This is a genomic window from Allobosea sp. GW821-FHT03A12, assembly GCF_058986765.1.
Map to the genome: position 1 here is coordinate 1 of NZ_JBYSVZ010000003.1, position 55,777 is coordinate 55,777.

The 55,777-nt window shown below is 67.8% G+C and carries 51 protein-coding genes and 1 tRNA gene (1 of these 52 cut by a window edge); 32 read left to right on the forward strand and 20 right to left on the reverse strand.

What is annotated here, in order from left to right; genetic code table 11:
- Positions 1-77, forward strand: a tRNA-Met gene (locus tag AC3WLC_RS07810).
- A gap of 99 nt (positions 78-176) precedes the next feature.
- Here AC3WLC_RS07810 and AC3WLC_RS07815 read toward each other — a convergent pair.
- On the reverse strand, positions 177-740 hold the full coding sequence (locus tag AC3WLC_RS07815) for a helix-turn-helix domain-containing protein (RefSeq protein ID WP_493683369.1): 564 nt from the start codon (positions 738-740) through the stop codon (positions 177-179).
- 436 nt (positions 741-1,176) lie between these two features.
- The gene (locus AC3WLC_RS07820) at positions 1,177-1,845 is read right to left on the reverse strand and encodes a GntR family transcriptional regulator (protein WP_493683370.1); all 669 of its coding nucleotides are present in this window, start codon (positions 1,843-1,845) and stop codon (positions 1,177-1,179) included.
- A 110-nt stretch (positions 1,846-1,955) separates the two neighbouring features.
- On the opposite strand from AC3WLC_RS07820, the gene AC3WLC_RS07825 reads away from it, so the two are divergent.
- The 3 genes from AC3WLC_RS07825 (at position 1,956) to AC3WLC_RS07835 (ending at position 7,669) form a co-directional block, all read left to right on the forward strand.
- Complete coding sequence (locus tag AC3WLC_RS07825; protein WP_493683371.1) at positions 1,956-5,366, forward strand: molybdopterin-dependent oxidoreductase; 3,411 nt, start codon at positions 1,956-1,958, stop codon at positions 5,364-5,366.
- A gap of 39 nt (positions 5,367-5,405) precedes the next feature.
- Entirely contained in the window at positions 5,406-6,845 is a 1,440-nt protein-coding gene (locus AC3WLC_RS07830; RefSeq protein ID WP_493683372.1) for a short-chain fatty acid transporter, read from the forward strand.
- A 152-nt stretch (positions 6,846-6,997) separates the two neighbouring features.
- Positions 6,998-7,669, forward strand: a complete 672-nt coding sequence (locus AC3WLC_RS07835) for a nitronate monooxygenase family protein (RefSeq protein ID WP_493683373.1) — start codon at positions 6,998-7,000, stop codon at positions 7,667-7,669.
- A 12-nt stretch (positions 7,670-7,681) separates the two neighbouring features.
- Here AC3WLC_RS07835 and AC3WLC_RS07840 read toward each other — a convergent pair whose 3' ends face one another.
- A complete protein-coding gene (locus tag AC3WLC_RS07840; protein ID WP_493683374.1) occupies positions 7,682-8,707 on the reverse strand; it encodes a GlxA family transcriptional regulator in 1,026 nt (341 codons plus the stop codon).
- A gap of 107 nt (positions 8,708-8,814) precedes the next feature.
- On the opposite strand from AC3WLC_RS07840, the gene AC3WLC_RS07845 reads away from it, so the two are divergent.
- From AC3WLC_RS07845 to AC3WLC_RS07865, 5 genes are read left to right on the forward strand one after another with little or no spacing between them, the layout of a single operon-like run.
- Positions 8,815-9,858: an ABC transporter substrate-binding protein gene (locus AC3WLC_RS07845; protein ID WP_493683375.1), complete on the forward strand. Its 1,044-nt coding sequence runs from the start codon at positions 8,815-8,817 to the stop codon at positions 9,856-9,858.
- A 31-nt stretch (positions 9,859-9,889) separates the two neighbouring features.
- Positions 9,890-10,945 (forward strand): ABC transporter ATP-binding protein, encoded by a 1,056-nt coding sequence (locus tag AC3WLC_RS07850; RefSeq protein ID WP_493683376.1) that lies wholly within the window; start codon positions 9,890-9,892, stop codon positions 10,943-10,945.
- Positions 10,945-11,778: an ABC transporter permease gene (locus tag AC3WLC_RS07855; protein ID WP_493683377.1), complete on the forward strand. Its 834-nt coding sequence runs from the start codon at positions 10,945-10,947 to the stop codon at positions 11,776-11,778. The genes AC3WLC_RS07850 and AC3WLC_RS07855 overlap by 1 nt, the downstream gene beginning before the upstream one ends.
- A 1-nt stretch (position 11,779) precedes the next feature.
- Positions 11,780-12,568 carry an ABC transporter permease gene (locus tag AC3WLC_RS07860; RefSeq protein WP_493683378.1) on the forward strand — a complete coding sequence of 263 codons (789 nt, stop codon included), beginning with the start codon at positions 11,780-11,782 and terminating at the stop codon, positions 12,566-12,568.
- A gap of 35 nt (positions 12,569-12,603) precedes the next feature.
- The gene (locus AC3WLC_RS07865) at positions 12,604-13,617 is read left to right on the forward strand and encodes a proline racemase family protein (RefSeq protein WP_493683379.1); all 1,014 of its coding nucleotides are present in this window, start codon (positions 12,604-12,606) and stop codon (positions 13,615-13,617) included.
- Here the strand turns inward: AC3WLC_RS07865 and AC3WLC_RS07870 are convergent, their stop codons facing one another.
- The 6 genes from AC3WLC_RS07870 to AC3WLC_RS07895 form a co-directional block, all read right to left on the reverse strand.
- Positions 13,618-14,520 carry a hydroxymethylglutaryl-CoA lyase gene (locus AC3WLC_RS07870; protein WP_493683380.1) on the reverse strand — a complete coding sequence of 301 codons (903 nt, stop codon included), beginning with the start codon at positions 14,518-14,520 and terminating at the stop codon, positions 13,618-13,620.
- A gap of 2 nt (positions 14,521-14,522) precedes the next feature.
- Positions 14,523-15,227, reverse strand: coding sequence for an ABC transporter ATP-binding protein (locus AC3WLC_RS07875; protein WP_493684512.1), 705 nt, complete (start codon positions 15,225-15,227; stop codon positions 14,523-14,525).
- A gap of 2 nt (positions 15,228-15,229) precedes the next feature.
- Complete coding sequence (locus AC3WLC_RS07880) at positions 15,230-17,023, reverse strand: branched-chain amino acid ABC transporter ATP-binding protein/permease (RefSeq protein ID WP_493683381.1); 1,794 nt, start codon at positions 17,021-17,023, stop codon at positions 15,230-15,232.
- Positions 17,023-17,940: a branched-chain amino acid ABC transporter permease gene (locus AC3WLC_RS07885; RefSeq protein ID WP_476817087.1), complete on the reverse strand. Its 918-nt coding sequence runs from the start codon at positions 17,938-17,940 to the stop codon at positions 17,023-17,025. Before AC3WLC_RS07885 ends, AC3WLC_RS07880 begins: the two co-directional genes overlap by 1 nt.
- Before the next feature lie 157 nt (positions 17,941-18,097).
- Positions 18,098-19,300, reverse strand: coding sequence for an ABC transporter substrate-binding protein (locus tag AC3WLC_RS07890; protein WP_493683382.1), 1,203 nt, complete (start codon positions 19,298-19,300; stop codon positions 18,098-18,100).
- 58 nt (positions 19,301-19,358) lie between these two features.
- On the reverse strand, positions 19,359-20,678 hold the full coding sequence (locus AC3WLC_RS07895; RefSeq protein ID WP_493683383.1) for a hydroxymethylglutaryl-CoA reductase, degradative: 1,320 nt from the start codon (positions 20,676-20,678) through the stop codon (positions 19,359-19,361).
- 161 nt (positions 20,679-20,839) lie between these two features.
- Between AC3WLC_RS07895 and AC3WLC_RS07900 the strand changes: the two genes are divergently transcribed.
- The gene (locus AC3WLC_RS07900; protein ID WP_493683384.1) at positions 20,840-22,240 is read left to right on the forward strand and encodes an aminotransferase-like domain-containing protein; all 1,401 of its coding nucleotides are present in this window, start codon (positions 20,840-20,842) and stop codon (positions 22,238-22,240) included.
- A 27-nt stretch (positions 22,241-22,267) separates the two neighbouring features.
- Here the strand turns inward: AC3WLC_RS07900 and AC3WLC_RS07905 are convergent, their stop codons facing one another.
- Positions 22,268-22,939 carry an FCD domain-containing protein gene (locus tag AC3WLC_RS07905; RefSeq protein WP_493683385.1) on the reverse strand — a complete coding sequence of 224 codons (672 nt, stop codon included), beginning with the start codon at positions 22,937-22,939 and terminating at the stop codon, positions 22,268-22,270.
- 295 nt (positions 22,940-23,234) lie between these two features.
- Between AC3WLC_RS07905 and AC3WLC_RS07910 the strand changes: the two genes are divergently transcribed.
- The 4 genes from AC3WLC_RS07910 (at position 23,235) to dctA (ending at position 27,698) form a co-directional block, all read left to right on the forward strand.
- The gene (locus tag AC3WLC_RS07910; protein ID WP_493683386.1) at positions 23,235-24,281 is read left to right on the forward strand and encodes a PdxA family dehydrogenase; all 1,047 of its coding nucleotides are present in this window, start codon (positions 23,235-23,237) and stop codon (positions 24,279-24,281) included.
- Positions 24,282-24,290: 9 nt separating this feature from the next.
- Positions 24,291-25,730 (forward strand): 3-isopropylmalate dehydratase large subunit, encoded by a 1,440-nt coding sequence (gene leuC, locus AC3WLC_RS07915; RefSeq protein ID WP_493683387.1) that lies wholly within the window; start codon positions 24,291-24,293, stop codon positions 25,728-25,730.
- Positions 25,723-26,337, forward strand: a complete 615-nt coding sequence (leuD, locus tag AC3WLC_RS07920; protein ID WP_493683388.1) for a 3-isopropylmalate dehydratase small subunit — start codon at positions 25,723-25,725, stop codon at positions 26,335-26,337. Before leuC ends, leuD begins: the two co-directional genes overlap by 8 nt.
- A 74-nt stretch (positions 26,338-26,411) precedes the next feature.
- Positions 26,412-27,698: a C4-dicarboxylate transporter DctA gene (gene dctA / locus AC3WLC_RS07925; protein ID WP_493683389.1), complete on the forward strand. Its 1,287-nt coding sequence runs from the start codon at positions 26,412-26,414 to the stop codon at positions 27,696-27,698.
- 66 nt (positions 27,699-27,764) lie between these two features.
- Here dctA and AC3WLC_RS07930 read toward each other — a convergent pair whose 3' ends face one another.
- Positions 27,765-28,673, reverse strand: coding sequence for a LysR family transcriptional regulator (locus AC3WLC_RS07930; protein ID WP_493683390.1), 909 nt, complete (start codon positions 28,671-28,673; stop codon positions 27,765-27,767).
- 116 nt (positions 28,674-28,789) lie between these two features.
- On the opposite strand from AC3WLC_RS07930, the gene AC3WLC_RS07935 reads away from it, so the two are divergent.
- The 9 genes from AC3WLC_RS07935 (at position 28,790) to AC3WLC_RS07975 (ending at position 37,809) form a co-directional block, all read left to right on the forward strand.
- On the forward strand, positions 28,790-30,223 hold the full coding sequence (locus AC3WLC_RS07935; RefSeq protein WP_493683391.1) for an NAD-dependent succinate-semialdehyde dehydrogenase: 1,434 nt from the start codon (positions 28,790-28,792) through the stop codon (positions 30,221-30,223).
- A 26-nt stretch (positions 30,224-30,249) separates the two neighbouring features.
- A complete protein-coding gene (locus AC3WLC_RS07940; RefSeq protein ID WP_493683392.1) occupies positions 30,250-31,233 on the forward strand; it encodes a dihydrodipicolinate synthase family protein in 984 nt (327 codons plus the stop codon).
- A gap of 36 nt (positions 31,234-31,269) precedes the next feature.
- Complete coding sequence (locus AC3WLC_RS07945; protein ID WP_493683393.1) at positions 31,270-31,821, forward strand: 3-hydroxyanthranilate 3,4-dioxygenase; 552 nt, start codon at positions 31,270-31,272, stop codon at positions 31,819-31,821.
- 120 nt (positions 31,822-31,941) lie between these two features.
- Complete coding sequence (locus tag AC3WLC_RS07950; protein ID WP_493683394.1) at positions 31,942-33,114, forward strand: ABC transporter substrate-binding protein; 1,173 nt, start codon at positions 31,942-31,944, stop codon at positions 33,112-33,114.
- Positions 33,115-33,327: 213 nt separating this feature from the next.
- Positions 33,328-34,242, forward strand: a complete 915-nt coding sequence (locus tag AC3WLC_RS07955) for a branched-chain amino acid ABC transporter permease (protein ID WP_493683395.1) — start codon at positions 33,328-33,330, stop codon at positions 34,240-34,242.
- A gap of 52 nt (positions 34,243-34,294) precedes the next feature.
- Entirely contained in the window at positions 34,295-35,257 is a 963-nt protein-coding gene (locus tag AC3WLC_RS07960; RefSeq protein WP_493684513.1) for a branched-chain amino acid ABC transporter permease, read from the forward strand.
- A complete protein-coding gene (locus tag AC3WLC_RS07965) occupies positions 35,254-36,006 on the forward strand; it encodes an ABC transporter ATP-binding protein (RefSeq protein WP_493683396.1) in 753 nt (250 codons plus the stop codon). The genes AC3WLC_RS07960 and AC3WLC_RS07965 overlap by 4 nt, the downstream gene beginning before the upstream one ends.
- A complete protein-coding gene (locus tag AC3WLC_RS07970; RefSeq protein ID WP_493683397.1) occupies positions 36,006-36,707 on the forward strand; it encodes an ABC transporter ATP-binding protein in 702 nt (233 codons plus the stop codon). Before AC3WLC_RS07965 ends, AC3WLC_RS07970 begins: the two co-directional genes overlap by 1 nt.
- Positions 36,694-37,809 carry an alpha/beta hydrolase gene (locus AC3WLC_RS07975; protein ID WP_493683398.1) on the forward strand — a complete coding sequence of 372 codons (1,116 nt, stop codon included), beginning with the start codon at positions 36,694-36,696 and terminating at the stop codon, positions 37,807-37,809. The genes AC3WLC_RS07970 and AC3WLC_RS07975 overlap by 14 nt, the downstream gene beginning before the upstream one ends.
- 141 nt (positions 37,810-37,950) lie before the next feature.
- Here AC3WLC_RS07975 and AC3WLC_RS07980 read toward each other — a convergent pair whose 3' ends face one another.
- The 6 genes from AC3WLC_RS07980 to AC3WLC_RS08005 form a co-directional block, all read right to left on the reverse strand.
- Positions 37,951-39,315 (reverse strand): dicarboxylate/amino acid:cation symporter, encoded by a 1,365-nt coding sequence (locus AC3WLC_RS07980; protein WP_493683399.1) that lies wholly within the window; start codon positions 39,313-39,315, stop codon positions 37,951-37,953.
- 103 nt (positions 39,316-39,418) lie between these two features.
- On the reverse strand, positions 39,419-39,775 hold the full coding sequence (locus AC3WLC_RS07985; RefSeq protein WP_493683400.1) for a cupin domain-containing protein: 357 nt from the start codon (positions 39,773-39,775) through the stop codon (positions 39,419-39,421).
- Entirely contained in the window at positions 39,775-40,821 is a 1,047-nt protein-coding gene (locus tag AC3WLC_RS07990) for a quinone oxidoreductase family protein (protein ID WP_493683401.1), read from the reverse strand. Before AC3WLC_RS07990 ends, AC3WLC_RS07985 begins: the two co-directional genes overlap by 1 nt.
- A 25-nt stretch (positions 40,822-40,846) precedes the next feature.
- Positions 40,847-41,761 (reverse strand): beta-keto acid cleavage family enzyme, encoded by a 915-nt coding sequence (locus AC3WLC_RS07995; RefSeq protein ID WP_493683402.1) that lies wholly within the window; start codon positions 41,759-41,761, stop codon positions 40,847-40,849.
- Between the two features lie 13 nt (positions 41,762-41,774).
- Entirely contained in the window at positions 41,775-42,575 is an 801-nt protein-coding gene (locus AC3WLC_RS08000) for an SDR family NAD(P)-dependent oxidoreductase (RefSeq protein ID WP_493683403.1), read from the reverse strand.
- 47 nt (positions 42,576-42,622) lie between these two features.
- Entirely contained in the window at positions 42,623-43,561 is a 939-nt protein-coding gene (locus AC3WLC_RS08005; protein ID WP_493683404.1) for a dioxygenase family protein, read from the reverse strand.
- Positions 43,562-43,697: 136 nt separating this feature from the next.
- Between AC3WLC_RS08005 and AC3WLC_RS08010 the strand changes: the two genes are divergently transcribed.
- The 7 genes from AC3WLC_RS08010 to AC3WLC_RS08040 all read left to right on the forward strand — a co-directional run bounded on the left by AC3WLC_RS08010 (position 43,698) and on the right by AC3WLC_RS08040 (position 51,425).
- Entirely contained in the window at positions 43,698-44,732 is a 1,035-nt protein-coding gene (locus AC3WLC_RS08010) for a LacI family DNA-binding transcriptional regulator (RefSeq protein WP_493683405.1), read from the forward strand.
- A 208-nt stretch (positions 44,733-44,940) separates the two neighbouring features.
- A complete protein-coding gene (locus AC3WLC_RS08015; protein ID WP_493683406.1) occupies positions 44,941-45,222 on the forward strand; it encodes a DUF1427 family protein in 282 nt (93 codons plus the stop codon).
- On the forward strand, positions 45,222-47,198 hold the full coding sequence (locus tag AC3WLC_RS08020; RefSeq protein WP_493683407.1) for an amidohydrolase: 1,977 nt from the start codon (positions 45,222-45,224) through the stop codon (positions 47,196-47,198). The genes AC3WLC_RS08015 and AC3WLC_RS08020 overlap by 1 nt, the downstream gene beginning before the upstream one ends.
- 1 nt (position 47,199) lies before the next feature.
- Positions 47,200-47,619: a DoxX family protein gene (locus AC3WLC_RS08025; RefSeq protein ID WP_493683408.1), complete on the forward strand. Its 420-nt coding sequence runs from the start codon at positions 47,200-47,202 to the stop codon at positions 47,617-47,619.
- Positions 47,616-49,250 (forward strand): MFS transporter, encoded by a 1,635-nt coding sequence (locus AC3WLC_RS08030; protein ID WP_493683409.1) that lies wholly within the window; start codon positions 47,616-47,618, stop codon positions 49,248-49,250. The genes AC3WLC_RS08025 and AC3WLC_RS08030 overlap by 4 nt, the downstream gene beginning before the upstream one ends.
- Positions 49,250-50,596, forward strand: coding sequence for an alginate export family protein (locus AC3WLC_RS08035; RefSeq protein ID WP_493683410.1), 1,347 nt, complete (start codon positions 49,250-49,252; stop codon positions 50,594-50,596). The genes AC3WLC_RS08030 and AC3WLC_RS08035 overlap by 1 nt, the downstream gene beginning before the upstream one ends.
- Positions 50,597-50,735: 139 nt before the next feature.
- Positions 50,736-51,425 carry a hydrolase gene (locus AC3WLC_RS08040; protein ID WP_493683411.1) on the forward strand — a complete coding sequence of 230 codons (690 nt, stop codon included), beginning with the start codon at positions 50,736-50,738 and terminating at the stop codon, positions 51,423-51,425.
- A gap of 83 nt (positions 51,426-51,508) precedes the next feature.
- On the opposite strand, the gene AC3WLC_RS08045 is transcribed toward AC3WLC_RS08040, so the two are convergent.
- Positions 51,509-52,267: a GntR family transcriptional regulator gene (locus tag AC3WLC_RS08045; protein WP_493683412.1), complete on the reverse strand. Its 759-nt coding sequence runs from the start codon at positions 52,265-52,267 to the stop codon at positions 51,509-51,511.
- 189 nt (positions 52,268-52,456) lie between these two features.
- Here AC3WLC_RS08045 and AC3WLC_RS08050 point away from each other — a divergent pair, with 189 nt between their 5' ends.
- Positions 52,457-53,410 (forward strand): helix-turn-helix domain-containing protein, encoded by a 954-nt coding sequence (locus AC3WLC_RS08050; RefSeq protein WP_493683413.1) that lies wholly within the window; start codon positions 52,457-52,459, stop codon positions 53,408-53,410.
- 31 nt (positions 53,411-53,441) lie between these two features.
- On the opposite strand, the gene AC3WLC_RS08055 is transcribed toward AC3WLC_RS08050, so the two are convergent.
- Together AC3WLC_RS08055 and AC3WLC_RS08060 are read right to left on the reverse strand one after the other, a co-directional pair.
- Complete coding sequence (locus tag AC3WLC_RS08055; RefSeq protein WP_493683414.1) at positions 53,442-54,071, reverse strand: alpha/beta hydrolase; 630 nt, start codon at positions 54,069-54,071, stop codon at positions 53,442-53,444.
- 61 nt (positions 54,072-54,132) lie between these two features.
- Positions 54,133-55,065, reverse strand: a complete 933-nt coding sequence (locus tag AC3WLC_RS08060) for a ring-cleaving dioxygenase (RefSeq protein ID WP_493683415.1) — start codon at positions 55,063-55,065, stop codon at positions 54,133-54,135.
- Between the two features lie 135 nt (positions 55,066-55,200).
- On the opposite strand from AC3WLC_RS08060, the gene AC3WLC_RS08065 reads away from it, so the two are divergent.
- Positions 55,201-55,777, forward strand: partial view of a LysR family transcriptional regulator gene (locus AC3WLC_RS08065; RefSeq protein WP_493684514.1) — the 5' portion only. It continues 323 nt past the right edge of the window; the window shows 577 of its 900 coding nt (coding positions 1-577); its start codon is at positions 55,201-55,203; its stop codon lies off the right edge, out of view.

A 55,777-nucleotide genomic window follows, 5' to 3' on the forward strand; every position in this document is an offset into this window, starting at 1 on the left:
CGCGGGGTGGAGCAGCCCGGTAGCTCGTCAGGCTCATAACCTGAAGGTCGTCAGTTCAAATCTGGCCCCCGCAACCAAATATACAAATAACCCCGTCGCATCCTCGGCGGGGCTTTCGTTTTTGTTCTCTAAGCGTTCGTAGACGTCGCTCCAACGTTCTGGCGGATTTGGAGCTTTCAGCCTGGCAGTCGGTCCGTGCTATACCTCTCGAGCGCACCAAAATAGTCTCGGAAGTACTGTTGAAAGCGTGGATCTGGAATCTCCGAGAGGTCCACGAGGCCCTTAACTAGCGCGCCCTTTCGGCGAACTCCGGCCCGGTGTTTCAGGCGATTGAAGTAGCTCAGGGCCATCGTCTGATCGATGACATCAGGCAGGCGCAGCAGGTTCAGGATGAGTAACACGTCCGCCTCTGACCGATAGGGTCTATGCGGCTCGCCGAGTTGCTGAGTAGCATTGCCGAACAGGTTACTTGTCGAGACAAACTGATCAACCGACTGGCCGAAAACATCAGCCAGTATCACGCCCAGATGTAGCGAGACGCGGTTGGTGCCCTTTTCATAACGGGAAAATTGCTGTTGGTCGATGTCCAGGACCTGAGCGATCATGGATTGGGTCAAATGCCGCCCCTCCCGGCATTCCCGAATGTACGCGCCAAGGCGCACGTCCATTGGGCCAATCGCGATTTTCGGCATCGCTTCCACTACCTGCGGATAGCAAGTGGAAGAGCGCGCAGCCTGCATTGCAATCGATCTGCAGTAGAAATTGTATGGATCTGCAATCTATGAGAGTTAATTCGACGTTTGGTTCACGATGCGAAATATCTGGTCCTCGGCGTGCGCCGAACATCGCAAGCTCGCCGAAACGATAGCGAAGCGGGTGCCCGGCCTTATCCGCTATATGCCGGGGCCGCCGAAATAGCGCGCGTGATTCTGCTGCTGCTTCACGGGTTAGATCTTAGATTGCGCCAAAAAACTGGAGCTGCTGATGGTTCGCGCATAACGCCGTTACCATTCCGGTCGCGGCAGGCTAGTAAGGTTCTACGGGGAGCTTAGTGCTTTCCGACTCGCGTCGAAGAGGCGGAAGGAGCTGGTCCGCTCCGGACAGCCATCGCTCGTTCCGCCGCAGTTCGTCGGGACGACTCCGGTTCGCCTCAAGAGGAAGCAGGGCTGATGTGCTCTAAGCGGACGCGGCGTTTCTCTGCGCGATCGCCTCGGTGAAGATCGGCTCCCAGGCCATGACATGGCTGGTCATCAGCGCCTCAGCCTCGTCCTCCAACCCCTGCCGGATCACTTCGATGATGCGGTAATGCTCCGGCACGGACGCTCTCTGCCGCTCCAGTCCGTGGGCTGAGCGGATCCCGTAGAGCCGCATCCGGTCGCGCAGGCGCAGGACGATGTCGGCCAGGACCTCGTTGCCGGCGAGCGCCAGCAACTCGGCATGGAAGGCGCGGTCGGCGGCGAGATAGCGCGGCACGTCTCCGGTTTCGACCGATTCGGCGATGGCGTCGGCCTGCGCCTCGAGTTCCGCGAGATCGTCGGCTCCCATCCTGACCAGCTTGCGGAAGGCGGAGGCCTCGAGCTGCATGCGGACCTCGAAGATGCCGCGCAGTTCGTCGAGCGAGGGATCGACGACCCGGAAGCCGCGATTGCGCATCGGCTGGAGCAGCCCGTCCGAGGTGAGCTGGAGCAGGGCCTCGCGGATCGGCGTCGTCGAGATGCCGAGCGTGCGCGCCAGCGAGGGCACCGAGCAGACCGTGCCAGGCGGCATCTCGCCCGAGACGATCGCGATCCGCAGCTGATCGACGACCTGTTCGCGCAGATTGGCGTCTCCCGAGACCAGCTGCATCCGTTTCCTGCCTTGCGCCGAATAGTTGGTGCTCTCTGCCACGTTCAACCCGGATATGGCGAGTCGCATCTCGGACTTGAAGTAGCGCGTCACGCGTAATACATTACCTTATGTCCGATGTGCGGAAGGCCGAGATCAAAGAGGGCTATTGCACCCTGTGCCGCTCCCGCTGCGGTTCGCTGAACCATGTGCAGGACGGGCGGCTCGTCTCGGTCGCGCCCAATCCCGCCCACCCGACAGGGGCGGCGCTCTGCGCCAAGGGGCGGGCCGCGCCCGAGCTGGTCGAAAGCCCTCTGCGGCTGACCAGGCCGCTCAAGCGGACGACGCCGCGCGGCGCCGAAACACCGGGCTGGACCGAGATCGACTGGCCGGAGGCGCTCGACACCATCGCTGAACGGCTCGGCACGGTTCGGCGCGAGACCGGGGCCGAGACGGTCGCCTTCGCGGTGACCACGCCGAGCGGCACGCCGATGGTCGACAGCTTCGAGTGGGTCGAGCGCTTCATCCGCTGTTTTGGCAGTCCCAACCTGATCTACGCTGTCGAGATCTGCGGCTGGCACAAGGATTTCGCCCAGGCCCTGACCTATGGCCGTGGCATCGGCGCGGCCGACTACGACAATGCCGACGCGATCGTGCTCTGGGGCCACAACCCGACGCGGACCTGGCTGGCGCAGGCGACCCGCATAGCGGAGGCCCACAAGCGCGGCGCGACTGTCGCGGTGGTCGATCCCAAGCGCGGCGGCGCCGGCGAGAGCGCCGATCTCTGGCTCGGTATCCGCCCAGGCGCTGATGGCGCGCTCGCCATGGGCGCCATCCGCCATCTCCTCATCAACCGCAGCTATGACGACGCCTTCGTCCGGCAATGGACGAATGCGCCGATGCTGGTCGATCTCGCCACGGGGCGCCTGCTTCGGGCGCGCGACCTCTGGCAGGACGGCGCGACTGACGCCTTCGTGTTGTTGCGCCCGGATGGTTCAGTACAGGCCTATGACACACGCCATGCGCTGGAACGGCCGCAGGACATCGTCCTCGACGGTGAGGCGACACTGCAAGGTGCGGGTGGCCGGACAATCGCCTGCGCCACTGTGATGCGGCTCTTGGCGCGCGAGGCCGCCGCCTTCACGCCCGAGCACGTCGCCGGGATGACCGGGCTCGCGACCGACGACCTCGCCCGCTTCTATACGCTGTTCGAGGGGGCGCCGCGGCTCGCCTATCATTCCTGGACCGGCGTCGGTCAGCATTCCAACGCGACGATGATCGAACGCGCCATCGGCACGCTCTATGCGCTGACCGGTGCGAGCGACCGTATCGGCGGCAATGTCTGGACGAGCGCGCCGCCCTTCCGCGCCGTGAACGATTATGCCCTGCTGCCGGAAGCCCAGCGTCGCAAGGCGCTCGGCCTCGCCGAATTGCCATTGGGCCCACCGGCCAAGGGCTGGATCACCGCCCGCGATTTCTGCCGGTCCGTGCTCGAGGGCGAACCCTACCGCGTTCGCGCGCTGATGAGCTTCGGCACCAATTTCGTGGTGTCGCAGGGCGATTCCGGGCGCAATCGCGCGGCGCTGCAGGCGCTCGACTTCCATGTCCATGTCGACATGTTCATGAACCCGACCGCCGAGCAGGCCGACATCGTCCTGCCGGCGAGCATGCCCTGGGAGCGCGAAGCGCTCCGGCTCGGCTTCGAGATCACGCAGGAAGCGGTCGAGCACATCCAATTGCGCCAGGCCATGGTGCCGCCGCGCGGCGATGTCAGGGCCGATTACGACATCGCTCTCGCTTTGGCCTGCCGGCTCGGCCATGCCGAGGCCTTCTTCGGTGGCTCGATCGAGGCTGGTTGGAACCACCAGCTCGAACCGCTCGGGCTCAGCGTCGCGCAATTGCGGGAAGCGCCGGGCGGCATCCGCGTGCCGCAGCCCAATCCGGAGCGCAAATATGCTGCGATTGGCAAGGAAGGCGGTGTCGCCGGCTTCCCGACCGCGAGCCGCCGGGTCGAGATCTACTCCGAGCAGTTGCTCGCGCTCGGCCATCCGGCGCTGCCCTGCCATGTCGAGCCGGCGAGTGCGGCAGGGCGACCGCCCGAATTGCCGCTGCTGCTCTCGACCGCCAAGTCCGGCTGGTTCGTCCATTCCTCGCACCGTCATGTCGCCTCGCTCAGGCGCAAGGCACCCGACCCCTCGGTCGAGCTCAACCCGGCGGACGCGCAGGCGCGCGGCATCGTCGCCGGCGACTGGGTGACCGTGCGCACCCGCGACGGCGAGGTGAAGCTGCGCGCCAAGCTCGAGCCGACGTTGCCGGCGGGGACCGTGATCGCCGAGTTCGGCTGGTGGGAGGCTTGCACGCCGCTCGGACGTTCCGGTGGGACGGTGACGGGAGCGGCGACGCGCAACATCAACGCGATCCTGTTCGACCGCGATCGCGACCCGATCAGCGGCTCGGTGCCGCTGCGGGCGGTAGCCTGCGAGATCATCCGCGACGAGGCCGCCTCGCAGGGCTGGTGGACGGGCGAGCGCGCCTTCCGCGTGAGTTCGCGCCGGCGCGAGGCCGAGGATGTCCTTGCCTTTGGCCTCGCGCCTGTCGACGGCGGAGCGCTGCCCGGCTTCCTGCCCGGCCAGCATGTTGAGGTCGCCGAGCCCGGAACCGGATTGTCGCGCAGCTATTCGCTGACCGGCCCGACCGACAACCCGGCCGAGTACGAGATCGCGGTGCGCCTGATCGCGGCTGGCGGCGCAGGCATGCCGCCCGGCCGAATGTCGACGCGGCTGCACGCGCTGGAACCCGGCAGCATCGTCACCTTGAAGCCGCCGGCGGGGATATTCACCCCGCCTTTGACCGGCACTCGCCCGGTGATCCTGGTCGCGGCCGGTGTCGGCATCACGCCCTTCGTCGGCTATCTCGCGGCGCTCGCGCGGACCTTGCCGGAGCAGCGTCCGCCCTCCGTCGAGCTCGTCTACATCTGCCGCAACGGGGCAGAGCAGCCCTTCGGCGACTGGCTGTCGACGATCGCCGGCAGGATTCCGGAGCTGCGTGTGATCCGGGCCTTCACCCGGCCGCTGCCACAGGACCAGCTCGGCCGCGACTATGATCATGCCGGCCGGCCGGACATCGCGGCGCTCGGCGTCGTTCCGGGCGCGCGCCGGCCGCTGGCCTATCTCTGCGGGCCCGACGGCTTCGTCGCCGACACCAGGGCTGCCCTGGCCGGGATCGGCCTGCCGGGCTTCGACGTCTTCAGCGAGGTCTTCGTCTCGCAGATCGAGATACCCTCAAATCTGGCGCCGCGCCGCATCGTGCTGGAGCGGAGCGGGCGGTCCTTCGACTGGTCAGTACAGGCCGGCAGCCTGCTCGATGCCGCCGAGGCTGCCGGGCTGTCGCTGCCGAGCGGCTGCCGCAGCGGCCAATGCGAGAGCTGCCGCCTGCGTGTCGTCTCCGGCACCGCCAGCCATCTCTCGCCCTATGACGGCGCGCCCGACGACTGCCTGACCTGCTGTGCCGTGCCGCTCAGCGACCTCGTTCTCGACGCCTGACTGCAAACCAACGGCGGCAAACCGCCATAAGAGGGGACTATGACAGATACGATCCTGAACGAACGCGCGGCGGCGCCGCGCGAAGGCGCCCTTGTGCGCCTGTCGCAGACCATGGTGGCCTTTTCCGAGCGCTGGTTTCCGGACGCCTATATCTTCGTGCTGCTGGCGACAGTGGCAGTGGCGCTCGCCGCGATCGCGCATGGCGGCTCGCCGGTTGCGGTCAGCACGGCCTTTGGCGAAGGCTTCTGGAGCATCATCCCCTTCACCATGCAGATGGCTCTCGTCGCCATTGGCGGCTACATCGTGGCGCTGTCGCCGCCGGTCGCGGCGCTGATGCGCCGGGCCGCCGCGGTGCCGAGCAGCGGCCGCGGCGCCGTCGTCTTCGTCGGCGTGGTCAGCATCCTGCTCTCGCTGGTCAATTGGGGTGTCAGCCTGATCTTCTCCGGCCTGCTGGTGCGCGAGATCGCGCGGCGCCGCGACATCCGCCTCGATTATCGCGCCGCGGGCGCTGCCGGCTATCTCGGGCTCGGCTTCGGCTTCACCCTCGGCATCAGCTCCTCGGCGGCGCAGTTGCAGGCCAACCCGGCGAGCATTCCGCCCTCGCTGATGCCGATCACCGGCGTGATCAGCTTCTATGAGACGATCCTGACCTGGCAGAACCTCCTGGTGATCGTGGTCGGCACGCTGCTCTCGGCGGCGATCTGCTATTTTACGACCCCGTCCGACGCCTCCGCCAAGACCGCCGCCGATCTCGGCGTCGACCTGACCGACGTCAAGGCCGAGCAGAAACCGACCCGTCCGGGCGACTATCTCGAATTCAGCCCGCTCCTGACCATCCTGATCGTCGTGCTGGCGGCCGGGTGGTTCTACGAGACTTTCAAGTCCGGCAACCCGCTGATCACCATGTCGGGCCTCAATACCTACAATTTCGTCTTCCTGCTCGTCGGTGCCCTGCTGCATTGGCGGCCGCGCAGTTTCCTCGTCAGCTTCTCGCAGGCGATGCCGAGCGTCGCCGGCGTGCTGCTGCAATTCCCGTTCTATGGCGGCATCGCTTATATGCTGACGCGGGTGAAGGCCGGGGGCGTCACGCTCTCCGACACGATCGCGCACTGGTTCGTCAGCCTCGCCAGCGATGCCAGCGTGTTCTCCTTCATCGTCGGCATCTATTCGGCGATCCTCGGCTTCTTCATCCCCTCGGCCGGCGGCAAATGGATCATCGAGGCGCCCTACATCATGAAGGCCGCCAACGAGATCGGCGCGCATCTCGGCTGGACCGTGATGGTCTACAACATCGCCGAGACCCTGCCGAACTTCATCAACCCGTTCTGGATGCTGCCGCTGCTCGGCGTGCTCAAGCTGAAGTCGAAGGATCTGATCGGCTACACCTCGATGCAGTTCTTCATCCACTTCCCGGTGGTGATGCTGCTCGCGGTCGCCCTGATGCACACCTTCACCTACCGCGCTCCGGTCACCCCCTGAGCGAGCGGAGCCTCGTCGTCCCTGCCGGTACGCTCATGCGGCAGGGACGAACTCGCCGAGGACCGTCGATGGAGTTGACGGGCGGCTGGTAGCCGCCGACCTTGCTGCGGCTGGACGAAGCGGTGTCCAGAACCGCGAGCCGGGGCAACGTCATGGCTGACCTCGACTTCATCTTCATGCTGACGCGCCATGACCGGACGGTGCCGGAGGCCGCCGGCCATGTCGCGACCGCGCTCGCAGCCGGCATCCGCCATATCGGCTTCAAGGATGTCGGGCTGCCGCTTCCCGCGCTCAGGGAGCTCGGCCGCACGATCAAGGCCGGCGGCGCGGCGAGCTATCTCGAAGTCGTCTCGCTCGACCGCGCCAGCGAGATCATGTCGGTCCGCGCCGCTATCGATCTCGGCGTCGACCATCTGCTGGGCGGCACGCATGTCGACGATGTCCTGCCGCTGCTGCGCGGCAGCGGCATCCGCTACTACCCGTTCCCGGGCCGGATCGCGGGACATCCGAGCGTGCTGAACGGCTCGATCGACGAGATCGCCGCCAGCGCCCACGCCCTTGCGGGCCGGGACGGCGTCGACGGCCTCGATCTGCTCGCCTACCGCTCCGGCGTCGACGTCCCCGCGCTGATGACCGCCGTCTGCGCCACCACGGACAAGCCGGTGATCGTCGCGGGCTCGATCGACCGGCCCGAGCAGATCGAGGCGGTTCGCCGGGCCGGCGCAGCGGGGTTCACCATCGGCACATCGGCGCTGGAGGGCCGCTTTCCGGCGCGTGCAACCGCGCTGGACGCACAGCTTGAAGCGATCGCAGCCTGCCTTTGAGAACAAAATAGCTCAGGAGAGCGGCGCCTTCTGCCGCAGGGAGCGCGGGGTTTCGCGGAAGGCCGCCTTGAAGTCCCGCGAGAGATGGGCGCTGTCGGCAAAGCCCGCACCCATCGCGATGTCTGTGAGCGAGCGCCTGCTGTTCAGGATCAACCATTTCGCATAGTCGAGCCGGAGCTTGCGCTGGAAGGCCGCCGGGCTCTGGCCCAATGAGGCGCCGAACAGGCGCTCGAGCTGGCGCGGGCTGACCCCGACATAGCGCGCGACGGCCGCGATCGGCGGGGGATTGTCGAGCCGCTGCTCGATGAACTGCGCGGCCTGCTGCACCCGGACGTCGAGATTGGGCGCCAGCTCGGCGTAGAAGTGCGCTTGCGGCATCTCGGCCGGGCGCATGTCCTGCAGCATCATATGCCGCATCGCCTGCTGGGCCTTGTCGCGGCCGCAATGGCGGGCGACGAGGTAGAGGCCGAGATCGATCGCCGCGGTCGAGCCGGCGCAGGTGATCAGGTCGCCTTCGTCGATGAAGAGCCGCTCGACCCCGGCCGAGACCTTGGGAAAGCGCTCCTTGAAGGCGTCGAGCACGTTCCAGTGCACGCAGACCCGGCGCGGGCCGGCGAGGCCGGCGCGGGCGATGGCGAAGGTGCCGGTGCAGATGCCGAGTAGGCGTACGCCCGATGCCGCCGCCCGGCGCAGATAGCCGAGCAGGCTCTCAGGGAGAGCGTCGTTGAGATAGTCGTTGCCACCGCAGACGGCGATATAGTCGAAGCCGGTAGGGTCGAGCAGGCCTGCGTTGGGGGTGACCGAGACGCCGCAGCTCGAACGCCGGGGCTCGCCGTCGAGGCTCATCACCGTCCAGCTCGCATGCAGCTGGCGGCTGCGCCCGCCATGGTCCGCCGCCAGCCGCAGCACGTCGATCAGCCCGGAGAAGGCGGCGAGCGTGAACTGGTCGAGCAGCAGGAAGCCGATCCGCAGCCGCGAGACGGGTGCAGCGGGCTGTGGCCGGTCGCTGGCGGCTTGATGGAGCTGCGCGGTGCTCATGTCGTGATTATTCAAATTTTGGGCCGGTGCATTCTAGTGCCTTTTGCGGCCTGCGCGCCAACATATCCCTACAGAAGCGCAAAGACGCTCGGCAGAGGAGAACGACGATGACCCGACCCATCCGGCTGGCCGCGGCCATGCTCGCCACCACCCTGCTCACCGCGCCCGCCTTGGCGCAGCAACCCTCCTCGATCACCGTCGCCTGGTATGGCGGCAACTGGGGCGACGCCTTCAAGGCCTGCGTCGCCGAGCCCTTCACCAAGGCGACCGGTATCGCCGTCAACGCCGAGATCGGCACCTCGACCGTCACTTTGGCGAAGCTGCAGCAGCAGAAGGCCGCGCCGACGATCGACGTCGCCTGGATGGATGGCGGCATCAGCGAGCTCGCCCTCGCCGCGGAGGTGACCGACAGCCTCGATCCGGCGGCGATCCCCAATCTCGCCAACACCCTGCCGGAAGCGATCTACAAGAACGGCGCCACCACCTATGCGGTCGGCACCGGCTATTATTCGCTGGGGCTCACCTACAACACCCAGAAGATCAAGACCGCGCCGACCTCCTGGAACGATCTCTGGAAGCCCGAATTCGAGGACGCCGTCACCATCCCCTCGCCGGCGAATTCCTCCGGCGTGCCCTTCGTGATGTTCCTGTCGAAGATCTGGGGCCATCCGGCCGGCGATCTGTCCCCGACCTTCAAGAAGATCAAGGAACTCAAGGCCGCGCTGTTCTTCGATTCCTCGGGCGCCGCGACCAACGCCTATCAGAGCGGCGAGGCGATCATCGGCGCGCACTTCAACGTCGGCGCCTGGGATCTCGCCGACAAGGGCCTGCCGATCGGCTTCGTCGTGCCGAAGGAAGGCGCCTGGGCGACCGATGCCCGCCTGCATCTGGTCAAGGGCACGCCGAAGAAGGACGCAGCAGCGAAGTTCATCAACCAGGCGCTGACGCCGGAAGCCTCCGGCTGCCTCGCCGAAAAGCTCTATCTCGGCCCGTCGGTGAAGAACGTCACGGTCAAGCCCGAGACGGCGCGCAAGCTGCCCTGGGGCGAGGCCGGCTCGGTCAAGAACCTGCAATTGTTCGACTGGGCTGAGATCAACGGCCTGCGCTCGCGGGTCGTCGACGAGTGGAACCGCCAGATCGCCCGCAAGTGAGCTGATGGCAACGAGCATCGCGAGCCGCAGCATGAGCCCCATCCTCGCCATAGACGGCCTGTCCAAGCATTTCGGCGGGCAGCCGGCGCTGACGGCGATCGAGCTCGCCGTGGAGCAGGGCGAGTTCATCGCCCTGCTCGGGCCCTCGGGCTGCGGCAAGACCACGCTGCTGCGCTGCATTGCCGGTTTCCTGACGCCGGAGGCTGGCACGATCCGGCTCGCCGGCGAGGATGTGACGCGCGTGCCGCCCTATCGGCGCCCGCTCAACACCGTCTTCCAGAACTACGCGCTCTTCCCGCATATGAGTGTCGCCGAGAACGTCGCCTATGGGCCGCGCCGCCAAGGTGTCGCCAAGGACGAGGCGGGCAAGCGCGCGGCCGAGGCGCTGGAGCTGGTCGGTCTCGCCGGCTTCGGCGAACGCCTGCCGGCGCAGCTTTCCGGCGGCCAGCAGCAGCGCGTCGCGTTGGCCCGCGCCATCGTCAACCGGCCGCAATTGCTGCTGCTCGACGAACCCCTGAGCGCGCTCGACCTGAAGCTGCGCAAGAAGGTCCAGAGCGAGCTCAAGCAGATCCAGCACCGGCTCGGCATCGCCTTCCTGTTCGTGACGCACGACCAGGAGGAGGCGATGACGCTGGCCGACCGGATCGTGCTGATGAATCGCGGCCAGATCGAGCAGATCGGCCGCGGGCAGGACATTTATGCCCGTCCCGCGACCCGCTTCGCCGCCGACTTTATCGGCGACGCCAATCTGCTCGCGGTCAACCGGCGTGACGATGCCAGCTTCTCGCTGCTCGATGGCGCGATCACGCTGCCCGCGGCCGATGCACCGCAGGGCGAACTCTCCGGCGTGCTGCGGCCCGAGGACATCCTCGTCACGGCCGAGCCGGTCGCCGAGCGCCTCGCTCTCCCGGCCGTCGTCTCCGAGATCGTCCATGTCGGCAGCCATGCCTCGGTGGCGCTGACCGTCGGCGGCTCCACGCTGACCGCCCGGCTCGCCCCGTCGGCTCTGGCCGGCCTCGACGTTGGCCAGCCCGTCTTCGCCAATATCCGCCTTACCGACCTTCGCCTCGTGCCGGGGGATGCGTGATGAGCGGAGCGCTGCGCCCGGTCCTGCTGCTCTGCGCCTTGCCGGCAGCCTTCTTCGTCGCCTTCTTCCTGGCGCCGATGGCGGTCGTCCTGATCGCGAGCCTGACGACGGCGGCCGGCCAGCCGACCTTCGCGCATTACGTCCGCATCCTCGCCGACGCCTATCACTGGGACGTACTCTGGGTGACCTTCCGGATCGGGGCGCTGACCACGCTGGTCTGCGTGCTGATCGGCTATCCGCTCGCCTGGTATCTCGTCCGTATCGTGCGGTTTCGGCCCTGGCGCCGGTTTTGCGTGATCCTGCTGGTCGTGCCGCTGTTCACCAGCAACATCGTCCGCTCCTTCGGCTGGATGGTGCTGCTCGGCCGCAACGGCCTGGTCAATGACGGGCTGATCGGGCTGGGCCTGATCGAGCGGCCGATGCGCTTCCTCGGGACCGAGCTCGGCATCCTGATCGGCCTTATCTACATCCTGCTGCCCTTCATCGTGCTCGCCGTCGGCAATGCGCTCGCCAAGGTCGATCCGGCGCTGGAGCACGCCTCCGCCGATCTCGGCGCAACGCCGGCCGGCACCTTCCGCACGATCATCTTCCCGCTCAGCCTGCCCGGTCTGATGGCCGGCGCCGTCATGGTCTTCATGCTGGCGGTCAGCGCCTATGTCACGCCGGCATTGCTCAGCGGCGGCCGGATCACCGTCTTCTCGATGCTGATCTTCCAGCAATACAGCTCGGTCTTCGACTTCAACTATGGCGGTGCGCTCAGCATCACCATGCTGGTGCTGACGCTGGCGCTCGTCGCCATCGCCGGGCGCCTCAGTGAGCCGAGGAGGGCCTGAGATGGTGTCAGCTCTCGTCCGGATCGTCTCCTTCGCCGCGCTGGCCTATCTCGCGCTGCCGCTCGTCGTCCTCGTCGGGGCGTCGCTGACCACGACCAGCTTCCTCGCCTTCCCGCCGCAGGGGCTGACGCTCGCCTGGTACGGCAAGATGCTCGGCGATCCCTCTTATGTTTCGGCCTTCCTGATCAGCACGCTGCTCGCCGTCGCCGCGACGATTGTCGCGGTGCTGCTGGCGGTGCCGGCGGCGATCGCGATCGCCCGCTATCGCTTCACCGGCCGCGGGCTCCTCTCGGAGACGCTGATGTCGCCGCTGATCCTGCCGCATGTCGTGCTCGGCGCGGCGCTGCTGCAATATGGCAGCGCGATCGGTCTCGTCCGCAGCTTTCCGGCGCTGCTGGTCGGGCATGTCGTGATCATCATGCCCTTCGTGCTGCGGGCGGTGCTGCCGCAGCTCAGCGAGGAGCAGCGCAGCCTAGAGGAAGCCTCGGCCGATCTCGGCGCCCGGCCGCTGACCACCTTCTTCCTGGTGACGCTGCCGCAGATCCGCAGCGGGCTCGTCAGCGGCGCAATTTTCGCCTTCATCGCCTCCTGGATCAATGTCGAGCTCAGCATCTTCAACACCACGGCCGAGCTGACCACGATCCCGGTCAAGCTGTTCAACTACGTCCAGTACACGATCGACCCGACGATCGCCGCGGTCTCCGGCCTGACCATCATCGTCGCCGCCGTCGTGATCGTGCTGCTCGACCTCACCATCGGCCTCGACGTGCTCTCGGAGCGACGCCGCTAACCCTCTCCACCATCTGTTTTCCCAAGGAGCCGCACATGCGCCAGCAGAATGTCTTCGACGTCGTCTACACGCATACCGAGGGTGAGCCCCTCTGCATCATCCATAGCGGGATTCCGTATCCCGCCGGATCGAGCATCCTGGAGAAGCGCCGCTTCCTCGAGGAGAACTATGACTGGCTGCGCTGCGCCCTGATGCGCGAGCCACGCGGGCACAAGGACATGTTCGGCGTCTTCCTGACGCCGCCGTCGAGCCCGGAGTTCGATGCCGGCCTGATCTATATCGACGGCACCCAGTATTCCCACATGTGCGGCCACGGCACGATCGCGGTCGGCATGGCGATGGTCGCGCTCGGCCTGGTCCGGCGCGGCGAGAACGGCCGCACCACCATCCGCTTCGAGACCACCGCCGGGTTGGTCACGGCCGAAGTCGCCAATGACGGTCCGGACGTGCTCTGGACCCGCTTCGAGAACGTGCCGGCCTATGTCGCAGCGCAGGACGTGCCGTTCGACCTGCCGGGCGTCGGCTCGCTCAAGGCCGACATCGTCTGGGGCGGCAACTATTTCGGGATCATCGATCTGCGCGGCACCTCGCTCAGGATCTCGCCGGAGAATGGCTCGGAGCTCTCCCGCCTCGGCATCATCGCCCGCGAGCAGCTCCGCCAGAAGGTCGCGATCCAGCACCCGGCCTCGGCTCACATCAACAACTTCAATTTCGTCACCTTCTGGCACGAGCCGACGATCGAGGGCGCCTTCTACAAGAACGTCCACGTCTTCTCGGCCGGCCAGCTCGACCGCTCGCCCGGCGGCACCGGCACCAGCGCGATGATGGCGATGTATGAGGCACGCGGCCTGATGAAGCTGCAGCAGCCGATCCGCTCTGAAGGGTTGCTCGGCTCCGGCACCTTCGAGGGCTGCCTGATCGGCGAGACCAGCCTGAACGGGACGCGGGCAGTGCGCCCGACCGTGAAGGGCACCGCCGGTCTGCTCGGCACGGCGCGCTGGACGATCAACCGCGACGATCCGGTCGACGCCGGCTTCCTCGTCGCCTGATCAGGCCTCCTGGCGGGGCGGCGCTAGGCCGCCCTGCTCTTGCGCTGCGGCTGCCCGGCGGCCGGCGATCCATGCCGCTGTCGCTTCCAGGCGAGTGCGGTCGATGCCGGTCGCGATGCCCCTGGCCTCGAAATGCGCGACCAGCCGTTCGGTGGCGAGATTGCCGGCCGCTCCGGGCGCGTAGGGGCAGCCGCCGAGTCCGCCGACAGAGCCGTCGAATACGCGCAGGCCCAGCTCCCAGGCCGCCGCGACATTGGCGATGGCCCGGCCGGAGGTGTCGTGGAAATGCCCGGCTAGCGTCGCCGCCGGCGCCCTCCGCAGCGCCGCCTCGACCATGGCCGCGGTGCGCTCCGGCGTGCCGCGACCGAGCGTGTCGGACAAGGCGATCTCGTTGCAGCCGAGCGCCAGCAGCTCGGCCGTGACCACCGCGACCGCCTCCGGCGCGATCTCTCCCTCATAGGGGCAGTCGAGCGCGCAGGAGACGTAGCCGCGCACCGGCACTCCGGCGCGCTGGGCGAGAGCCATCACCGGCCGGAAGCGTTCGATGCTCTCCGCAATGGTGCAGTTGGTGTTCTTCCGGCAGAAGCTCTCGGAGGCCGCGGTGAACACGGCGAGCACCTGTGCACCGGCCGCGAGCGCGGCCTCGGCGCCTTTCTCATTGGGCACCAGGGCGGAATAGGTCACGCCCGGCCGGCGATCTACGCTGCGCATCACCGCCTCATGGTCGGCCATCTGCGGCACCCAGCGCGGCGAGACGAAGGCGGTCGCTTCGATCCGGGAGAGGCCGGCATCGGCAAGCCGGCCGATCAGCGCGAGCTTGTCCGCGGTCGCGATCTCGGCCTTCTCGTTCTGCAGGCCGTCGCGCGGGCCGACCTCGACGATGGTGACGCGCTCGCCCGCCATCGTCAGGCGCCGAGATAGGCCGAGCGCACGCGCTCGTCGCGCAGAAGCTCAGCGCCGGTGCCTTCGAGCGTGATCGTGCCGGTCTCGATGACATAGGCGCGGTCGGCGATGGCGAGCGCCTGATTGGCCATCTGCTCGACCAAGAGGATCGTCATGCCCTCCTCGCGCAGACGGCGGATCACGGAAAAGACCTCGCGGACGATCAGCGGCGCGAGGCCGAGCGAGGGCTCGTCGAGCAGCAGGAGCTTGGGACGCGCCATCAGGGCGCGGGCGATCGCCAGCATCTGCTGCTCGCCGCCGGAGAGCGTTCCGGCGAGCTGGTCCTGCCGCTCGGCGAGGCGCGGGAAGACGGCGAAATAGCGCTCAATATCGCTGGCGATGCCATCCTCGTCGCGGCGCGCATAGGCGCCGAGCACGAGATTGTCGCGCACGCTCTGATCGCCGAAGACCAGGCGCCCTTCCGGCGAATGGCCGATGCCGAGCCTGACGCAGTCATGGCCGCGGATGCCGGTGATGTCCTTGCCCTCGAAGCGGATCGAACCGCCGGCGACCTTCGCCAGCCCGCCGATCGCCCGCATCAGCGTCGACTTGCCGGCGCCATTGCCGCCGATCAGCGTGACGACCTCGCCCTGGCCGACCTGCAGCGAGATGCCCTTCAGCGCCTCGACCGCACCGTAGCGGACTTTCAGACCTTCGATCGCGAGCATGGTCATGCGGCGTCTCCGGTCATGGCGGCATCGTCATCGGCGCCGAGATAGGCGGCGATGACTTTCGGGTTCTGCCGGATCGCCTCGGGCCGTCCCTCTGCGATCAGGGCGCCATAGTCGAGCACCAGTACATGCTGGGAGATGCCCATAACCAGGTCCATGTGGTGCTCGATGAGGAGCACGGTGACGCCGGCCTGCTGGATACGGCGGATGACTTCGCCGAGCTCATGCGTCTCCTGCGGGTTGAGGCCGGCAGCCGGCTCGTCGAGCAGCAGGAGCTTGGGCCTAGACGCCAGCGCGCGGGCGATCTCGAGCCGCCGCTGCAGGCCATAAGGCAGGCTCTTCGCCGGCTCATGAGCGCGCTCGCCGAGACCGAGATCGGCGAGCAGCGCCAGCGCGTCGGCGCGAGCCGTGGCCTCCGCGCGGCGGCTCGACGGCAGGCCGAGCAGCGAGGCGGCAAAGCCGGTCTCGATATGGCGGTGCGCGCCGAGCAGGACATTGTCGAGGGCCGAGAGCTCGCCGAACAGCTTGAGGTTCTGGAAGGTGCGGGCGATGCCGAGCGCGGCGACGCGGTGCGCCTGCCAACCGGCGATCTCCTGGCCCTCGAAGCGGATCGAACCACTGCCCGGCGCGACATGGCCGGAGAGCAGGTTGAGCAGTGTCGTCTTGCCGGCGCCGTTCGGGCCGATCAGCGCATGGACCTTGCCGGCGCTGATCGCGAAGGAGACGTTGCGCACCGGCACGATGCCGCCATAGGCCTTGTAGAGATCCTTTACGACGAGGATCTCGCCGCTCGCCGCCGCTGCTGAGGTTGCAGCCAGAGCGCTATGGCCAGGGACTGTGGGCGGAGCCACCTTCCGCGACCGCCAGCGCGTCCCGAGACCTGAGACCGCTCCGGCGATGCCGTTCGGCATCAGATAGAGCGAGAACAGCAGGAGCGCGCCATAGGTGAAGTGCTGCAGCGCCGGCCAGCGCGCCAGCCAGGCATCGAGCAGGGTCAGGATCACGGCGCCGAATAGCGGCCCGTAGAGCGAGCCCGAGCCGCCGAAGATCACCACGACCAGCAGGAAGATCGAGAGGTTGAAGGTGATGAAGTCGGAGTTGAAATACTGGTTCTGCTGCGCGACCACGGCGCCGGCGAGGGCGCAGGTCACCGCCGAGATCACGAAGGCGAGCGTCTTGGCGCGCACGACGGAGATGCCGACCGACTGCGCCGCCGGCTCGGCCATCTGCACGCCAAGGAAGGCGCGGCCATAGCGACCGGCAAGCAGTGAGCGCAGCATCAGATGGGTGGCGATGCAGAGCGTGCCGACGAACCAGACCCAGTGCAGATTGGTGAAGCTGACACCGGCGAGTGAGGGCGCGCTGATGCCGTAGAAGCCGGCCTGTCCCTTGAAGATGTCGGTCCATTCCGTGACGATCTTCTCGACGACGATGCCGAAGCCGATCGTGACCATGGCGAGGCTCGGGCCGGAGACGCGCACCGAGGGCATGGCGATGACCAGGCCGAAGGTCGCGCCGAAGCCGCAGGCCAGCAGCAGCGACAGCCAAGGGGAGAGGCCCCATTCGATATTGGCGATCGCCGCCGTATAGGCGCCGACGGCGAAGAGCCCGGCATGCCCGAGCGACTTCTGGCCGGCATAGCCGACGAGCACGTTGAGGCCGGCGGCGGCGAGATAGTTCACTCCGATCGTGAACAGGATCTGCAGGTAGAAATCGTTGAAGCCGAACAGGGGCACGAGCGCGAGGGCCACCGCCAGCGCCGCCACCCCGATGGCATGGGCGAGCGCGGGCATCAGATCTTCTCCACGCTGCGCGCGCCCATCAGCCCGCCAGGCCGAACGACGAGCACGATGATGATCAGCAGGAAGATGGTGATCTCGCGCATCTCGGCGCGCCAGAGCCCGACCAGCGCCTCGACGATCCCCAGCAGGAAGCCGCCGAGCATGCAGCCGCGCGGGCTGGTCAGGCCGCCGACGATCGCGGCCGAGAAGGCCTTCAGCGCGATGCCGAGGCCGATGAAGACGGAGGCCGTGGTGATCGGCGCGATCAGGATGCCGGCGAGCCCGGCGAGTGCCGAGGAGATGACGAAGGCGAGAATGACGATCGTTTCGACATTGATGCCGACGATCGCCGCTGCCTGCGGGTTGAAGGCGACGGCGCGCAGCGCCTTGCCGAAGCGGGTCTTGCGCAGGACGATGTCGAGCCCGACCATGACGGCGACCGCGACGACGGCGATCAGCACCTCTTGCGGGCGGATGCCGGCGCCGGCGATGCGCCAGACCTCGGAGCCGAGCGGCGAGGGCACCGCGATCGAGGCCGGGCCCCAGATCGCCAGCGCGGTGTTCTGCATGATGATGCCGAAGCCGATCGTGCTCAGCACCCAGTTGAGGCCGCCGGCGCCGACGAAGGGCTTGATCGCGCAGTAATAGAGCGCGATGCCGATGGCGCCGACCACGACGACACTGGCGATCGTCGCCAGCACATAGGCCGTCATCGTCATCTCGGCCTGGGTCAGATTGCCGAAATGCGGCTTGCCGGCCGCCAGCAGCAACAGGGAGACGCCGACCAGGCTGCCCGGGACGAGGAAGGCGCCCTGGCCGAAATTGAAGGTCTTGGTCGTGGCGTAGGTGATGTTGAAGCCGAGCGCGATCAGCCCATAGATCGCGCCCAGCGCCAGACCGCTGGCCAGAGCTTGAAGGAATGCCGTCATCGTCTCTCCGCCATGACCAGCCAAAGCCGCTCCAACCTCGTCATGCTCGCCCTTGTGGCGAGTATCCACGTCTTGAACACCGCATTCGATCGATCAAGCGAAGACGTGGATGGTCGGCAAAAGGCCGACCATGACGGGCGGAAGCCCGATGGAGACGTCAGCGCTTCAGATCAGCCGCTGTCAGGCCCTTGACCACGGCGTCGTCGAGCTTGACGACGCGGCCGTCCTTCCACTGTGCGAGGTGGAAGTCGGCGACGCCGAGCGCCTCGTGCTGCTCCTTGCTGAAGGGCTTCTCGTATTTCTTGATGATGCCCTGCACCGCGCCGAGGTTCTCAAGCGCAGCCTGCAGCTTCGGGCCATCGGTGCCGTCGGCCTGCTTGATCGCGGCGGCGATCAGCATCACCGCGTCATAGCCCTGCGCCGCCGAGACGAAGGCCGGCATGCTCGGATGCTTGGCGACGAGGCGCTTGTGCAGCGCGGCCGCCCGGTCGCTGGCATCCTCGGTGGTCGAGGCCGCGAAGATGGTCTTCTCGGCGAGCTTGGGGCCGGCGATGTTGACCAGCGGCGTATTGATCGAGCCCCAGGTCGAGAGCAGGCCGGGGTAGTAGTCCATTTTCTCCATGCTCTTCAGCACCTGCGCGGTGGCATCCGCGAGCGAGCCGGTGATGATCATGTCAGCGCCGGCCGCCTTCAGCTTGGCGAGCTGCGAGGTCATGTCGGTGTCCTTCGGCCCGAACTTCTCGATGCCGACCGGCTTGATGCCGTGCAGGGTCAGGATCTCCTGCAGGTCCTTGGTCGCCGCCTGGCCGTAGCCGGTGGTGTCGGCGATGATCGCGATGTTCTTGCTCTTCGAGGCCTTGACCGCATAGGCGGCGAGCAGAGCGAGCTGCTCGCGATCGACCATCGACACCCGGAAGATGTAGTTCTGCGGCTCCTTTGCGTAGCGGGCGGTGATGTCGGTCGCGGTCGCGACATGCGAGATCACCGGCACCTTCTTCTGCTGCGGGATGTGCAGCCAGGCGAGGGCGTTGCCGGAATTGGTCGGGCCGACCACGGCGGCGACCTTCTCGTTGTCGATCAGCTCATTCATGTTCTGGATCGACTTCGGCGGCGCGCCGGCATCGTCTCTGATGACGCCGACGACCTTGCGGCCGAGGACGCCGCCTTGGGCGTTGAGGTCGTCGATCGCGGCCTGGAAGCCGTAGAGGCCGGAGAGGCCGAGCTCGGCCGCGCCGGAGGCCGACTGGTCGGCGTTGTAGCCGATCTTGATCTCGTTCTGCGCGAGCGCCGGCAGCGCCAGCGCCATGCCGGTCGAGACCAGCAGGGCACCGAGCGTGCGGCGGGTGATGCGATTGTCCATGAACGTTCCTCCGGTTGTCGTCCGCTTGCTGCGGTTCTGTGGTGAGTCGTGAAAAAGGTCAGCCCTTGCGTCGCTCGGCGAGGAGCTCGCGCGCCCGGTCGACACGGACATCGTGGGTGCGGGCGAGTTCGGCCGCGATCGCCTCGACCTCGGCGCCTTCGGCTCCGGCGACGATGGCGATGTTGCGGGCATGCAGCGCCATGTGGCCGCGCTGGATGCCCTCGGTCGCCAGCGCCCGGAGCGCCGCCATGTTCTGGGCGAGCCCCACAGCGACGGTGACTTCAGCCAGCTCCTGCGCGCTGGTGACGCCGAGCAATCTCAGTGCCCATTGCGCCAGCGGATGGGTCTTGGTGGCACCGCCGACCAGGCCGAGCGCCATCGGCAGCTCGATCGAGCCGACGAGATTGCCGTCCTTGTCCTCTTCCCAGGTCGTCAGCGAGGTGTAGCGGCCGCTGCGGGCGGCATAGGCGTGAGCGCCGGCTTCGATGGCGCGCCAGTCATTGCCGGTCGCGACCACGACGGGGTCGATGCCGTTCATGATGCCCTTGTTGTGGGTGGTGGCGCGGTAGGGGTCGATCGCGGCGAAGGTATAGGCGTCGAGCATGCCGTCGATCATCCGCCGCCCGGAGAATTCCTTGGTTGCCAGCGCCGCCTCGGGAATGCTGACGCTGGCGCGCGCCAGCCTGAGATCGGCGAGGTTGGAGAGGATGCGCAGGCGCACCGTGCCGCCGGTGATGCGCTCGACGATCGGCGCCACCGTCTCGGCCATGGTGTTGACGGTGTTGGCGCCCATCGCGTCGCGGACATCGACGAGCAGGTGCATCACCACGATCGGGCCGCGCGGCGTCTGCGGGAAGACATGGACCTCGATGCCCTGGCAGCCGCCGCCGAGCGAGACCAGCACCTTGTCCTTGGCGTTGGCGGCGGCGACGATCTCGCCCTGGGCCGCCAGCAGCTTGTGGCGCGCGCCCTCGGGATCACCGACGCCGAGCAGCTGGACCTGCGCCCGCATGATCGGCCGGTCGCTGGAGGTGCGGAAGCCGCCGGAGCTACGAGCGATCCGGGCCATATAAGACGCGGCGGCGACGACGGAGGGCTCCTCCACCGCCATCGGGATCAGGTAATCCTTGCCGTTGACGGTGAAATTGGTGGCGATGCCGAGCGGCAGCTCGAAGGTGCCGACGACGTTCTCGATCATGCCATTCGCAAGGGTGAGCGGCAGCGCGCCAGGCTGAGCCAGCAAGGCGCGGTCGTCATCGGCCAGCCCGGCCGCCGCAACGGCCTGCCCCAACCGCTCGGCGCAGCTCAGATTGCGATAGTTCTCGATGCGCGAGTTCACCTCACGCCCGGCGGCGCTCTGCGCCTCGGCCGTCACCATGTCGTGTCCTCCCCAGCCGGGGTTTTTGCTGCGCCGCGCGATGGGCATCGGCGCTTCTTCGGTTGACAAGCTCGGACAATCGCCGGAGAGCGGCAAGGCACAATTTCTGCAATGTCCCATTCTCTGTACCAGTTGATTGACTGGTACAGATGCGAGGCTCGATGGACGAGCAGGCCGACAGCAACCGCACCGGCGCGATCGTCGCCCGGATCAGCCGGATGATCGACGAGGGGCTGCTCCAGCCCGGCCGGCGCATGGCCTCGCTGCGGCTGGCGGCCGGCGAATACGGCGTCTCCAAGAACACCATGGTCGAGGTCTATGACCGGCTCGTCGCCAGCGGCCGGCTGGAAGCCCGCCGCGGTGCCGGCTTCTATGTCCGCGCGCCCGGGCAGCGGCCGAGCGAGGCGCCGCCGCCGCATATGAGCGAGGCGATCGACATCGTCTCGCTGCTGCGCGAGCAGCTCTGCCAGGTCCATCCCGTGCGCGTCGGCGACGGCCGCCCGCCGCGCTCCTGGATGGAGGATTCAGAGCTCGGGCGGCACTTACGCGTGCGCAGCGGCAAGGGCGACCTGCCGATCGAGCACGGCTATGGCGATCCGGTCGGCTATGCCCCCTTGCGCACGCAGATCGGGCTGATGCTGGCCGAGCGCTCGATCCAGGTCTCGCCGGCGCAGATCCTAATGACCTTCGGCGCCAATCACGCGCTCGACCTGATCATCCGCCAGTTGCTGCAGCCTGGCGACACCGTGCTTGTCGACAGCCCCGGCTATTACCCGCTCTTCGGCAAGCTGAAGCTCGCCCGCATCGAGATGGTCGGCGTCAGGCGCTTAGCCGACGGGCCTGACCTCGACGATCTCGCCGTGCAGATCGCGCGACATCGGCCGAAGGTGTTCTTCACCCAATCACTGGCGCACAATCCGACAGGCGGCTCGATCGCCCTGCCGATCGCCCATCGCCTGCTGCAGCTCGCCGCCCAGCACGATCTCATCATCGTTGAGGACGATCCTTTCGCCGACGTGATGCCCGCGAGCGCGCCGCGGCTCGCAGCGCTCGATCAATTGGAGCGGGTGATCTATCTCGGCACCTTCTCGAAGACGCTCTCGGCGAGTCTCCGCATCGGCTACATCGCGGCGAGCCCGGCGCTCGCCCGCTCACTCGGCGACATGAAGATGCTGACCGTGGTCAACTCGTCGGGATATCTGGAGCGGCTGGTCAGCGACCTGATCGCCAGCGGCCAGTATCGCCATCATCTCAAGCGCCTGAAGGAGCGGATCGGCAAGGCGACCCGCACCGCCTTCAGCGGGTTGGAGCGTCTCGGCCTGCCGATCTTCTCGCGCCAGGGCGGCGGTTATTATCTCTGGGTCGGGCTGCCGCCGGGGTTCGACGACCTCGCGCTGGCGCGCCGCGCCTCGGAGCAGGGTATCTTCATCGCGCCCGGCACGGTCTTCATGCCCGAGCGGCACCAGCCCGAAGGCGATGAGAGGGCAGCCGGCATGCGGGTCAACGTCGCCTATGCCGACGATCCCGCCTTCATGGCCTTCCTCCAGGCCGAATTAGCGTGACGGGCCGCGGCGGCCGGGAAGCCCCGTTCAGCTGAGCTTGGGCCGGGGCTCGACGATCGAGCCGAGCAGGCGGTTCTTGCCGGCCAGGATATGCGCTTCGGCGACCCGCGCGGCCTCCGGCGCGTCTCCGGTGCGCAAGGCCTGGACCAGAAGCCGGTGCTCGCCATTGGAGGCGCGCATCGCGCCCGGCCGAACGAGTCCGCGGCGGCGGAACAGATGCAGCTGCCGCTCGAGCTGCGACCAGAGCTCGGTGACCTTGCCGTTGCCGCAACTCTCGACGAGCTGGTCGTGGAAGGCGCCGTTGAGCGGGTAGAACGCATCGATCGCATCCGCCTCGACGGCCTCGTCCATCCGGTCGACGAGGTCCTGCAGCGCCGCGAGCTGGGCGCCGGTGATATGGCCGATCGCCTGCCGGGCGGCCATGGCGAACAGTGTGGCGCGCAGATCGTAGATGTCGAGCACCTCCTTGACGGAGAGCTCGGTGACGAAGACGCCGCGGTTGAGGATCGTCCGCAGCAGGCCGTCGCGTTCGAGCAATCGCGCCGCCTCCCGGATCGGGCCGCGGCTGACGCCGAGCCGTAGCGCCAGCGCGCTTTCGTTGATGCGCTCGCCCGGTTCGAGCTCGCCCGTCGCGATCAGCCTTTCGATCTCGGCTTGCACCATCGGCACATGCGAGGCGGTGCGCGGTTTGCGTTCCAAGAGGCGACTCCGGCCGGGGTGATGACTGTCAGCGATTCGAGGCGCCGAGGCCCACGTCGTCGTCAGTTTATCGGGTGGGGCGAGAATGGAAACCCCGAAACGGCCAATGGCGCAACGATTCAGGGTCATCTTCTTCGTGATTGTTGACAGTTTGAGTCTTGCGTGTTCAAACTGCCAACAGTTGATGCGACGGCCATGGGCGAAGGTGTGCCCTGGCGGTCGACGATCAGCACGGGTCGTTTCCGCGCCGCCGGGTTCCGGCGTTGCAGTCGGCATTCACGGGAAAGAGCGCTTGATGAACACAGAGATCGAAGACCGTCCGCTGCTTGCGCTGCTGCTGGGAGACGCCACCGGCATCGGGCCGGAGATCGTGGCTCGGGCCTTGTATGACGGCCGCATCCAAGCGCTGGCGCGTCTCGTCGTGGTTGGCGATGCTCGTGTCTTCGAGCTCGGCATGAAGGATGCCGGCGTCGCGCTGAACTATGTCCGCATCGGCAAGCCGCGCGAGTTCGCCGCGGCCAAGGGCGCCATCCCCCTGATCGATCTCGGCAATGTCGACCCGGAGGCCTTTCCGCGTGGGCGGATGTCGGCCGAGTCCGGCCGTTTGACGGGCGACACGCTTAAGGTCGCGATCGGGCTGGCCGAGCGCGGCGAGGTCGAGGGCGTCACCTTCGCGCCGCTCAACAAGCAGGCCCTGAACGCCGGTGGCTGGCACTATCCCGACGAGCACAAGATGTTCGCGGCTCTCCTGCGCCATAACGGGCACTTCTCGGAGATGAACGTGCTCGACGACCACTGGATGTCGCGCGTCACCTCGCATGTCTCGCTGCGCACGGCGCTCGACCAGGTCACGCATCAGAACATCGTCGACGCGATCAGGCTGACCGATCGGACCTTGCGCAGTGCCGGCGTCGAGACGCCGCGCATCGCTGTCGCCGCGCTCAATCCCCATGGCGGCGAGGGCGGCCTGTTCGGCAGCGAGGAGATCGAGATCATCAAGCCGGCTGTCGAGGCGGCCGCGGCGACCGGCATCGACTGCTCCGGCCCCTATCCAGCCGACACCATCTATCTGAAGGCCTTCGAGGGGCTCTATGACAGCGTGGTCGCGATGTATCACGACCAGGGCCAGATCGCGACGAAGCTCCGGGGCTTCAACCGCGGCGTGACCATCACCGCCGGGCTCGCCACCGTCTTCACCACCCCGGCGCACGGCACCGCCTTCGACATCGTCGGCCAGGGCCGCGCCAATACCGGCGCGCTCGAACGCGCCGTCGAGCTCGCCGCGAAGATCGCCCGCGGCCGGCGCGCCGAGCGGGTTCCTGTTGCGACCGCGGCAGAGTGAGGCGGTGCCATGAGCGGTCAATCATCCCGCCCGCGTACCCTCTACAACAAGATCGTCGACGCGCGCTGCGTCGCGGAACTCTCCGATGACGGGCTGGTCCTCATCTATGTCGACCGCACCGTCATCAACGAATACACCAGCCCGCAGGCCTTTTCGGGCCTGCGGGAGGCGGAGCGGCCGGTCTGGCGCCCGCGCAGCGCCCTGGCAGTGGTCGATCATGTCAATCCGACCGCGCCACGGCGTTCACGTGCCATGCCAGATGAAGCCGCGGCGCGGCAGGTCGATTATCTCCAGCGCAACGCCGCCGATTTCGGCATCGAATTGTTCGACGTGCTGGACCGTCGCCAGGGCATCGAGCATGTCGTCGCACCGGAGCAAGGCCTGATCCAGCCGGGGATGGTGATCGCCGCCGGCGACAGCCACACCACGACCTATGGCGCCTTTGGCGCGCTCGGCTACGGCATCGGCACCTCCGATATCGAGCATATGCTGGCGACGCAGACGCTGGTCTATCGCCGGCTCAAGAACATGCTCGTGCGGGTGGACGGCGCCCTGCCGCTCGGCGTCACCGCCAAGGACGTCGTCATGGCGCTGATCGCCCGGATCGGAGCGGACGGCGCGACCGGCTTCGCCATCGAATTCGCGGGCTCTGCGATCGCGGCGCTCAGCGTCGAGGGACGGATGACGATCTGCAACATGGCGGTCGAATGTGGCGCCCGCGGCGCCCTGATCGCGCCGGACGAGACCGTCTTCGCCTCTATCCAGGACCGGCCACGAGCGCCGAAAGGCGAGCTTTGGCAGGCGGCGCTGCGGCATTGGCGCAGGCTGCGCAGCGATCCCGGTGCGGTCTTCGACCGGACCATCGCGATCGACGCCGCCTCGCTGGAGCCGATGGTCACCTGGGGGACGAGCCCCGACCAGGCCGGCCCGGTCAATGGCCGGGTTCCGGCGCCGGCGCAGGAAGCCGACCCGTCGCGCCGGGCCGCCGCCGAGCGCGCGCTCTCCTATATGGATCTCGCGCCGGGCACGCCCTTCGAGGCGATCGCGATCGATCGCGCCTTCATCGGCTCCTGCACCAATGCCCGGATCGAGGATCTCAGGGACGCCGCCCGCGTCGCCCGCGGCCGCAAGGTGGCGCAGGGCGTGCGGGCGATGGTGGTGCCTGGCTCGACCGCGGTGCGCGCCCAGGCCGAGGCGGAAGGGCTCGCCGCGATCTTCGAGGCGGCCGGCTTCGAATGGCGGCAATCGGGCTGCTCGCTCTGCCTTGCGATGAACGACGACGTGCTCGCTCCCGGCGAGCGCTGCGCCTCCAGCACCAACCGTAATTTCGAAGGCCGGCAGGGCAAGGGCGGGCGCACCCATCTGATGAGCCCGGCCATGGTCGCCGCTGCCGCGATCGCCGGCCGGATCGTCGATGCCCGCAGCTTCGCGGAGGCGCCCCATGGCTGAGCCCTTCGTCGCCGTCAGCGGCATCGCCGCCTCGTGGCCGCAGCCGAATGTCGACACCGACGTGATCATGCCCAAGCAGTTCCTGAAGGGCATCGACCGCACCGGGCTGGCGCGCGGGGTGTTTCACGACCTGCGCTTCGATCCGGCCGGAGCGCCGCGCCCCGGCTTCGTCCTGAACCAGGCGCCATGGCAGGAGGCGCGCTTCCTCATCGTCGGCCCGAATTTCGGCTGCGGCTCCAGCCGCGAGCATGCGGTCTGGGGGCTGCTGCAGCTCGGCATCCGTGCGCTGATCGGCACCAGCTTCGCCGGCATCTTCTTCGACAACTGCCGCAACAACGGCCTGCTGGCGCTCGCGCTGGAGCCCGCGCGGGTCGCCGAGCTCGGCGCGCTGGCGGGGCAGACCGCGACCGCCGCCATGACCATAGACCTGCCCAGCCAGACCATCACGGCTGCCGGCGGTCACATCTGCCGCTTCGAGATCGATACGGCCCGCAAGGAAGCGCTGCTCGGCGGGCTCGACCCGATCGGCCTGACGCTGCAGCGCGCCGCCTCCATTCGGAGCTTCGAACGGGCGCTCGCCGAGCGCGAGCCCTGGACCTTCGCCTGACCTGACAGGCAGCACATCGCGACCAAGCGGGGCTGCCGGCGACCAAGACAACGATCACGGGAGGATACCGAACCATGGCCATCGCACTGGAAGCACATCCGCATCACGCCGTGCGCGCGCCGCGCCCGCTCTGGCGCCACCCCAATGTCCTGATCATCGTCGCCGTGGCGCTCGGCGCCTTCGTCGGCTGGCTGAACCCGCCGCTCGGCGCCAATCTGAAGCCCCTGGCCGACGCCTTCATCGGCTTCGTCAAATTGCTGATCGCGCCGATCGTCTTCCTCGTCGTGGTCACCGGCATCGCGCAGGTCGGCGACATGCGCAAGGTCGGCTCGATCGGGCTGAAGGCCTTCGTCTATTTCGAGGTGGTCACCACCTTGGCGCTGGCGATCGGGCTGCTGGTCGGCAACTGGGCGCAGCCCGGCGCCGGCGTGACGCCGCCCGGGGCGGGAGCGGCCAAGGAGGTCGCGCGCTACGTCAAGGACGCTGCGCCGATGTCGTTCTGGGACTTCTTCTTCAAGCTGCTGCCCGACAACCTGATCCACCCTTTCCTCACCGGCAATCTCGTCCAGATCCTGATCATCGCGATGCTGGCGGGAGCCTCGCTGCTGGCGCTGGGCGAGCGCGGCAGGCCGGTGTCGGACGCGCTCGACCACATCACCCAGCTCGTCTTCAAGGCGATCTCGATCGTGATGATCGCCGCGCCGCTCGGGGCCTTCGGCGCGATCGGCTACACCGTCGGCAAGTTCGGGATCACGACCTTGCTGGCGCTGCTGAAGCTGGTGTTGACCGCCTATGTGACGATGGCCCTGTTCGTCGTCATCGTCCTCGGCCTGATCTGCCATTTTGCCGGCTTCAGCCTCTGGAAGATCCTCAGGGCGATCAAGGAGGAACTGCTGGTGGCGCTGGCCACCTCCTCCTCGGAAAGCGTGCTGCCGCAACTGACGAAAAAGCTCGAGCAGCTCGGGGTCTCGCGCGCCGTGGTCGGCCTGGTGCTCCCGACCAGCTATTCCTTCAACCTCGACGGCGTCGCGCTGGTGCTGCCGATCTGCGTGCTCTTCATCGCCCAGGTCTTCGGCGTGCCGCTCTCCTTCGAGCAGCAGATCGGCATCCTCATGCTGATGCTGCTGACCTCAAAGGGCGCCGCGGGCGTGACCGGCGCGGCCTTCGTCACGCTTGCCGCGACTGTCGCCGCGACGGGCATCCTGCCGCTCGAAGGCCTCGCTCTCGTCCTCGGTGTCGACCGCTTCCTCTCAGAGGCCCGCGCCATCACCAATGTCACGGGCAATGTCGTCGCGACGCTGGTCGTCGGCAAATGGCAGGGCGAGTTCGACAGGGAGCGCGCGCGGGAGATCCTGCGCTGAATCTGCGAACGGCCTGCGATGACTGGCGCTGCCGAGAGGGGGCGCCATGTCCGTGGCGAGAACCGCTCAGTCGATGTCGGCTGGCGTCAGGCGGCGGACATGGCGTCGCAGCACGGTCTCGAACGTCGCCAGCGCCGGCGAGATCGAGCGGCCGCTGGGCCGGATCAGGACGATGTCGCGCGCGATCGTCGGGTTCGCCAGCGGCCGGGCGAGGACCCGGCGATGCGGCGCCGCCGCCCGCGCATAGGTCGGCAGCACGGCGACGCCGAGACGCGCTTCGACCAGGGCCAGGGCGGTGGTGATCTGCGCGACCTCGTAGGCCGGCACCAGCGGGATGCCGACGGTCTCATAGGCGACCTCGACCAGGAGCCGGATGCCGCTGTCGCGGGTCAGCGTGATCAGCGGCTCGTTCTGCAGCTCGTGCCAGTCGACACTCGTATCGGCGAAGCGGCTGCCGGGGCTGCAGAACAGCATCAGCTGGTCGCGCGCCATCGGGATGCGCTCGATCCCGTCCTCGACGGCGGCGAAGGTTCCGAGGCCGCAATCGACCCGGTTCGTCCTGACGGCCTCGATAATCGTGTCGGTGCGGGCATCGAGCACCGCGACCTGCACCCCGGGGAAGCGCTCGCGCATCTCGGCGATCGCCTCGGGCAGGATCGCCGCCGCCAGCAGGGGCGGGGCGGCGACGGTGATCTTGCCGCGCCGGCGTTCGGCGAGGTCGTTGGCGTTCTGGATTGCGAGATCGAGGTCATGGACGATCTTGGCGCTGGCGCCCTGAAATTCCCGGCCGCCCTCGGTCAATTCGACCCGGCGCGTGGTGCGGTCGAACAGGCGAATGCCGAGCGCCTGCTCCAGCTCGCGCACCAATTGCGACAGCGCCGGCTGCGCCATGTGCAGACGCTCCGCGGCCTTGGTGAAGGTGCCTAGCTCGGCAACGGCGAGGAAGGCCTGGATCTGTCGGAGTGTGACCGCCATGCCGATTTATAAGCACGTGATCTGAATTCAGACAAATAAGCGGAATTCCATATGGTCATGGCAGCGGCCATCATGCCTCGACATCGCGCCGCTGGCCGCTCCGTTCGAGGCTTTCCATGACCGCCTATCCCGACCTCAAGCTCTATATCGGCGGCGCCTGGCGCAAGACCCCCGACAGCCTGCCGGTGCTCAACCCGGCCGACGAGAGCGTGATCGGCGCTGTTCCCGTTGCGGCTCGCGCCGATCTCGACGATGCGCTGGCGGCAGCCAAGGACGGCTTCAGGGTCTGGAGCCGGATCTCGCCGCGTGCCCGTGGCGAGATCATGCTGAAGGCGGCGGCGCTGATGCGGGCCCGCATCGACGAGATCGCCCATGCGATCACGCTGGAGCACGGCAAGCCCTTCGCCCAGGCGCAGCTCGAGGTGATCCGTGGCTGCGAGTTCTTCGAATGGGACGCGGCCGAGGGCCAGCGCACCTATGGACGGGTGATCCCGAGCGAGCCCGGCATCAAATATGTCGTGATGCACCAGCCGATCGGCATGGTTGCGGCGTTCTCGCCCTGGAACTTCCCGATGAGCCAGCCGGCGCGCAAGATCGCCGGGGCGCTCGCCGCTGGCTGCTCGATCATCCTGAAGGCGGCCGAAGAGACGCCGGCCGGGGCGCTCCACATCGCCCGCGCTTTGCACGATGCCGGCCTGCCACCCGGCGTGTTCAACCTCGTCTTCGGCGTGCCTGCCGACATCTCCTCCTATCTGATCCCGCAGGAGCAGACCCGGCTGATCGCCTTCACCGGCTCGACCGCGGTCGGCAAGCATCTGACGCGGATCGCCGCCGACCATATGAAGCCGGTGCTGATGGAGCTCGGCGGCCATGCTCCCGTGATCGTCTGCGACGATGTCGACCCGGTGGCGGCGGCGATGGCCTCGGCGATCCGCAAGTCGCGCAATGCCGGCCAGGTCTGCACCTCGCCGACCCGCTTCTTCGTGCAGGAACCGATCTACGAGGCCTTCGCCAGGACTTTCGCCGAGAAGGCGCGTTCGGTCGTGGTCGGCAACGGCCTCGATGCCGGAACACAGATGGGCCCGGTCGCCAATCATCGCCGCATCGAGGCGATGGAGGTGCTGGTCGCCGACGCCAAGGCGAAGGGCGCGCGCGTGCTGGCCGGCGGTGAGCGCATCGGCAATCGCGGCTATTTCTTCCCGGTGACCGTGCTGGCCGATGTGCCTGACGATGCCAGGGTCATGCGCGAGGAGCCGTTCGGGCCGCTGGCGGTGATCAACCCGGTCTCGACGCTGGACGATGCGATCGCCAAGGCGAACGGCCTGCCTTTCGGCCTCGCCGCCTATGCCTTCACCCATTCCGCCAGCCGGGCCGATCGCCTCGCCGACGAGATCGAGGCCGGCAACGTCTCGATCAACACGCTGGAGGCCTCGGTCGCCGAGGTGCCCTTCGGCGGCGTCAAGGACAGCGGCTATGGCCGCGAGGGCGGCGCCGAGGGACTCTCGCACTACACGATCATCAAGAACGTCTCGCACCGCATGGCGATCTGACCGGTGGGCGACAAGGAGGCAGCCGCATGAAATACGCCAGGAAGGACGCGAAGGCTTACACCCGCGCCAATATGAGGGGCATCTGGGCGGCCGCGCTCACCCCCTTCACCCAGTCGCTCGTCATCGATGAGGACGGTTTCCGCGAGAACATCCGGCACTGGACCGACGATCTCGGCATCGACGGCCTGTTCATCGCCGGCAAGCAGGGCGAATTCTTCGCGATGTCGGTCGAGGAGCGCAAGCGCAGCTTCGAGCTCGCGGTCGAGGCCACGGCCGGCCGCGGCCAGACGATCATGTCCTGCTCCGACCAGAACATGGACGTCGTCATCGATCTCGCCAAGCACGCCCAGAAGGTCGGTGCCGACTACATCGTCGTGCACGCGCCGATCCTGCATTTCTTCAAGGCGCAGGATGAGACGCTCTACGAATACTATCGGACCATCGCCGAAAAGGTCGACATCGGTATCGCGCTCTGGAGCCATCCGGATTCGGGCTATCTGATGAGCCCGCAGCTCTGCAACCGCCTCGCCGATATCGAGAACGTCGTCGCGATCAAGTACAGCGTGCCGCGCGCCATGTATGCCGAACTGACGAGGCTCGCGGGCGACCGCATCCTGGTGAGCACCGCCTCCGAGGAGGAATGGCTCGACAACATCGTCGAGCTCGGCTGGCAGGTCTATCTCTGCTCCTCGCCGCCCTATCTGATCCAGACGGCGGCCGATCGGCGCATGCGTGAGTACACCGATCTCGCCTTCGCCGGCGAGGTCGAGAAGGCGCATGCAGTGCGCGACAGCCTGAATCCCGTGCGCGAGGCGCTGCGGACGACGCGGCCGGCCGAGAAGCCGCATGCGCATCAGAAATACTGGCAGGAGCTGCTCGGGCAGGTCGGCGGACGGGTTCGGCCGCCAATGCTGGAGCTGACCGAGGCCGAGAAGGCGGCGACGCGGGCCGCTTTCGAGAGCTGCGGTCTGAAGCTCGCCGCTGGCCGGCCTTTGGCGAAGGCTGGCTGAAACACGGTTCGGATGGAACAACCGGGAGAGACGGATATGGCGACCGAAGGACGGCTGAAGGCCTTCAACTTCAAGAAATGGATCGCGGAGAACGAGCACCTGCTGAAGCCGCCGGTCGGCAACAAGAAGGTGTTCGACGATGGTCAGATGACCGTGATGGTCGTCGGTGGCCCGAACCAGCGCGCCGACTACCATGACGACCCGGTGGAGGAGTTCTTCTACCAGCTCAAGGGCGACATGATGCTGAAGCTGGTCGACGACGGGAAGCATTACGACGTCACGATCCGCGAGGGCGACGTCTTCCTGCTGCCGCCGCATGTGCGCCACTCGCCGCAGCGCCCGCAGGAGGGCTCGATCGGGCTCGTGGTCGAGCCGGCCCGCCATGCCGACCAGGTCGACGGCTTCGAATGGTACTGCTTCGAGTGCAACGGCCTGGTGCATCGCATCGAGCTCAAGGTCGGGGATCTCGTGAAGGACCTGCCGCCGCTCTACGAAGCCTTCTTCGCCGACGAGAAGGCCCGCACCTGCAAGCAGTGCGGCGCCGTCCATCCCGGCCGGAAGCCGCCGGCCGGCTGGGTCGCGCTCTAAGGGACGACGAAGGCGCCGGCCCGCCCGGCGCCTTCATGGCACTTGCGCGCCGATCCGAAATTGTTTTAAGCTTAAAATAATATCGAACAATCCGACGCGAATGATCGGAGGAGGGGAACCATGCAGCACCGTAAATCAGTATGCCTGGGAGTGATGCTGGCCGCCGCCGTCGCCATGCCGGCGCTGGCCCAGCAGGCGCCGGTCAAGATCGGCATGGTCACGACGCTGTCGGGACCGGGCGGCTATCTCGGCCAGGACATCCGCGACGCCTTCAAGCTCGCTATCGACATGAACGGCGGCAAGCTCGGCGGCGCGCCGGTCGAGCTCGTCGTCGAGGACGACGCGCTGAAGCCCGGCCAAGGCAAGCAGATCGCCGAGAAGATGCTGAAGACCGACGGCATCAAGATCATGACCGGCATCGTCTTCTCGAATGTCGCCGGCGCGACCGTGCCCGATATCGTCGATGCCGGGGCGCTCTATGTCAGCCCCAATGCGGCGCCGTCGAATTTCGCCGGCAAGGAGTGCAACGAGAACTATTTCGTCGTCTCCTGGCAGAACGACAGCCTGCATGAGAGCGCCGGCCAGCACGCCACCAATCTCGGCTACAAGAAGGCCTTCATCCTCGCCCCGAACTACCAGGCCGGCAAGGATGCGCTCGCGGGCTTCAAGCGCATGTTCAAGGGCGAGGTCGTCGGCGAGGTCTATACCCGCCTCGACCAAACTGATTTCGCGCCGGAAATGGCGCAGATCCGCTCGGCCAATCCGGACGTCGTCTTCCAGTTCCATCCGGGCGGGCTCGGCATCGCCTTCCTGCGCCAGTACCAGCAGGCGGGCCTGCTCGGCAAAACCCCGATGGTGCTGGCCGAGCCCTCGCTCGATTCCACCACGCTGAAGGCGGTCGGTGACGCCGCGCTCGGCCTCAGCGTGACCTCGCACTGGAACACCGACTTCGACAACGCCTCGAACAAGGCCTTCGTCGAGGCTTTCACCAAGGCCTACAACCGCGTGCCGACCTATTACGCCAGCCAGGGCTACGACACCGCGCTCGCCATCGCCTCGGCGTTGAAGGCGACCGGTGGCAAGACCGACGTGCCGGCGCTGCGCAAGGCGCTGGCCAAGGCCGATTTCCAGTCGGTGCGCGGCGCCTTCAAGTTCGGCCCGAACCAGCACCCGGTCCAGGACTGGTATGCGCTCAAGGTCGAAAAGGGCGCGGACGGCACGCCGGTGCTGAAGACCTCGGGCAAGGTGCTGAGCAATCACAGCGACGCCTACGCCAAGGATTGCAAGCTCTGAGGCGGCGCGGCTTGCGCACTGACCACGACGACTAGGGCAACCCCTCTCCTGGAAGGAGAGGGGCAGGGGTGAGGTGTTCGGGAGAGACATCATGAGCCTGAACCCAACCACGCCGCTCGCGTCATTGGTTAAACGGCCTACACCTCACCCTGCCCTCTCCTTCCAGGAGAGGGTTCCCCGCGCCCTTGCCGGGGCTGCTCGGTTCCCGCAACCATGACCCTCGTTCTCGAACAACTGCTCAATGGCCTGCAGTTCGGCGTGATGCTGTTCCTGCTCGCTGCCGGGCTGACTCTGATCTTCGGCATCATGGGCGTGATCAACCTCGCCCATGGCTCGCTCTACATGGTCGGCGCCTATGCCGCCGCCTTCGCTGCGGCGCAGACCGGGTCGGTCGTCATCGCCATCATCGCCGGCCTCGCGGCGGCCGCCATCGTTGGCATGGCGATGGAGCTGTTCGTGCTGCGCCGGCTCTATGCCCGCGATCATCTCGATCAGGTGCTGGCGACCTTTGCGCTGATCCTGATCTTCAACCAGAGCGTGACCCTGCTGTTCGGGCGCCAGCCGCTCTTCGTCTCGGTGCCGTCCGTGCTCAACGGCTCGGTTCAGCTGCTGCCGGGGCTGACCTATCCGATCTACCGTCTGATCATCATCGCGGTTGGCCTTCTCGTCGCGCTCGGGCTCTACCTGCTGATCAATCGCACCCGCATCGGCATGCTGGTCCGGGCCGGCGCGACCCATCGCGAGATGGTCCGGGCGCTCGGCGTCGATATCCGCCTGCTCTACACCGCCGTCTTCGGGTTAGGGGCCCTGCTCGCCGGCCTCGCCGGGCTGATGGCCGGGCCGATCCTCGCCGTGCAGGTCGGCATGGGCGAGCAGATCCTGATCATGACCTTCGTCGTCGTGGTGATCGGCGGCGTCGGCTCGATCCGCGGCGCCTTTTTCGGCGCGCTGATCGTCGGGCTCGTCGACACCGTCTTGCGCGCCTTCCTGCCCGGCCTGCTGCGCCAGGTGATGGCCGGCTCGGAGGCCGATGCGCTCGGCGCCGGCCTGGCGTCGATGGGCATCTACATGCTGATGGCCGCGGTGCTGCTGGTGCGGCCCAAGGGACTGTTCCCTGCCAATGTCTGAGGACGCCATCACCCACACCGGCCCCAACACGCCGAGCACCGGTCGCGCGCTGATGCTGCTCGCATTGGCCCTCGGGCTGATCGCGCTGCCCTTCCTCGTCCAGGCGCTCGGCCAGCCGGCCTTGGTGCCGCTGGCGACCCGCGTGCTGATCTATGCGATCGCCGCCGCCAGCCTGAACCTCGCGCTCGGTTTCGGAGGGATGGTGTCCTTCGGGCACGCCGCCTTCTTCGGCATCGGCGGCTATGTCGTCGGCATCCTCTACCGCACCTATGTCGACGATAGCCTCTTCCTCGGCCTGATTCCGGGCACGAGCCAGCTCCTGATCACGCTGCCGGCCGCGATCCTGGTCGGCGGCCTGCTCGCTCTGCTGATCGGGGCGCTGTGCCTGCGTACCAGCGGCGTGCAGTTCATCATGATCACGCTCGCCTTCGCGCAGATGCTGTTCTTCCTGTTCGTCTCGCTGAAAGCCTATGGCGGCGATGACGGCATGACGATCCGCCGCCGCAACGAGCTCTTCGGCCTCAACACCCGCGACGACATCACCTTCTATTTCATCTGCCTCGCCGTCGCGGCGTTGGTGTTCCTGGCGCTCTGGCGCATCGTCGGCTCGCGCTTCGGCATGGTGCTCGCCGGTATCCGCCAGAACGAGCGGCGCATGGCGGCGATCGGCATCGCGCCCTATCGCTACAAGCTCGCCGCCTTCGTCATCTCGGGCATGGGCACCGGCCTCGCCGGCGCGCTGATGGCGAACTATCTCCGCTTTGTCAGCCCCGACATGCTGCACTGGACCAAGTCGGGCGAGCTGATGATCATGGTCATCCTCGGCGGCGTCGGCACCTTGCTCGGGCCGCTCTTTGGCGCCGCTGCCCTGGTCATCCTCGAGACGGTGCTGACGTCCTGGACCGAGCATTGGCAGCTCATCCTCGGCCCGATCCTGCTGCTGGTGGTCCTGTTCACGCAAGGCGGGCTCAACGGGCTGTTCAATCGGCTCGGTATCGGCAGGAGCGAGCGATGAGCCAGCCGCTTCTCTCGGTTCGCGGCCTGCGCAAGCGCTTCGGCGGACTGATCGCCACCGACAGCGTCGATCTCGACGTGATCGAAGGCGAGATCCACGCGCTGATCGGCCCCAACGGCGCCGGCAAGACCACGCTATTGACCCAGCTCTTCGGCGAGCTCAGCCATGACGAAGGCGAGATCAGGCTGGAGGGCGAGCCGATCGATGCGCTGGCGACGCCGCAGCGCGTCGGCCGCGGCCTCGCCCGTACCTTCCAGATCAACCAGCTGCTGCCCGATTTCAGTATGCTCGACAATGTCGCGCTCGCGGTGCAGGCGCGGCAGGGCCACAGTTTCCGCTTCTTCGCCGACGCTCGCCGCGACCGGGGTCTGCGCCAGCGCGCCCGCGAGCATCTGACCGCCGCGGGCCTTGCTAACCGGGCCGAGGTCAAGGTCGCCGATCTCTCGCATGGCGAGCAGAAGCAGCTCGAATTCGCCATCGCGCTCGCCTGCGAGCCGCGCCTGCTCCTGCTCGACGAGCCGATGGCGGGGCTCGGCCATGCCGAGAGCGAGCAGATGGTCGCGATGCTTTCCGGGCTGAAGGGGCGCGTCACCATGCTGCTGGTCGAGCACGACATGGACGCCGTCTTCGCGCTCGCAGATCGGATCTCGGTGCTGGTCTATGGCCGGATCATCGCGACCGGCACGGCGCAGGAGATCCGCGACAACGCCGATGTGCGCACCGCCTATCTCGGCGAGGGGGACGCCTGATGCTGAGCGTGCGCAACCTGCAATCGGCCTATGGTGCCAGCCAGGTGCTGTTCGATGTCGGCCTCGACATCGGCGAGGGCGAGGTCGTCACGCTGCTCGGCCGCAACGGCATGGGCAAGACCACGACGGTGCGCTCGCTGATGGGGCTGCTTGCGCTGAAAGGCGGCGAGATCAGCTTCGACGGCCGCGCGCTCAAGGGCAATACGCCAGAGGCGATCGCTCGCTGCGGCATCGGCCTGGTGCCGGAGGGGCGGCAGGTCTTCCCGACGCTCACCGTGCGCGAGAACCTCGTCGCCACCGCCGCCAACCGGCTCGGGCGCTCTTCGCCCTGGACGCTGGAGCGGGTTTACGCCCTGTTCCCGCGCCTTCAGGAGCGCGCCGGCCAGTCCGCCCGCACTCTCTCGGGCGGCGAGCAGCAGATGCTCGCGGTTGGCCGGGCGCTGATGACCAATCCCAAACTCCTCATCCTCGACGAGGCGACCGAGGGCCTGGCGCCGGTGATCCGCGCCGAGATCTGGCGCTGCATCGAGGCGCTGAAGGCGCAGGGCCAGTCGATCCTGCTGATCGACAAGAACATCGCCGTGCTCAAGCGCCTCGCCGACCGGCACTACATCATCGAGAAGGGGCGCACGGTCTGGTCAGGCTCCAGCAGCGATCTCGCGGCCAATGCGGAACTGGTGCATCGCTATGTCGGCGTTTGACAACGAGATCGTCGCGCGCAGCCTCGCAACCGACCCGGTCGAGGCCTTGCGGGACACGCTGAGCGATATCCTTGCTGGCCTCATCACGGCCGGCTGCGGCCCAAATCACCTGACCGGGATGGACTGGGAGAGCGCCGATCCCGCCGCCTTCCATCTCTCGCGCCATACGGTCGAGCTGGCCTATCGCGAGGTTTTCGCCGGCTTCCGGCCGCCGATCCGTCTGCGGCCCGGAACCGAGCCGGGCCTGACGATCCGAGCCCGCCACGCCTTGCCGCAGCCGCTACCCGACATCGAGGTCGAAGGCTATCCGCTGCGCGAGCTCGGCCGGCAGTACAGCCCGCGCCTGCAGGCCGACATGACCGCGCTGTTCCGGCAATGGAGCAAAGACGGCGCGGCTTTCCGCGCCGGCCATGGCGGGCTCGACCTCGCCTATGGCCCGGGCCGCTTCGAGACGCTCGATCTCTACCGCCCGGCCGGTGTCCCGCGCGCCCCGATCTTCGTCTTCATCCATGGCGGCTACTGGCAGGCCTCGGATAAGGTCCAGCATGCACAGTTCTCGCAAGGGTTGCTCGACGCCGGGTTTGCGGTCGCGCAGCCGAATTACGGGCTGGCGCCTGACACTCCGCTGGAGGGGAGTATCGCCCAGACCGTCGCGGCGCTGAATTTCCTCGTTCGCGAAGCCGAGGCGCTCGGCCTCGATCCGGCCCAGCTTCATCTCAGCGGCCATTCTGCCGGCGCCCATCTTGCCGCGATGGCATTGTGCGATCCTACGGCGCCGCCGGTGGCCTCGGCGCTGCTGCTGTCCGGACTCTATGATCTCAAGCCGCTCGGGCACCTGCCGCTCGGGCGCCTGCTCGGCCTCGACGATGGCGAGCGGGCAATGCGGGTCAGTCCCCTCGGCCAGCCCGGCCCCGCCGGCACGCGCCTCGGTTTCGCCGTCGGGCAGGGAGAGACCGAGGCGTTCAAGCGCCAATCGGCGAGGCTGGCGGCAGCCTGGCAGGCGCCGGAGCCGCTGATCTGCCCGGGGCACCATTTCAGCCTGCTCGAAGGGTTGAACGGCGGGGCGCTGCTCGATCTTGCCTTGCAGACGACAGGGCGCTGACCGGGCAAGCCCGGCGAGCGCGATCTGTGGCCCACATCGGCCTGCCCCTCCCGATGAAAGGCCGTCAGGCCCGGACGATGTCGCCCGAGCCTGACGGTGAGCATTTGTCTGAAGGTGAGGCGCCGCCTGCCTCTCGCTGGCTTACGCCTGGCTGGGCTGGGCCGCGACACCGACTAGCTGGTGCGGCGCGGCTGAGGCCAGGGGCTCGTCCTCGGCGAGGGGGAGCGGGGCTCCCGACAGTGCGGCGTCCAGCCTGGCCTGGTCGAGCTCGCCCTCCCAGCGGGCCATCACGACCGTCGCGACGCCGTTGCCGATCATGTTCACCAGGGCGCGGGCCTCGCTCATGAAGCGGTCGATGCCGAGGATCAGCGCCATGCCGGCGACGGGAATTGCCGGGACGACGGAGAGCGTGCCGACCAGGGCGATGAAGGAGGCGCCGGTGACGCCGGAGGCACCTTTCGAAGTCAGCATGGCCACCGCGAAGATCGCCAGCTGCTGGTGCAGGGAAAGGTCGGTGTTGGTCGCCTGCGCCACGAACAGCGCCGCCAGAGTCATGTAGATCGAGGTGCCGTCGGTGTTGAAGACATAGCCGGTCGGCACGACCAGCCCGACCACCGGCTTGGAGCAGCCGGCCCGCTCCAGCTTCTCCATCAGGCTCGGCAGCGCCGAGTCGGAGGAGGAGGTGCCGAGCACGATCAGGATCTCTTCCTTGATGTAGGCCAGGAACTTCAGGATGCTGAAGCCGGCCCAGCGGGCGATGAGGCCGAGCACGCCGAGGACGAAGATCAGGCTGGTCAGGTAGAAGGTCGCGATCAGCAAGGCGAGCGGGCCGAGCGAGCCGACGCCGTAACGGCCGATGGTGAAGGCCATGGCGCCGAAGGCGCCGATCGGGGCGAGCTTCATGATGACGTTGATCGCGCCGAAGACGAGATGCGCGCCGGCGTCGATGACATCGCGGACCGGCCGGGCGCGGTCGCCGAGATGCGAGAGCACATAGCCGAACAGGATCGAGATCAGCACCACCGGCAGGATGTCGCCCTTGGCGAAGGCGTCGACGACGGTGTTGGGGATGACGTTGAGCAGGAACTCGGTGACCGACTGCTCGGCGGCCTTGCCGGCGTAGGCCTGGACCGCCTTGGCGTCGAGCGCGGAAGGATGGGCGTTGAAGCCGGCACCGGGCCTGACGACGTTGGCGACGATGAGGCCGATGGCCAGCGCCAGCGTCGAGACCACCTCGAAATAGAGCAGCGCCTTGCCGCCGACGCGGCCGACCTTCTTCATGTCGTTCATGCCGGCGATGCCGGAGACGACCGTGCAGAAGATGATCAGCGCGATCACCATCTTGATCAGCTTGATGAAGCCGTCGCCGAGCGGCTTCATCTCGACGCCGATCGCCGGCCAGAAATGACCGAGCACGATGGCCAAGGCGATCGCGATCAGGACCTGGACGTAAAGGATGTTGTACCAGCGCTTGGCCGGCCGGGGTGTCGGGTGAGCTGCAGCCATTTGATCCTCCCTCGGCGCACGACGGCGCCGGCGCGGGCGGAGTTTCGCCCGCGTCTTGCTGTGGTTCTCGGGGGTAGGCGGTCGGCGTCTGCTGCCGCTGGCGTCAGGCCGGCGGCGTTGGCGGGAGCGGCATGATCAGGAGGATCGAGGCCTCCCGGTCGGTGTCGTTGCGGAGCTGGCGCCCTTCGCCGGGGGCGATCCGGCAGGAATCCCAGCGCCTCAGGCTGACCTCGTCCTGCCCGTTCGACAGGGCGACCTCGCCGTCGAGCACGACGTAGATCTTCTCGACCCCGGAGGCGTCGAGCGTCGTGCCGCCGCCGGGCGCGATGGTCGAGACGCCGAGCCAGACCGTGTCGGTCGGGCCGGCCTCGCGACCCTGGAGCCTGACCATGCGCATCAGCGCATGGCCGGGAGCGTCATAGGCCGGAGCCTCGTCGAAGCGGACGATGTGCATGTTCATCAGGCTCCCGGCACGAGCACGACGCGGTCGCGCGAGGATCCCATCACGGCCTGATAGGCGGCATGAGCGTCCGCGAGCGGGTAGATCGCGCTCGACTTGATCGGAAAGGGCTTCAGGAAGCCGCCGGCGAAGCCGGGGGCGAGGTCGCGCAGGATCGCGCCGGTTTCGATCGAGCTCAGCGAGATCGTGTCGATGCCGACATAGGTGTGGCGGCCCTTGTAGAAGGCGAGGATGTCGAAGGTGACGAAGCGGTCGACCACGGCGATGAAGATCGCTCGGCCGCCGACCGCCAGCGACTTCTGGCCGATCTCGTAGAAGGGGTCGCCGACCGTGTTGAAGACGATGTCGGCGCCCTTGCCGCCGGTCAGTTCGCGCACCCGGGCCGGGACATCGGTGTCGGCGGCGGAGATGACCTCGACCGGCGCGCTGGCGTGGCCGGCATAGGGCTCCTCGCGGCGCGTGACGCCGATCACCTTGGCGCCGCGCCAGCTCGCGATCTGCGCGGCGGCTTGGCCGACCTTGCCGTTGAGGCCGAGGATCAGCACGCTCTCGCCGGCCTTCGGCAGGCCGGCGCGGCGCAGGCCTTCCCAGGCCGTGACGAAGGGCACGCCGATCCCGGCGGCCTCCTCGACGCTGACCCCGGCCGGGACCTCGACCACGGCGTCGGCCTCGACGATCATATGGCTCGCCTGGGCGCCGTCCTGGCGGATGCCGAGATCGCCGGAGGAGCCGAAGACCTGCTTGCCGATCAGCGCGGCGGGACCGGCGACCACCGTACCGGCGAAGTCGCGGCCCGGGGTGCGCGGGAACACGGCATAGGGCATCAGCCCGGTCGCGGCCTTGGCGTCGGACGGGTTGACCGCCGCCGCCTGGATCTCGACCAGCACTTCATCGGCGGCGAGCGGGCGCAAGGGCCGCTCCTCAATCGGCAGCGCGATCTCGGCATAGGTCGCGGCCTTGGCATGGAGCCGCAGGCCGCGCACGGTCAGCGGCTGGTCGAGCGAGGCGTCGGCTTTCAGGCCGATGGTGTCGGAAGCGAGGGACATGGCGGTTCGATCCTGAATGAAAGGGTCACGCGACGTGCTTGGCCGCGGGGGCGTAGGCGGGCAGGCCGATCAGGGCGCGGGCTTCCGGGGGCGTGGCGATCGCGCCGCCGAGGCCCTCGACGATGCGCCGGGCCTTCTCGACCAGCGCGGCGTTGGAGGGGGCGAGGACGCCGTGGTCGATGTAGACTCCGTCCTCCAGACCGACGCGGACATGGCCGCCGGCCAGATAGGACAGCGCCACGCTCTGGAAGGCCGAGCGGCCGATGCCGATCGCGGTGAACAGCGCCCCCTCCGGCAGGAGGTTGCGGGCATAGAGCACCGTCTCGGGCGAGGGCTGGAAGCCGTAGCGCACGCCCATCACGAAGGAGGTGAGGGGCCGCGGCCGCAGCGTGCCGTCCTTGATCAGGTCGTTCAGCAGGGCGATGTCGCCGGAGTCGAACAGCTCGATCTCGGGGCGCACGCCGGCCTCGGCGATGACCTTGGCCATGCGCCGGACATTGCCGGGCGTGTTGATCACCACCTCGCCGCCGGAGTTCATGGTGTTGAGGTCGAGCGTGCAGATGTCGGGCCGCAGCGCCGCGACATGGGCGACGCGCTGCTCCGGCAGCATCAGCGTCGTGCCGGGGCCGGCGACCTTCGGATCCTGCTCCGAGGGGACGAAGCGTCCGCCCGGCCCGGTCGTCAGGTTGATGATCAGCTCGGGATTGCCGGCGCGGATGCGCGCGACCACCTCCTGATAGAGCGACAGCTCCATCGAGGGCCGGCCGGTCGCGGGATCGCGGACATGGATATGGGCGATCGCGGCGCCGGCCTCCGCCGCCTCGAGCGCGGATTCGGCGATCTGCTGCGGCGTGATCGGCAGATGCGGGCTCTGCTCCGGCTTGGTCAGGTTGCCGGTGATCGCGCAGGTGATGAAGACTTTCGGGAGGGGCGCACGCATGGCGACGTCTCCGTCAGAGCGCGCGGCCGCCATCGACCTGGACGATATGTCCGGTCGAGTAGCCGAGCATGGTGGCGCAGGCGGTGATGGCGGCGGCGATGTCGTCGGCCTCGCCGATCCGCTTCAGCGGCGTCGAGGCGCTGACCTTGTCGTTGAAGTCGCTGCCGCGGCCGGGGACGAACTCGGTGTCCACCACGCCCGGCGAGACTGCGAGCACGCGGACCTGCGGCGCCAGCACGCGGGCCAGCGCCTTGGTCATTACGTCGATGCCGGCCTTGGCGGCGCAATAGGCGATCGAGGAGCCGACCGCGGTGAAGGCGGCGATCGAGGAGATCGAGACCACCAGCCCGTCGCCGGATGCCTTCAGCATCGGCGCGAAGGTGCGGATGGTGGCGAACTGGCCGCGCCAGTTGACCTGCAGCATGCGGTCGATGAGCTCGTCCGTCAGCGCGTCGAGGTCGGCATGCGGGACCGGTTTGGTGTAGCCGGCGGCGTTGATCAGGATGTCGAGCCGGCCGTAGCGTGCCTGGATGGCGTCGCGCAGGGCGATCAGCGAGGGGGTGTCGGCGACATCGGCGACATGGGCGCTGTGACCATCGCCCAGCTCGGCGATCAGCGCCTTGGCGGCCTGCGTATCACGCTCCGTGTCGAGATGGGTGACGGCGATGGTGGCGCCGGCGGCGGCGAGCATGCGGCTGGTGGCGGCGCCGATCGCGCCGGCACCGCCGACGACGAGGGCGACCTTGCCGTCGAGGGACCGCGGATAGCGGCTGCGGGGCGAAGCGGCTGCGTCCGGCTGGGCGAGAGAAGACATGGCTGTCCCTTGTGTCTGAGCTGGTGTGAGGAAGCGGGGCTGGGCGGTCAGCGGATAGGCGGCACCGGGAGCTTGGCTTCGCCGGGCTCCATCACGAAGACGTAGTCGAAGAGGTACCAGGGGCCCTCGACATCGGGTTCGGGCGCCGGGCCTTCGCCCAGCCGGAAATCGCCGATGAGGTGGCGGGTCACGCCGAAGACGACGTCGCTTTCCAGATGCTGGTCGTCATCGACGAAGACCTGGGTGATCAGTGTCTTGTAGCCCGGCTTGAAGCCGAGGAAGTGCAGATGGGCGGGCCGGTAGGGATGGCGTTGCTGGGCCCGCAGCAGATCGCCCGCCGGGCCGTCGGTCGGCACCGGATAACCGGCCGGCTTCACCGAGCGGAACGAAATGCAGCCCTTGGCGTCGGTGGTGAACTTGCCGCGCAGGTTCATCTCGGCCTGGTCCGGATCCTGGTTCTCGTAGAGCCCGACCGGCGATGCCTGCCAGATGTCGACCTCGACGCCGGCGAGCGGGCGTCCCTCAGGATCGGTGAACCGGCAATTGGCGAAGAGCGCGGGGCCGGGCGTTTCCGATCGGATGATCGAGCCGCCATTGGCGGTGGCCGGCGAATGCATCCGCCAGAACGGGCCGAGCAGGGCCGCGGCGGTCTCAGTCGCGCCGTTCTGGCCGTTGTTCAAGAGGCAGACCAGCGTCGAGAAACCGATCACGTCGGAGAACAGCACGGCCTCGTTGTGGCTGTCATTCGTCGCCTGGCCGATGCGGTTGAGCGCGTCGAGGCCGAACTCGAACTCGTCCTCGGTCAGCTTCACCTCGCGGGCGAAGGCGTGCATGTGCCGGACGAAGGAGGCCATCACCTCCTTCAGGCGGGCGTTCGGGGCCCGCGACATCGCGTCGAGCACCACCGGTGTGACCGCGTTCTGATCCTCGATGATGTGGGAGCGGAGCGCCGGCTCCGCTCCCACGGCCGCTGCCTTGGCAGTCATTGTCGTTTCCTCCGTCAACTGCTGCTGTGCGCTGTTGTGCGATCGATTGCACGGAGAGTTATGCGATCGATTGCACATTGTCAAGCGAGCTGAATCATGGTTAGCTTCCGCTCGCGATGAGGATCTTGGAAACTCAATGAAATCAGCTGCATCCGCGGTCGCCCGCGGCGCGACCTTGCAGTCGATCGCGGAGGCGGCGGGCGTGCACCGCTCGACGGCGGCGCGCGCCCTCGATCCGGCGCAGGCGCACCGGATCTCGCCGGAAGTGGTCGAGAAGGTGCGGGCGGAGGCCCTGCGGCAGGGCTATCGCCGCGACGCGATCGCGGCCTCGTTGCGCACCGGGCGCTCGCGTCTGGTCGGCGTGGTGCTGCCCGATCTGGCGAACCCGGTCTTCGCGCCGATCCTCGACGGTGTCGGCGCGGCGCTGGCTGAGGCCGGCTATTCGATGCTGGTCGCCGATGGCGGCACCGATGCCGCCCGCCAGACTGCGATCGTCGAGGAGCTGATCGCGCGTCGCGTCGACGGGCTGGTGCTCGCCACGGCGCGGCGCAGCGATTCCGTCCTGACCGTCTGCCTAGACGCGGGCGTGCCGACCGTGCTGGTCAACCGCGCCGAAGATCTGCCGCGGGCCTCGAGCGTCGTCTCGGACGACATCTGCGGCATGCGGCTCGCGGTCGAGCACCTCGTTGGCCTCGGCCATCGCCGGATCGGGCATCTGGCCGGCCCCGATGGGCTCTCGACCGGCGTGCTACGGCGCCAGGGCTTCGAGGCGGCGATGCAGGCGGCGGGGCTCGATCCCGCGGCGATCACCGTCGCCGGGGCCTATAGCCGCGCGGAAGGGAAGGCGGCGACCGCCGCGCTGCTCGACGCCGTCCCCGGCCTGACCGCGATCGCGGCCAGCAACGACCTGCTCGCGCTCGGTGCCTATCTGGAGCTGGCGCGGCGGGGGCTGTCCTGCCCGGGCGACATCTCGATCGTCGGCCACAACGACATGCCGCTGGTCGACATGATCGCGCCGCCGCTGACAACGGTGCGGATCGCGCATGCGCAAATGGGCGAAGCCGCGGCCCGGCTGCTGCTGGAGCGGTTGGCCGATCCCGACGCCGAGATCTGTGCGAGATTGATGCCGGCCCAGCTGATCCTGCGGGGGTCGACGCAAGCGGTGCGCTGAGGGCGGCGCGGTCGGTTGTATCGGCGAGCGGCTGCGGGAGCCGGGGGAACAGGCCTGGTCTTGTCACGGGCGCGCAAGCTCGCCTCCGCGAATTCCGGCAAGGAATCGTTGAAACGGACAAGACATTGCGCGGCTCGGCGGCCAGCTTCCAGGGGCATGCCGGCCTTCCGGGGTTGAGGCGTTGCGCCCTTTGGCGGAGCGTTCGACGATGAAGATCTACCTGATGTCGCTCGGCGCCGGCCTGTTGGTCGGCGTCATCTACAGCCTGATAAGCGTGCGCTCGCCGGCGCCGCCGGTCGTGGCGCTGATCGGCCTGCTCGGCATTCTCATCGGCGAGCAATTGCCGCCGCTGCTGCGCGGCATCTGGGCGAGGGAGCCGGCGGCGCAGTCCTGGCAGCACCACGTCAAGCCGCATGTCTTCGGCCATCTGCCCCGCGGCGGCAAGCCGCCGGCCGAGGCGATCACGGATACAGAAAGGGAGCGCAGCTGATGCCGACACGGCGTACGATTCTAGGCGGCCTGGCTTTCCCGGGCCTTGCCTCCTCAGCCCTGGCCCAGGGGCAGCCCCAGCCAAGCGGAACTCCAGCGATGACCGCCGATCTCATTTTCAGCAACGGCCGTTTCACCACGCTCGACCGCAGCAAGCCGACCGCCAGCGCGGTCGCGGTCAAGGACGGCAAGTTCCTGGCCGTCGGCACTCAAGCCGAGGTCATGGCCCATGCCGGGCCGGCGACCAAGATGGTCGACCTCAAGGGCCGCAGCGCGCTGCCCGGCCTGATCGACAACCATCTCCACATCATCCGTGGCGGCCTCAACTTCAATATGGAGCTGCGCTGGGATGGCGTACGCTCGCTGGCCGACGCGATGAACATGCTCAAGCGCCAGGTCGCGGTGACGCCGCCGCCGCAATGGGTGCGCGTCGTCGGCGGCTTCACCGAGCACCAGTTCGCCGAGAAGCGCCTGCCGACGATCGATGAGCTCAACGCGGTCGCCCCCGACACGCCGGTCTTCATCCTGCATCTCTACGATCGGGCCTTGCTCAACGCCGCTGCCTTGCGTGCTGTCGGCTACAGCAAGGACACGCCGCAGCCGCCCGGTGGCGAGATCACCCGTGACGCCAACGGCAACCCGACCGGCCTTCTGCTCGCCCGGCCGAACGCCAACATCCTCTATGCGACGCTGGCCAAGGGACCCAAGCTCCCCCTCGACTACCAGATCAACTCGACCCGCCATTTCATGCGCGAGCTCAACCGGCTCGGCGTCACCGGCGCGATCGACGCCGGCGGCGGCTATCAGAACTACCCGGACGACTACGCCGTCATCCAGAAGCTCGCCGATGACGGCCAGCTCACCATACGCCTCGCCTACAACCTGTTCACGCAGAAGCCGAAGCAGGAGAAGGAGGACTTCCTCAACTGGACGAAGACCTCCAAGTACAAGCAAGGCAACGACTATTTCCGGCACAACGGCGCCGGCGAGATGCTGGTCTTCTCGGCCGCCGATTTCGAGGATTTCCGCGAGCCGCGCCCCGACATGGCCCCCGAGATGGAGGGCGACCTGGAAGGGGTCGTGCGCGTCCTCGCCGAGAACCGCTGGCCCTGGCGCCTGCACGCGACCTATGACGAGACGATCTCGCGGGCGCTCGACGTCTTCGAGAAGGTCGACAAGGACGTGCCGCTGAAGGGGCTGAACTGGTTCTTCGACCATGCCGAGACCATCTCGGAGCGCTCGATCGACCGGATCGCGGCGCTCGGCGGCGGCGTTGCCGTGCAGCACCGCATGGCCTATCAGGGCGAGTATTTCGTCGAGCGCTACGGCGCGGCGGCCGCCGAGGCGACCCCGCCGGTGGCGCGCCTGCTGGAGAAGGGCGTCAAGACCTCGGCCGGCACCGATGCGACCCGCGTCGCCTCGTACAACCCATGGGTCTCGCTGTCCTGGCTGGTCACCGGCAAGACCGTCGGCGGCCTGCGCCTGACGCCGCAGCGCAACTGCCTCGACCGCGAGACGGCGCTCAGGATGTGGACCGAGAACGTCACCTGGTTCTCGAACGAGGAGGGCAAGAAGGGCAGGATCGCGGTCGGCCAGTTCGCCGACCTGATCGTGCCCGACCGCGACTTCTTCGCCTGCCCCGAAGACGAGATCTCGTTCATCAGCGCCGACCTCACCGTCGTTGGCGGCAAGATCGTCTATGGCGCCCGCGATTTCGCTGGTGTCGACGAGAGCGCCCCGCCGCCGGCCATGCCGGACTGGTCGCCGGTGCGCACCTTCAAGGGCTATGGCGCCTGGGGCGAGCCGGACGGAGCCGGCAAGAACTCGCTGCGCCGCGCCGCCTTGAACAATTGCGGCTGCGCCAGCTCCTGCGGCGTCCATGGCCACGACCATGCCGGGGCCTGGTCGAGCAAGCTGCCGGTCGCCGACCTCAGGAGCTTCTGGGGTGCGCTCGGCTGCGCCTGCTGGGCGGTCTGACATGGCCGGGATCAGTTCATCAGGGCCGATCGCCGGAGCATTGCGCTGGTTCGCGCTGCTCCTGCTCTGCGCCGCCTATATCCAGGGACCGGTGACCAAGATCCTCGATTTTCAGGGTGCGCTCGCCGAAATGACCCATTTCGGCCTGACGCCGGCGCCGCTCTTCGCGGTCGGCGTGATCGTCTTCGAGCTCGGCGCGACCGCGATGATCCTCTCCGGCCGCTGGCGCTGGCTCGCCGCGCTGGCGCTCGCCGGCTTCACCTTGGTCGCGACCTTCATCGCCATCCGCTTCTGGGAGATGCCCGTCGGACAGGCGCGGATGATGGCGATGAACGGCTTCTTCGAGCATCTCGGCCTGATCGGCGGCTTCATCCTGGTCGCGCTCGACGATCTTGCCCGGACGAAGGAGACCGAACGATGAGCGAGGCTGCGTCGCACCCGCCCGCTTCGAGCTTCGCGCCGCTGCGCCAGAAGGTCTTCGCCGTGCTCTGGGCGGCGACGATCATCGGCAATATCGGCTCGTTCATGCGCGACGTCGCCAGCGCCTGGCTGGTGACCGACCTCTCCGGCGCGCCGGCCGCGGTGGCGCTGGTCCAGGCGGCGGCGACGCTGCCGATCTTCCTGCTGGCGATCCCTGCAGGCGTGCTCTCCGACATCCTCGACCGCCGCAAATTCCTGATCGCGATCCAGGTCCTGCTCGGCTGCGTCAGCCTCTCGCTGATGGCACTGGCGAGCACTGGCCAGCTCAGCGTGCCGGCGTTGGTTGGCCTGACTTTCCTCGGCGGTGTCGGCGCGGCGCTGATGGCGCCGACCTGGCAGGCGATCGTGCCCGAGCTGGTCGGCAAGGCGGATCTGAAGAGTGCCGTGGCGCTCAACTCGCTCGGCATCAACATCTCGCGCGCCATCGGCCCGGCATTGGGCGGGCTGATCCTCGCCGCCCTCGGCGCCGGCTTCACCTATGGCGCCGACGTGCTGAGCTACGTTATCGTCATCGGCGCGCTGATCTGGTGGCGGCGCCCGCAGGGCGCGGACGATGCGCTGAGCGAGCGCTTCGCCGGCGCCTTCCGGGCCGGCTTGCGCTACGCCAAGGCGAGCCGCGAATTGCATGTCGTTCTGCTGCGCGCCGCGATCTTCTTCGCCTGTGCCAGTGCCGTCTGGGCGCTGCTGCCGCTGGTCGCGCGCAACCTGCTCGGCGGCGGCGCCGGCTTCTACGGCATCCTGCTCGGGGCGGTCGGTGCGGGCGCGATCGGCGGTGCCGTGCTGCTGCCGCGCCTGCGCGCCCGTCTCGACGCCGACGGGCTCCTGCTGCTCTCGGCGATCGTCACCGCCGCGGTGATGGCGGCGCTGACGCTCGGCCCGCCGCAAGGACTGGCGCTGCTCATCCTGCTGCTGCTCGGCGCGGCCTGGATCGTGGCGCTGACCACCCTCAACGGCGTCGCCCAGGCGATCCTGCCGAACTGGGTGCGCGGGCGGGCGCTTGCCGTCTACCTCACCGTGTTCAACGGCGCGATGACCGCCGGCAGCCTCGGCTGGGGCGCGGTGGCTGAGGCCGCCGGTATCCGCGGCACCTTGCTGATCGGCGCCGGCGCATTGCTGGTAGCCGGCCTGGTCATGCACCGGATCAAGCTGCCGGCGGGCGAGGCGGACCTCGCTCCGTCCAATCATTGGCCGGAGCCGCTGGCCTCCCCGGCCGTGCACAATGATCGCGGGCCCGTCCTGATCCTGATCGAGTACAGCGTGCCGGAGGCCGATCGCGAGGCCTTCCTGCGCGCGATCAACATGCTCTCGGTCGAGCGTCGCCGCGACGGCGCCTATGGCTGGGGCGTCACTGAGGACACTGCCGATCCCGGCAAGCTGGTCGAGTGGTTCATGGTCTCGTCCTGGGCCGAGCACCTGCGCCAGCATCGCCGCGTCTCCAAGGCCGATGCCGACCTGCAGAGCGAGGTCAGGCGCTTCCATGTCGGGGAGGTCGGGCCTGTGGTACGCCACTTCCTCCATGTCGATCCGCTGCATCCTCATCCGGTTCCCTCTGGCCGGGAGACGGAATCGTGATGCGGCGCCGTTCGATCGCACTGGCCGGTGCGTGCTGGCTGGCGCTGGCGGGCGTCGCCGCGGCGCAGGTCGACAAGCCTGGCGGCGCGCCGGAGAAGGACCCGTTCGACCGCTTCAAGGACATCCTTCTGACGACGGATGGCGCGGTCACGCTCAGCCTCGGCGGGCAGGTCCGCATCCGCCCGGAGTTCTCGCGCCATCCCGTCTTCGGGCTGGCGGCGCCGGATCACAATAACGGCCTGCTGATCCGTTCCTTCCTGACCGCCGACCTCAGGCTCGGCCCTTATCTGCGCGCCTTTGTCGAGGTCGTCAGCGGACAGGCGCCGATCTGGGCCGGCACGCCGCCGGGAACGCAGCTCGACCGGCTCGACCTGCGCCAGGGCTATGGCGAATTGAACCTGCCGGTCGCGGCCGGCAGCCTGATGGTCCGCGGCGGGCGGCAGGAGATGAGCTTCGGTTCCTCGCGCCTGATATCGGTGCGCGACAGCCCGAACATCAGGCGCGCCTTCGACGGCGTCCGCGCCGCCTGGATCGCCGTGCCCGACACCCGCATCGACGCCTTCCTGGTGCGGCCTGTCGTGCCGCTGGCGGGGCTGTTCGACGACAAATCGGACCCCGCCCAGGTTTTCTGGGGCGTGTACGGGACGAGCCCGGTTCCCGGCATTCCCGGCCTCAAGGCCGATCTCTACTATCTCGGCCTGAACCGCGAGAACGCCCGCTTCGCGCAGGGGACGGCCGACGAGCATCGCCACACTGTCGGCGCAAGGCTGTTCGGCAAGGCCGGCGGCTTCGACTGGAACCTGGAAGGCGCCTGGCAGTTCGGCAATTTCGGACGCGCCGACATCCAGGCCTGGATGGCCTCGGCCGTGATCGGCTACAGCTTCGCGGACCTGCCCTTCGCGCCGCGCCTCGGCCTCAACGCCGATGCCTTCAGCGGTGACCGCAATCTCGGCGACGGCAAGCTCGGCACCTTCAACCCGCTCTTCCCGCGGCTGCCCTACTTCTCCGAGGCCAATCTCGTCGGCCCGGCCAACCTGATGAACATCCAGCCCAACATCACGCTGACCGTGCTGCCCAAGGTCAAGCTGACGGTCGGCTGGAACCCGCTCTGGAAGCAGGAAAAGGCCGATGCCTATTACGGCCCTGCGATCACGCCGGTCGCGCGCACGACCGGCGGGGCCGGCCGCTATCTCGGCCATCAGATCTCGACCACGCTGGAATGGAGCCCGACCGAGCATCTGACGCTGGGCGGAACCTATGTCGCCTATGAGCCTGGCGAGCGCGTCAGCAGGGCCGGCGGCGTTTCCGGCTCCTTCGCCGCCGGCTGGGCGACGCTCGCATTCTGAGGGCCGGGGATGACCGCAAAAATCGTCAACCCGCGCCGTAGAACGACAATCTCGAGATCATCCTGCCAGCGATAATGCTGCTCGATGCCTGGCGCCGGCCCGGCGCTAACGACCAACGGATCGCGATCCGGAGACCATCATGTCCAACTACCAGCAAGTCCTGACGCCCAAGAACTGCCAGATGATTTTCATCGACCAGCAGCCGCAGATGGCCTTCGGCGTGCAGTCGATCGATCGCCAGGTTCTGAAGAACAACGTCGTCGGCTTGGCCAAGGCCGCCAAGGTCTTCAACGTCCCGACCACGATCACTACGGTCGAGACCACGAGCTTCTCCGGCCACACCTATCCCGAGTTGCTGGCGGTGTTTCCTGAGAACAAGATCCTCGAGCGCACCTCGATGAACTCCTGGGACGACCAGAACGTCCGCGACGCGCTCGCCGCCAACGGCCGCAAGAAGGTCGTCGTCGCCGGCCTCTGGACCGAGGTCTGCAACACCACCTTCGCGCTCTGCGCCATGCTGGAGGGCGACTACGAGATCTACATGGTCGCGGATGCCTCCGGCGGCACCTCCAGCGACGCGCACAAATATGCCATGGACCGCATGGTCCAGGCGGGCGTCGTGCCGGTGACCTGGCAGCAGGTCCTGCTCGAATGGCAGCGTGACTGGGCCCATCGCGAGACCTACGACGCCGTCATGGCGATCGTGAAGGAGCATTCCGGCGCCTACGGCATGGGTGTCGACTACGCCTACACCATGGTCCACGGCGCGGCCGAGCGCGTCACCCATGGCGAGCGCATCGGGCCGAACCCCGCCAAGGTCGTCAACTGAGCCGGTCCGCCGCCGGTCGCGCCGAGGCCGCCTGTCGAGACGCGCTGTGGCCCGGTTGCTTTCGGCGACCGGGCGTCTGCCGCTCAGGATGCTGAAGCCAGGCCGCGCCGCGAGCCGAGCTCGGAAGGCGTCTTATACAGCGGCGAACCGGCCGCAACGGCGGCGGGTTGCAACGATGTGTCGTCGCAATAGCGCTGCCAGGACACGTTCAGATGGTGCGCGACGGCGGCCGCGGCCGCGTCCTCGTCGCCCCGGACGATCGCGTCCAGGATGGCGCTGTGCTCGTCGAGCACGGGCTCGATGCCGTGGGGGCGGCTGTTGAAGAGGCGTGCATGGTGCAGATGGGGATGCAGGTTTCGGATGGCTTGCGCCAGGATCTCGTTGCCGCAGGCCGACAGCATCGCCCCGTGGAAGGCCTCGTCCAGCCGGCTGGCACCGACATAGTCGCAGTCGCTTCCCGCGCTGCGCGACAATTCCTGCTCCATCGCCGTGACACTGGCGCGCATGGCCGCGATCGGCTCGGCCTGGCGGGTGCGTGCGAGCTGCCTGGCGGCCCAGCCCTCGTTGAGGATGCGGAAATCGCGGAGCTGCTCGAACCAGGCCCGCGGCGGTTCGGGCGCCACGGAGAAGCCTGAGAACGAGGTCGAGGCGACCAATCCGAGGGCGGAGAGCCGCGTCAGCGCCTCGCGGATCGGCGAGGAGCTGACCTCGAACTCGCGCGACAGCGCGTCGATATTGAGCCTTTCGCCGGACGCATAGGCGCGGTCGAGGATGCGCTGGGTCAGCAGTGCGGTGACCTGATCGACGAGCGCTACGCGGGCAAGAAGCGGCTTGGCAACCATGCGTCTCCTTATCGGGCCTGGCATTATCGACGATCGTCGCCTACCTATCATCGGCCGTGCACGATTATCATGTGCCGATGATCGCGGCGCAACCATTCGGTCGCCGTGTCGAAAGCGGATCGGAGTTCGAGACCCATTGCTGTGAGGTTCGCCGAGGCATCGGCGGGCGCATCGATCGTCGGGGGCGCCATGGAGAGGTCAACGCCGCGCAGTTCGAACGGCTTCTACGGCCAGCGCATCGCCGATCATTTCGGCATGGAAGGGCAGCTCGTTTCCGAATTCCGTCTCGACGGGCAACTCGGCCTGGCCGCGACGCGATTGTCCTGCGGGCGCCGCTTCAGGGAGCGCACCGGGCGCACCCATGACGAGGGCGCCTTCTCGATCCTCTATCAGATCGACGATCTCGAATGCCATGCCTGCTGGCGCGGCGGAGAGAGGCAGCGCTTCGGCGCCTTCCTCGCCAAGTCCGTCAACGTCGTCGACCTGCGCGACGACCCGCAATGGCAGTTCAAGGGCCGCTTCGACGCGCTGCAGTTCTACGTTCCGTCGAACGCCGTGGCGATGATCGCCGCGCAGCATGGCGGCCGGGTCGCGTCGAGCCTGCGCTGGGAGGGGGACGCCCGCGACGAGATCCTCTGGGGGCTCTCGCAGGCCCTGCTTCACGCTTCGGAGGCGGCAGGCTCGAACCAGCTGCTGATCGACCAGCTCGCGCTCAGCCTGCTGACCCATTTCGCGCAGGCCTATGGCGGGCTTGAAACCGACAATTCGACGAAGCTCGGACGGCTCGCCGCCTGGCAGCTGCGCCGTGTCAGGGAGATCATGACCGCGCGCCTGGCGTCCAATCTGACGATCGCGCAGGTGGCGAGCGAGTGCCGGCTGACGCCGAGCCATTTTGCCCGGGCCTTTCGCCAGAGCACCGGGGTCGCTCCGCAACGCTATCTGATGCAGCTACGGATAACCGAGGCCAAGAAGCATCTCTCCCAGCAGCATCTGCCTTTGTCCGATATCGCCCTGATGTGCGGTTTCGGCGACCAGAGCCATTTCACGCGGGTCTTCCGGCAGCTCACCGGGACGAGCCCCGGCGCCTGGCGCCGCAATCAAAGGGATCTGCGGATCAGCGAGGGCGGGTATCCGCCGTCCTGAATCGCGTCCGTTCGGACGCGGTAGCGATGATCTATGCGGACAGGAAACGCGCCGCGGCGACGATCTCGGCCTCGCGCATCTCATGGCCGCCCGGGTGCCAGACTGTCTTGACCCCGGCGCCTTGGCCGGTGAGCCAGCGTTCGAGCTGCTCGGTGAGCGCAGCCGGCGAGATCGGATCGCGCTGCCCCGCCGTGATCAACACCTCGACCGTCGACAGGCCCGGCTGCGGCGCCGGTTCGAACGGGATCAGCGGGTGCATCAGCACCACCCGGTCGAATAGCTCCGGAGCGGCGAAGATCACGGAGGCGAGGATGTTCGCCCCGTTGGAATAGCCGATCCCGTAGACCTTGGCGCCCGGATTGGCGGCGCGATGGGCGCGGACGAAGCCGATCATCTTGCGGGTGCGCTCGGCAAGGTCCGCCATGTCATAGACGCCTTCGCCGGTCCGGCGGAAGAAGCGGGCGGCGCCATGCTCGGAGACGTCACCGCGCGGGGCGACGATCCCGGCCTGCGGAGCGATCTGCGAGACGAGGCCGGAGAGCTGGCGCTCGTCGCCGCCGGTGCCGTGGAAGGCGAAGACCAGCGGCGCGCCGGGCGCAACCGGCTTGGCGAAGTAGTGATAGGCGTTGGCGTCGAGCTTGAGGTCGAGCTGGGCGGTCATCGGTCGGCGTCCTCGTTGGGCGATAGGGTGGCCCCGCCGCCGTGACGGCGGGGCGTTCGGTTCAGTCCTGGATCGGCGGCAGGATGCGCTCCAGCTGGGCGCGCAGATGGGCGTGCTGGTGCGGCAGCTTCAGCGCCTCGCCGAGATGGGCGGTGTCCTCGTCCCGGGAGAAGCCGGGCTCGTTGGTGGCGATCTCGAAGAGCACGCCGCCGGGCGCCCGGAAATAGATCGCCCAGAAATAGTCGCGATCGATCTGCGGGGTGACCTGGTAGCCGGTGTCCATCAGGGCCTTGCGGACCTCGGCCTGCGCGGCCTTGTCGTCGACGGCGAAGGCGACATGGTGCACCGAGCCGGCGCCCTGCCGGGCGTTGTCGCCGCCGGGCAGCGTCTCGACGTCGACGATGTCGGCTCCGTTGCCGCCGGGCACGGCATAGCGCGTCACCGCGTCCTGCCTGTCGACCACCTCGTAGTTCATGAACTTCAGCAATTCGCCGGTCGCGCCCTCGTCGCGCAGGCGCAGGGTCACGCCGCGGAAGCCGTGGACGCCCTCGGCGGAGGGAACCGGCCCGCCGGCGAAGGGCGCGCGCTTGTCGCCGGCGATGCCGACCAGCGAGAAGCTGTCGCCGTCCGGCCCCTGGAAGCGCAGATGCTTCTCGCCGAACAATTCGGCTTCGCCGAGCCCGGCGACACCGGCCTTGTCGAGTCGCTCCTTCCAGTAGGCGAGCGCCTCGGGGGCAACGGCGAACTGGGTCTCGCCGACCTCGCCGATACCGGACCGCCGCCTGGCGATGTGCGGGAAGGGGAAATAGGTCATCACCGTGCCGGGCGTGCCGATCTCGTCACCGTAATAGAGGTGATAGACGTCCGGCGCGTCGAAATTGACCGTCTTCTTGACGCGGCGCAAGCCGAGCGTGTGCGTGAAGAAGCTGTTGTTGACCTGGGCGTTCGCGGCCATCGAGGTGACGTGGTGAAGACCCTTGATCTGCTTGAGCATGGCTTTGCCTCCGAATGTCGTCGCCGGGGTTTCTGCCCGGCGTGCTCAGGAAGATGGGTCAATCCAGTCATTGCTTGAATAGCCGTATTTCTCAGCTTATTATTGCGATAATCGCGATAATGGAGCGAGCCTGTGATCGGCGAATTGGAAGCGGTCCGGGTCTTCCTGGCGGTGGCGGACAAGCGCGGCTTCGCCGCTGCCGCGGTCGCACTGGGCATGACGCCGAGCGCCGCCACGCGCGCCGTCGCGGCGCTGGAGGCGCGGCTCGGCGTGCAGCTCTTCATCAGGACGACCCGCACGGTGGCGCTGACGGCTGCCGGGGCGCTCTATGCCGAGCGCGTGCGCCCGCTCACCGCCGGGCTGGCGCGGGCGATACAGGAGACCCGGGAAACCCATGGGCTGGTCGCGGGCACCCTGCGCGTCGCCGCGCCGCTTTCGCTCGGGCTCAAGGTGCTGCCCTCGGTGCTGACCCAGTTCGGGCTGGCCCATCCCTCGGTCCGGGTGGCGCTGAGCCTGACCGACGCCTTCGTCGACATCCTCGACGGCAGCGCCGATCTCGCCATCCGCGTCTCGGGCATGCCGACCGACAAGTCGACGATCTGGCGCAAGCTGTGCCCGGCGCCGCGGCTGCTGGTCGCTGCGCCGTCCTATCTGCTGGGGCGCGGCACGCCGCAAAGCCCCGACGAACTCTCCGAGCACGAGCTGCTTGCCT

Coding starts and splice junctions, on each gene's coding strand:
- AC3WLC_RS07815 (WP_493683369.1), bottom strand. CDS start 740: ATGCAGGCTGCGCGCTCTTCCACTTGCTATCCGCAGGTAGTGGAAGCG.
- AC3WLC_RS07820 (WP_493683370.1), bottom strand. CDS start 1,845: ATGCAGCTGGTCTCGGGAGACGCCAATCTGCGCGAACAGGTCGTCGAT.
- AC3WLC_RS07825 (WP_493683371.1), top strand. CDS start 1,956: ATGTCCGATGTGCGGAAGGCCGAGATCAAAGAGGGCTATTGCACCCTG.
- AC3WLC_RS07830 (WP_493683372.1), top strand. CDS start 5,406: ATGACAGATACGATCCTGAACGAACGCGCGGCGGCGCCGCGCGAAGGC.
- AC3WLC_RS07835 (WP_493683373.1), top strand. CDS start 6,998: ATGGCTGACCTCGACTTCATCTTCATGCTGACGCGCCATGACCGGACG.
- AC3WLC_RS07840 (WP_493683374.1), bottom strand. CDS start 8,707: ATGAGCACCGCGCAGCTCCATCAAGCCGCCAGCGACCGGCCACAGCCC.
- AC3WLC_RS07845 (WP_493683375.1), top strand. CDS start 8,815: ATGACCCGACCCATCCGGCTGGCCGCGGCCATGCTCGCCACCACCCTG.
- AC3WLC_RS07850 (WP_493683376.1), top strand. CDS start 9,890: ATGAGCCCCATCCTCGCCATAGACGGCCTGTCCAAGCATTTCGGCGGG.
- AC3WLC_RS07855 (WP_493683377.1), top strand. CDS start 10,945: ATGAGCGGAGCGCTGCGCCCGGTCCTGCTGCTCTGCGCCTTGCCGGCA.
- AC3WLC_RS07860 (WP_493683378.1), top strand. CDS start 11,780: ATGGTGTCAGCTCTCGTCCGGATCGTCTCCTTCGCCGCGCTGGCCTAT.
- AC3WLC_RS07865 (WP_493683379.1), top strand. CDS start 12,604: ATGCGCCAGCAGAATGTCTTCGACGTCGTCTACACGCATACCGAGGGT.
- AC3WLC_RS07870 (WP_493683380.1), bottom strand. CDS start 14,520: ATGGCGGGCGAGCGCGTCACCATCGTCGAGGTCGGCCCGCGCGACGGC.
- AC3WLC_RS07875 (WP_493684512.1), bottom strand. CDS start 15,227: ATGCTCGCGATCGAAGGTCTGAAAGTCCGCTACGGTGCGGTCGAGGCG.
- AC3WLC_RS07880 (WP_493683381.1), bottom strand. CDS start 17,023: ATGCCCGCGCTCGCCCATGCCATCGGGGTGGCGGCGCTGGCGGTGGCC.
- AC3WLC_RS07885 (WP_476817087.1), bottom strand. CDS start 17,940: ATGACGGCATTCCTTCAAGCTCTGGCCAGCGGTCTGGCGCTGGGCGCG.
- AC3WLC_RS07890 (WP_493683382.1), bottom strand. CDS start 19,300: ATGGACAATCGCATCACCCGCCGCACGCTCGGTGCCCTGCTGGTCTCG.
- AC3WLC_RS07895 (WP_493683383.1), bottom strand. CDS start 20,678: ATGGTGACGGCCGAGGCGCAGAGCGCCGCCGGGCGTGAGGTGAACTCG.
- AC3WLC_RS07900 (WP_493683384.1), top strand. CDS start 20,840: ATGGACGAGCAGGCCGACAGCAACCGCACCGGCGCGATCGTCGCCCGG.
- AC3WLC_RS07910 (WP_493683386.1), top strand. CDS start 23,235: ATGAACACAGAGATCGAAGACCGTCCGCTGCTTGCGCTGCTGCTGGGA.
- leuC (WP_493683387.1), top strand. CDS start 24,291: ATGAGCGGTCAATCATCCCGCCCGCGTACCCTCTACAACAAGATCGTC.
- leuD (WP_493683388.1), top strand. CDS start 25,723: ATGGCTGAGCCCTTCGTCGCCGTCAGCGGCATCGCCGCCTCGTGGCCG.
- dctA (WP_493683389.1), top strand. CDS start 26,412: ATGGCCATCGCACTGGAAGCACATCCGCATCACGCCGTGCGCGCGCCG.
- AC3WLC_RS07930 (WP_493683390.1), bottom strand. CDS start 28,673: ATGGCGGTCACACTCCGACAGATCCAGGCCTTCCTCGCCGTTGCCGAG.
- AC3WLC_RS07935 (WP_493683391.1), top strand. CDS start 28,790: ATGACCGCCTATCCCGACCTCAAGCTCTATATCGGCGGCGCCTGGCGC.
- AC3WLC_RS07940 (WP_493683392.1), top strand. CDS start 30,250: ATGAAATACGCCAGGAAGGACGCGAAGGCTTACACCCGCGCCAATATG.
- AC3WLC_RS07945 (WP_493683393.1), top strand. CDS start 31,270: ATGGCGACCGAAGGACGGCTGAAGGCCTTCAACTTCAAGAAATGGATC.
- AC3WLC_RS07950 (WP_493683394.1), top strand. CDS start 31,942: ATGCAGCACCGTAAATCAGTATGCCTGGGAGTGATGCTGGCCGCCGCC.
- AC3WLC_RS07955 (WP_493683395.1), top strand. CDS start 33,328: ATGACCCTCGTTCTCGAACAACTGCTCAATGGCCTGCAGTTCGGCGTG.
- AC3WLC_RS07960 (WP_493684513.1), top strand. CDS start 34,295: ATGCTGCTCGCATTGGCCCTCGGGCTGATCGCGCTGCCCTTCCTCGTC.
- AC3WLC_RS07965 (WP_493683396.1), top strand. CDS start 35,254: ATGAGCCAGCCGCTTCTCTCGGTTCGCGGCCTGCGCAAGCGCTTCGGC.
- AC3WLC_RS07970 (WP_493683397.1), top strand. CDS start 36,006: ATGCTGAGCGTGCGCAACCTGCAATCGGCCTATGGTGCCAGCCAGGTG.
- AC3WLC_RS07975 (WP_493683398.1), top strand. CDS start 36,694: ATGTCGGCGTTTGACAACGAGATCGTCGCGCGCAGCCTCGCAACCGAC.
- AC3WLC_RS07980 (WP_493683399.1), bottom strand. CDS start 39,315: ATGGCTGCAGCTCACCCGACACCCCGGCCGGCCAAGCGCTGGTACAAC.
- AC3WLC_RS07985 (WP_493683400.1), bottom strand. CDS start 39,775: ATGAACATGCACATCGTCCGCTTCGACGAGGCTCCGGCCTATGACGCT.
- AC3WLC_RS07990 (WP_493683401.1), bottom strand. CDS start 40,821: ATGTCCCTCGCTTCCGACACCATCGGCCTGAAAGCCGACGCCTCGCTC.
- AC3WLC_RS07995 (WP_493683402.1), bottom strand. CDS start 41,761: ATGCGTGCGCCCCTCCCGAAAGTCTTCATCACCTGCGCGATCACCGGC.
- AC3WLC_RS08000 (WP_493683403.1), bottom strand. CDS start 42,575: ATGTCTTCTCTCGCCCAGCCGGACGCAGCCGCTTCGCCCCGCAGCCGC.
- AC3WLC_RS08005 (WP_493683404.1), bottom strand. CDS start 43,561: ATGACTGCCAAGGCAGCGGCCGTGGGAGCGGAGCCGGCGCTCCGCTCC.
- AC3WLC_RS08010 (WP_493683405.1), top strand. CDS start 43,698: ATGAAATCAGCTGCATCCGCGGTCGCCCGCGGCGCGACCTTGCAGTCG.
- AC3WLC_RS08015 (WP_493683406.1), top strand. CDS start 44,941: ATGAAGATCTACCTGATGTCGCTCGGCGCCGGCCTGTTGGTCGGCGTC.
- AC3WLC_RS08020 (WP_493683407.1), top strand. CDS start 45,222: ATGCCGACACGGCGTACGATTCTAGGCGGCCTGGCTTTCCCGGGCCTT.
- AC3WLC_RS08025 (WP_493683408.1), top strand. CDS start 47,200: ATGGCCGGGATCAGTTCATCAGGGCCGATCGCCGGAGCATTGCGCTGG.
- AC3WLC_RS08030 (WP_493683409.1), top strand. CDS start 47,616: ATGAGCGAGGCTGCGTCGCACCCGCCCGCTTCGAGCTTCGCGCCGCTG.
- AC3WLC_RS08035 (WP_493683410.1), top strand. CDS start 49,250: ATGCGGCGCCGTTCGATCGCACTGGCCGGTGCGTGCTGGCTGGCGCTG.
- AC3WLC_RS08040 (WP_493683411.1), top strand. CDS start 50,736: ATGTCCAACTACCAGCAAGTCCTGACGCCCAAGAACTGCCAGATGATT.
- AC3WLC_RS08045 (WP_493683412.1), bottom strand. CDS start 52,267: ATGGTTGCCAAGCCGCTTCTTGCCCGCGTAGCGCTCGTCGATCAGGTC.
- AC3WLC_RS08050 (WP_493683413.1), top strand. CDS start 52,457: ATGGAGAGGTCAACGCCGCGCAGTTCGAACGGCTTCTACGGCCAGCGC.
- AC3WLC_RS08055 (WP_493683414.1), bottom strand. CDS start 54,071: ATGACCGCCCAGCTCGACCTCAAGCTCGACGCCAACGCCTATCACTAC.
- AC3WLC_RS08060 (WP_493683415.1), bottom strand. CDS start 55,065: ATGCTCAAGCAGATCAAGGGTCTTCACCACGTCACCTCGATGGCCGCG.